This window comes from Amycolatopsis sp. A133, from assembly GCF_031082405.1.
Classification (GTDB): Bacteria; Actinomycetota; Actinomycetes; order Mycobacteriales; family Pseudonocardiaceae; genus Amycolatopsis.
Genome location: NZ_JAVHJU010000004.1, coordinates 1 through 56,559, shown reverse-complemented (window position 1 = coordinate 56,559; position 56,559 = coordinate 1). Strand labels below are relative to the sequence as shown.

General features: G+C 73.3%; 49 protein-coding genes and 1 pseudogene (1 of these 50 only partly in view). 20 read left to right on the top strand and 30 right to left on the bottom strand.

Annotated features, from left to right (window positions below):
- The 6 genes from Q5425_RS04650 to Q5425_RS04625 form a co-directional block, all read right to left on the bottom strand.
- A protein-coding gene (locus Q5425_RS04650; protein ID WP_308670829.1) for a glycoside hydrolase family 2 TIM barrel-domain containing protein crosses the window boundary here: on the bottom strand, positions 1 to 2,420 show its 5' portion. 1,330 nt of this gene lie to the left of the window's left edge; the window shows 2,420 of its 3,750 coding nt (coding positions 1-2,420); it begins with the start codon at positions 2,418 to 2,420; its stop codon lies beyond the left edge, outside the window.
- Positions 2,421 to 2,607: 187 nt separating this feature from the next.
- Positions 2,608 to 4,536 carry a DUF2264 domain-containing protein gene (locus Q5425_RS04645; RefSeq protein ID WP_308670828.1) on the bottom strand — a complete coding sequence of 643 codons (1,929 nt, stop codon included), beginning with the start codon at positions 4,534 to 4,536 and terminating at the stop codon, positions 2,608 to 2,610.
- Positions 4,533 to 5,546 carry a hydroxyacid dehydrogenase gene (locus tag Q5425_RS04640; protein WP_308670827.1) on the bottom strand — a complete coding sequence of 338 codons (1,014 nt, stop codon included), beginning with the start codon at positions 5,544 to 5,546 and terminating at the stop codon, positions 4,533 to 4,535. The genes Q5425_RS04645 and Q5425_RS04640 overlap by 4 nt, the downstream gene beginning before the upstream one ends.
- Positions 5,543 to 6,352 (bottom strand): carbohydrate ABC transporter permease, encoded by an 810-nt coding sequence (locus Q5425_RS04635; protein WP_308670826.1) that lies wholly within the window; start codon positions 6,350 to 6,352, stop codon positions 5,543 to 5,545. The genes Q5425_RS04640 and Q5425_RS04635 overlap by 4 nt, the downstream gene beginning before the upstream one ends.
- Positions 6,353 to 6,456: 104 nt before the next feature.
- On the bottom strand, positions 6,457 to 7,392 hold the full coding sequence (locus tag Q5425_RS04630; RefSeq protein ID WP_308670825.1) for a sugar ABC transporter permease: 936 nt from the start codon (positions 7,390 to 7,392) through the stop codon (positions 6,457 to 6,459).
- Entirely contained in the window at positions 7,392 to 8,705 is a 1,314-nt protein-coding gene (locus Q5425_RS04625; protein ID WP_308670824.1) for a sugar ABC transporter substrate-binding protein, read from the bottom strand. The genes Q5425_RS04630 and Q5425_RS04625 overlap by 1 nt, the downstream gene beginning before the upstream one ends.
- Before the next feature lie 107 nt (positions 8,706 to 8,812).
- Here Q5425_RS04625 and Q5425_RS04620 point away from each other — a divergent pair, with 107 nt between their 5' ends.
- Both Q5425_RS04620 and Q5425_RS04615 read left to right on the top strand, forming a co-directional pair.
- Positions 8,813 to 10,633, top strand: a complete 1,821-nt coding sequence (locus Q5425_RS04620) for a heparinase II/III family protein (RefSeq protein WP_308670823.1) — start codon at positions 8,813 to 8,815, stop codon at positions 10,631 to 10,633.
- Complete coding sequence (locus Q5425_RS04615; RefSeq protein ID WP_308670822.1) at positions 10,633 to 11,739, top strand: substrate-binding domain-containing protein; 1,107 nt, start codon at positions 10,633 to 10,635, stop codon at positions 11,737 to 11,739. Before Q5425_RS04620 ends, Q5425_RS04615 begins: the two co-directional genes overlap by 1 nt.
- Positions 11,740 to 11,808: 69 nt before the next feature.
- Here the strand turns inward: Q5425_RS04615 and Q5425_RS04610 are convergent, their stop codons facing one another.
- From Q5425_RS04610 to Q5425_RS04595, 4 genes are all read right to left on the bottom strand, one after another.
- Positions 11,809 to 12,528: a protein kinase domain-containing protein gene (locus tag Q5425_RS04610; protein ID WP_308670821.1), complete on the bottom strand. Its 720-nt coding sequence runs from the start codon at positions 12,526 to 12,528 to the stop codon at positions 11,809 to 11,811.
- Positions 12,529 to 12,624: 96 nt separating this feature from the next.
- On the bottom strand, positions 12,625 to 13,701 hold the full coding sequence (locus tag Q5425_RS04605; protein ID WP_308670820.1) for a LacI family DNA-binding transcriptional regulator: 1,077 nt from the start codon (positions 13,699 to 13,701) through the stop codon (positions 12,625 to 12,627).
- A 152-nt stretch (positions 13,702 to 13,853) separates the two neighbouring features.
- Entirely contained in the window at positions 13,854 to 15,194 is a 1,341-nt protein-coding gene (locus Q5425_RS04600) for a serine/threonine-protein kinase (protein ID WP_308670819.1), read from the bottom strand.
- A gap of 202 nt (positions 15,195 to 15,396) precedes the next feature.
- A complete protein-coding gene (locus Q5425_RS04595) occupies positions 15,397 to 16,785 on the bottom strand; it encodes a protein kinase domain-containing protein (RefSeq protein ID WP_308670818.1) in 1,389 nt (462 codons plus the stop codon).
- Between the two features lie 299 nt (positions 16,786 to 17,084).
- Here Q5425_RS04595 and Q5425_RS04590 point away from each other — a divergent pair, with 299 nt between their 5' ends.
- Positions 17,085 to 17,501, top strand: coding sequence for an STAS domain-containing protein (locus Q5425_RS04590; RefSeq protein ID WP_308670817.1), 417 nt, complete (start codon positions 17,085 to 17,087; stop codon positions 17,499 to 17,501).
- A 158-nt stretch (positions 17,502 to 17,659) separates the two neighbouring features.
- Here the strand turns inward: Q5425_RS04590 and nrfD are convergent, their stop codons facing one another.
- From nrfD to Q5425_RS04565, 5 genes are all read right to left on the bottom strand, one after another.
- Positions 17,660 to 18,691 (bottom strand): NrfD/PsrC family molybdoenzyme membrane anchor subunit, encoded by a 1,032-nt coding sequence (gene nrfD, locus Q5425_RS04585; RefSeq protein ID WP_308670816.1) that lies wholly within the window; start codon positions 18,689 to 18,691, stop codon positions 17,660 to 17,662.
- Positions 18,688 to 19,719 (bottom strand): 4Fe-4S dicluster domain-containing protein, encoded by a 1,032-nt coding sequence (locus Q5425_RS04580; protein WP_308670815.1) that lies wholly within the window; start codon positions 19,717 to 19,719, stop codon positions 18,688 to 18,690. The genes nrfD and Q5425_RS04580 overlap by 4 nt, the downstream gene beginning before the upstream one ends.
- Entirely contained in the window at positions 19,716 to 22,994 is a 3,279-nt protein-coding gene (fdh, locus tag Q5425_RS04575; protein WP_308670814.1) for a formate dehydrogenase, read from the bottom strand. Before fdh ends, Q5425_RS04580 begins: the two co-directional genes overlap by 4 nt.
- 99 nt (positions 22,995 to 23,093) lie before the next feature.
- A complete protein-coding gene (locus tag Q5425_RS04570) occupies positions 23,094 to 23,387 on the bottom strand; it encodes a hypothetical protein (protein WP_308670813.1) in 294 nt (97 codons plus the stop codon).
- A gap of 76 nt (positions 23,388 to 23,463) precedes the next feature.
- Entirely contained in the window at positions 23,464 to 24,972 is a 1,509-nt protein-coding gene (locus Q5425_RS04565; protein WP_308670812.1) for an MFS transporter, read from the bottom strand.
- 190 nt (positions 24,973 to 25,162) lie between these two features.
- On the opposite strand from Q5425_RS04565, the gene Q5425_RS04560 reads away from it, so the two are divergent.
- Positions 25,163 to 25,576: an STAS domain-containing protein gene (locus tag Q5425_RS04560; RefSeq protein ID WP_308670811.1), complete on the top strand. Its 414-nt coding sequence runs from the start codon at positions 25,163 to 25,165 to the stop codon at positions 25,574 to 25,576.
- Positions 25,577 to 25,597: 21 nt separating this feature from the next.
- On the opposite strand, the gene Q5425_RS04555 is transcribed toward Q5425_RS04560, so the two are convergent.
- From Q5425_RS04555 to Q5425_RS04535, 5 genes are all read right to left on the bottom strand, one after another.
- A complete protein-coding gene (locus tag Q5425_RS04555; RefSeq protein WP_308670810.1) occupies positions 25,598 to 26,149 on the bottom strand; it encodes a class F sortase in 552 nt (183 codons plus the stop codon).
- Between the two features lie 4 nt (positions 26,150 to 26,153).
- Positions 26,154 to 26,906 carry a choice-of-anchor P family protein gene (locus tag Q5425_RS04550; protein ID WP_308670809.1) on the bottom strand — a complete coding sequence of 251 codons (753 nt, stop codon included), beginning with the start codon at positions 26,904 to 26,906 and terminating at the stop codon, positions 26,154 to 26,156.
- A gap of 596 nt (positions 26,907 to 27,502) precedes the next feature.
- Positions 27,503 to 28,000: a hypothetical protein gene (locus Q5425_RS04545; RefSeq protein ID WP_308670808.1), complete on the bottom strand. Its 498-nt coding sequence runs from the start codon at positions 27,998 to 28,000 to the stop codon at positions 27,503 to 27,505.
- A 407-nt stretch (positions 28,001 to 28,407) separates the two neighbouring features.
- Complete coding sequence (locus Q5425_RS04540) at positions 28,408 to 28,890, bottom strand: DinB family protein (RefSeq protein ID WP_308670807.1); 483 nt, start codon at positions 28,888 to 28,890, stop codon at positions 28,408 to 28,410.
- Between the two features lie 11 nt (positions 28,891 to 28,901).
- On the bottom strand, positions 28,902 to 29,522 hold the full coding sequence (locus Q5425_RS04535) for a class I SAM-dependent methyltransferase (protein ID WP_308670806.1): 621 nt from the start codon (positions 29,520 to 29,522) through the stop codon (positions 28,902 to 28,904).
- 66 nt (positions 29,523 to 29,588) lie between these two features.
- Here Q5425_RS04535 and Q5425_RS04530 point away from each other — a divergent pair, with 66 nt between their 5' ends.
- Both Q5425_RS04530 and Q5425_RS04525 read left to right on the top strand, forming a co-directional pair.
- Positions 29,589 to 30,167: an XRE family transcriptional regulator gene (locus tag Q5425_RS04530; RefSeq protein ID WP_308670805.1), complete on the top strand. Its 579-nt coding sequence runs from the start codon at positions 29,589 to 29,591 to the stop codon at positions 30,165 to 30,167.
- Between the two features lie 223 nt (positions 30,168 to 30,390).
- A complete protein-coding gene (locus Q5425_RS04525; RefSeq protein WP_308670804.1) occupies positions 30,391 to 30,867 on the top strand; it encodes a cupin domain-containing protein in 477 nt (158 codons plus the stop codon).
- A 1-nt stretch (position 30,868) separates the two neighbouring features.
- On the opposite strand, the gene Q5425_RS04520 is transcribed toward Q5425_RS04525, so the two are convergent.
- Together Q5425_RS04520 and Q5425_RS04515 are read right to left on the bottom strand one after the other, a co-directional pair.
- Positions 30,869 to 31,984: a serine hydrolase domain-containing protein gene (locus tag Q5425_RS04520; protein ID WP_308670803.1), complete on the bottom strand. Its 1,116-nt coding sequence runs from the start codon at positions 31,982 to 31,984 to the stop codon at positions 30,869 to 30,871.
- A gap of 278 nt (positions 31,985 to 32,262) precedes the next feature.
- Positions 32,263 to 36,516, bottom strand: coding sequence for a cation-translocating P-type ATPase (locus tag Q5425_RS04515; protein ID WP_308670802.1), 4,254 nt, complete (start codon positions 36,514 to 36,516; stop codon positions 32,263 to 32,265).
- 123 nt (positions 36,517 to 36,639) lie between these two features.
- On the opposite strand from Q5425_RS04515, the gene Q5425_RS04510 reads away from it, so the two are divergent.
- Together Q5425_RS04510 and Q5425_RS04505 are read left to right on the top strand one after the other, a co-directional pair.
- Positions 36,640 to 37,059: a YkvA family protein gene (locus Q5425_RS04510; protein ID WP_308670801.1), complete on the top strand. Its 420-nt coding sequence runs from the start codon at positions 36,640 to 36,642 to the stop codon at positions 37,057 to 37,059.
- 29 nt (positions 37,060 to 37,088) lie between these two features.
- Positions 37,089 to 37,727: pseudogene (locus Q5425_RS04505) on the top strand (TIGR03619 family F420-dependent LLM class oxidoreductase); the annotation flags it as partial.
- A gap of 197 nt (positions 37,728 to 37,924) precedes the next feature.
- Here Q5425_RS04505 and Q5425_RS04500 read toward each other — a convergent pair.
- Positions 37,925 to 38,860, bottom strand: a complete 936-nt coding sequence (locus Q5425_RS04500; protein ID WP_308670800.1) for a LysR substrate-binding domain-containing protein — start codon at positions 38,858 to 38,860, stop codon at positions 37,925 to 37,927.
- A gap of 71 nt (positions 38,861 to 38,931) precedes the next feature.
- On the opposite strand from Q5425_RS04500, the gene Q5425_RS04495 reads away from it, so the two are divergent.
- From Q5425_RS04495 to Q5425_RS04485, 3 genes are read left to right on the top strand one after another with little or no spacing between them, the layout of a single operon-like run.
- Positions 38,932 to 39,636 carry a succinate dehydrogenase cytochrome b subunit gene (locus tag Q5425_RS04495; protein WP_308670799.1) on the top strand — a complete coding sequence of 235 codons (705 nt, stop codon included), beginning with the start codon at positions 38,932 to 38,934 and terminating at the stop codon, positions 39,634 to 39,636.
- Between the two features lie 2 nt (positions 39,637 to 39,638).
- Entirely contained in the window at positions 39,639 to 41,561 is a 1,923-nt protein-coding gene (locus tag Q5425_RS04490; protein WP_308670798.1) for a fumarate reductase/succinate dehydrogenase flavoprotein subunit, read from the top strand.
- Complete coding sequence (locus Q5425_RS04485) at positions 41,558 to 42,304, top strand: succinate dehydrogenase/fumarate reductase iron-sulfur subunit (RefSeq protein WP_308670797.1); 747 nt, start codon at positions 41,558 to 41,560, stop codon at positions 42,302 to 42,304. Before Q5425_RS04490 ends, Q5425_RS04485 begins: the two co-directional genes overlap by 4 nt.
- A gap of 27 nt (positions 42,305 to 42,331) precedes the next feature.
- Here the strand turns inward: Q5425_RS04485 and Q5425_RS04480 are convergent, their stop codons facing one another.
- Complete coding sequence (locus Q5425_RS04480; protein WP_308670796.1) at positions 42,332 to 43,699, bottom strand: hypothetical protein; 1,368 nt, start codon at positions 43,697 to 43,699, stop codon at positions 42,332 to 42,334.
- Positions 43,700 to 43,816: 117 nt separating this feature from the next.
- Positions 43,817 to 44,536, bottom strand: coding sequence for a helix-turn-helix transcriptional regulator (locus tag Q5425_RS04475; RefSeq protein ID WP_308670795.1), 720 nt, complete (start codon positions 44,534 to 44,536; stop codon positions 43,817 to 43,819).
- 95 nt (positions 44,537 to 44,631) lie between these two features.
- Between Q5425_RS04475 and Q5425_RS04470 the strand changes: the two genes are divergently transcribed.
- Positions 44,632 to 45,837 carry an MFS transporter gene (locus tag Q5425_RS04470; protein WP_308670794.1) on the top strand — a complete coding sequence of 402 codons (1,206 nt, stop codon included), beginning with the start codon at positions 44,632 to 44,634 and terminating at the stop codon, positions 45,835 to 45,837.
- A gap of 173 nt (positions 45,838 to 46,010) precedes the next feature.
- Here Q5425_RS04470 and Q5425_RS04465 read toward each other — a convergent pair whose 3' ends face one another.
- The 4 genes from Q5425_RS04465 to Q5425_RS04450 form a co-directional block, all read right to left on the bottom strand.
- A complete protein-coding gene (locus Q5425_RS04465; RefSeq protein ID WP_396135126.1) occupies positions 46,011 to 46,319 on the bottom strand; it encodes a lycopene cyclase domain-containing protein in 309 nt (102 codons plus the stop codon).
- Positions 46,319 to 46,645, bottom strand: coding sequence for a lycopene cyclase domain-containing protein (locus Q5425_RS04460; RefSeq protein WP_308670792.1), 327 nt, complete (start codon positions 46,643 to 46,645; stop codon positions 46,319 to 46,321). The genes Q5425_RS04465 and Q5425_RS04460 overlap by 1 nt, the downstream gene beginning before the upstream one ends.
- Positions 46,646 to 46,863: 218 nt before the next feature.
- On the bottom strand, positions 46,864 to 47,232 hold the full coding sequence (locus tag Q5425_RS04455) for a hypothetical protein (RefSeq protein WP_308670791.1): 369 nt from the start codon (positions 47,230 to 47,232) through the stop codon (positions 46,864 to 46,866).
- The gene (locus Q5425_RS04450) at positions 47,229 to 47,765 is read right to left on the bottom strand and encodes a MarR family transcriptional regulator (RefSeq protein WP_308670790.1); all 537 of its coding nucleotides are present in this window, start codon (positions 47,763 to 47,765) and stop codon (positions 47,229 to 47,231) included. The genes Q5425_RS04455 and Q5425_RS04450 overlap by 4 nt, the downstream gene beginning before the upstream one ends.
- A 165-nt stretch (positions 47,766 to 47,930) precedes the next feature.
- Here Q5425_RS04450 and Q5425_RS04445 point away from each other — a divergent pair, with 165 nt between their 5' ends.
- The 8 genes from Q5425_RS04445 to Q5425_RS04410 all read left to right on the top strand — a co-directional run bounded on the left by Q5425_RS04445 (position 47,931) and on the right by Q5425_RS04410 (position 55,989).
- Positions 47,931 to 49,949 (top strand): phosphocholine-specific phospholipase C, encoded by a 2,019-nt coding sequence (locus Q5425_RS04445; protein WP_308670789.1) that lies wholly within the window; start codon positions 47,931 to 47,933, stop codon positions 49,947 to 49,949.
- A gap of 134 nt (positions 49,950 to 50,083) precedes the next feature.
- A complete protein-coding gene (locus Q5425_RS04440; protein ID WP_308670788.1) occupies positions 50,084 to 50,380 on the top strand; it encodes a DUF1540 domain-containing protein in 297 nt (98 codons plus the stop codon).
- Positions 50,381 to 50,663: 283 nt separating this feature from the next.
- Positions 50,664 to 51,317 carry a helix-turn-helix domain-containing protein gene (locus Q5425_RS04435; RefSeq protein ID WP_396135125.1) on the top strand — a complete coding sequence of 218 codons (654 nt, stop codon included), beginning with the start codon at positions 50,664 to 50,666 and terminating at the stop codon, positions 51,315 to 51,317.
- Between the two features lie 52 nt (positions 51,318 to 51,369).
- Positions 51,370 to 52,536 carry an FAD-dependent oxidoreductase gene (locus tag Q5425_RS04430; RefSeq protein WP_308670787.1) on the top strand — a complete coding sequence of 389 codons (1,167 nt, stop codon included), beginning with the start codon at positions 51,370 to 51,372 and terminating at the stop codon, positions 52,534 to 52,536.
- Positions 52,533 to 52,799: a (2Fe-2S)-binding protein gene (locus Q5425_RS04425; RefSeq protein WP_308670786.1), complete on the top strand. Its 267-nt coding sequence runs from the start codon at positions 52,533 to 52,535 to the stop codon at positions 52,797 to 52,799. The genes Q5425_RS04430 and Q5425_RS04425 overlap by 4 nt, the downstream gene beginning before the upstream one ends.
- Positions 52,796 to 54,079 (top strand): NAD(P)/FAD-dependent oxidoreductase, encoded by a 1,284-nt coding sequence (locus tag Q5425_RS04420; protein ID WP_308670785.1) that lies wholly within the window; start codon positions 52,796 to 52,798, stop codon positions 54,077 to 54,079. Before Q5425_RS04425 ends, Q5425_RS04420 begins: the two co-directional genes overlap by 4 nt.
- Positions 54,076 to 54,987: a dihydrodipicolinate synthase family protein gene (locus Q5425_RS04415; RefSeq protein ID WP_308670784.1), complete on the top strand. Its 912-nt coding sequence runs from the start codon at positions 54,076 to 54,078 to the stop codon at positions 54,985 to 54,987. The genes Q5425_RS04420 and Q5425_RS04415 overlap by 4 nt, the downstream gene beginning before the upstream one ends.
- A complete protein-coding gene (locus tag Q5425_RS04410) occupies positions 54,988 to 55,989 on the top strand; it encodes a proline racemase family protein (protein ID WP_308670783.1) in 1,002 nt (333 codons plus the stop codon).
- Here the strand turns inward: Q5425_RS04410 and Q5425_RS04405 are convergent.
- The gene (locus Q5425_RS04405; protein ID WP_308670782.1) at positions 55,986 to 56,339 is read right to left on the bottom strand and encodes a VOC family protein; all 354 of its coding nucleotides are present in this window, start codon (positions 56,337 to 56,339) and stop codon (positions 55,986 to 55,988) included. The genes Q5425_RS04410 and Q5425_RS04405 overlap by 4 nt on opposite strands.
- Between the last annotated feature and the right edge of the window lie 220 nt (positions 56,340 to 56,559).

Here is a 56,559-nt window from a genome sequence, read left to right as displayed (position 1 = left end):
AGGTACGTGCCGCGCTCGGTCACGCTGTCGAAGTCGAGAGCCAGCACCGCCCCCGGCACCGGCGCCGGCCCCGCGAGTTCCGCCGCGGTGAGCGCGCGGTCGTGGATGCGGACGTCGTCCACCAGCCCACGTGCCAGCCAGCCGATGGTCGACGGGTCGTTCCACGACGTCTCGAAGTCGCGCCCGATGTTCACCTCGGCCGACGACGGGTCGATCGGGCCGCTGAACGCCTTCTGCGCGACCTCGCGGCCGTCGATGTACAGCCGGAGCGCGGCGCCGTCGTAGGTGCCGCTGACGCGGTGCCAGTTGCCGTAGAAGTCCGCGGGAACCGGTGCCTGGACCGGGATCCACGTGCCGCTGTGGACGAAGAACTCCAGCGTCGTCTCGTTCTTCATCTTCAGGGAGTACTGGTGGTCGCCCTTGGTGATGATCGGGAATTCGCCGGTCCACTTGCCGGGCTTCACCCACGCGTCCAGGGTCACCGCGGTCCCGGTGAGGTCCAGCCTGCGGTCGCGGTAGACCTCGGCGAAGTCGTCCAGCCCGGACAGTTCGAGGGCTTTCCCGCGGTGGCCGTCGACGAGCTTCGCCGCGCCGGACAGGTGGGTGGAGATGCCGTTCCCGGAGACGTCCGGGACGAGGCGCACCGGCTGCCGGAGGTTCTGCTCGGCCCAGTCCCAGATGAACCCGCCCTGGGTCTGCGGGTTCGCGCGGATGATGTCCCAGAATTCGCGGAAGTTGCCGAGGCTGTTGCCCATCGCGTGCGCGTACTCGCCGAAGATCAGCGGTTTTGTGGTCTTCTTCGCCTGGTCGGCGAACTTCTCCGGCGACGGGTAGCGCGGGCCCCACACGTCGGCGAAGGGCGCGTCCCCGTCGGGGTTGTTGGACTGGTGGTAGATCGGGCGCGTCGGGTCGTTGGCGCGCAGCCAGTCGGCCATCGCGTAGTGGTGGGCGCCGAGGCCGGCTTCGTTGCCGGTGTCCCACAGGAAGACGCTGGGGTGGTTCTTGTCGCGTTCCACCATGCCGATCAACCGGTCCAGGAAGGCGTCCCGCCACTCCGGCTGGTTCGCCTGGCACCACTTGGCGCAGTTCTCGTGGTTGTGCGTCTCGATGTCGACCTCGTCGTCGATCCAGAGGCCGTGCTCGTCGGCGAGCCGGTAGAAGTACGGATCGGACGGGTAGTGGGAGGTGCGGACCGCGTTGACGTTGAGCTGCTCCATCAGCGCCACATCGCGTTCCTGCGCCCGGCGCGGCACGTGCCGGCCGTGCTCGGGGTCGGTCTCGGCGCGGTTGACGCCCTTGAAGAGCACCCGCTTGCCGTTGACCAGCAGCTGCCGGTCGCGGATCTCGATCTCGCGGAAGCCGGTCGTTTCGCGGGTGATGTGGGTGATCCGGCCGTCCGGGCCGGTGAGCGTCAGCACGGTGGTGTAGAGGTTCGGCGTCTCGTCGGTCCACTTGGCCGGGTTCCGGACGGGCAGGGTGAGGGTGACCGCCCCGCCGGTGTCGCCGACCTCGACGTCCCGGGCGGCGGTCCCGACCTCCCGGCCGGCCGCGTCGCGGAGGCTGAGCCCGACGGTGTGCTTCCCGGTGGTGCCGCCCGGTTTGCGGGCGACCTCGACGGCGGCGGAGAGGACGGCGTCGGTGTAGGTGGCGTCCAGGTCGGTCCGCAGCGTCACGTCCCGGAGGTGGGTGGCGGGCGTGGACGTCAGCGTCACCGAGCGGAAGATGCCCGCGTACCGCCACTGGTCGTAGTCCTCCAGGTAGGCGCCCGCGCTCCAGCGGTGCACCTGGACGGCGAGCCGGTTGGGGCCCGGCCGCAGCGCGGCGGAGATGTCGAACTCCGCCGGCGTGTAGCCGCCCTGGTCGTAGCCGATGTACCGGCCGTTGACCCACACGAAGTACGCCGAGGTCACGCCGTCGAAGCGCAGGGACGTGCGCCGCTGCGCCCAGCCGGCGGGCAGGTCGAAGTCCCGGGTGTAGGCGGCGGTCGGGTTGACGTCGCGGGGCACCCGCGGCGGCGCGTCCGGCTGGATCTCGGTGGCGATGTTGCGGAAGACCGGGTGGTCCAGGCCGTCGGTCTGCCAGGTGTGCGGCACGGAGACCTCGCGCCAGCCCGACGTGTCGTACCCGTCGGCGTGGAAGCCCGGCGGGACCTGGGCGGGGTTGCCGGCCATGGCGATGCGCCACTTGCCGTCGAGCGTCTGGGTGAACGGCGTCTGTTCCCGTCCCCGGACGGCGGACGCAACATCGGCGTGCGGAGCGAGGAACGCGTGCGGCGGCTCCTGGCCTTCACCGACCTTCCCCGGATCTTCCAGGTAGGAGTAGACGTCGTCCGGCGGCGCCGGCGCGGCGTAACCCGAACCGGCCGGGACCAGGACGCCCGCGAGAGCCACCAGAACCACACTCAGAGTGCGCAGCCGCACGGGAGGAACCTCCATGTTCCGACATGATTCGGACAGAAGCCAACAAAATGGAACATCACCGCAGCGGCACGGTCAAGGGGACATTCGGTGCATGGAAAGCGAGTTCTGCCGCGGCCCGGACGTCACTTTCGTAGGGAAAGTGATCCGGAGGTGAGCTCTCCGCATCGGGACGTACGGGAACCCCGTTTCACTCGGGTGCGGGCAGGGCGGCTTCGGCGGTGACGCCGTCGGGCCAGGTGAGCGTGACGCGGTGACCGCCGCGGCCGTCCTCGGCGATCGTCGGGACGGGGTCGGGATCAGCCGGGCCGCCGCGGTCCAGGACCACCACCGCGGCGAACACCCTCCCCGGTTCCGGCGGCCCCTCGGTCGCGACGAACGGGATCGCCGTCCACTCGCCCAGCGGCGACGTGCCGGACTCGACCGTCACGTCCGCCGTGGTGAAGCCCTGCAGCGGACGCACTTCCGAGCGCAGGTCCGGTGTCCGCGCGGCGGCCACCCCCGGATCGGTCACCGGCCGCGTCGCGGCCGCCACCGGCCACCCGCTCAGCCGCAGTTCCCGGACCGGGCCCCCGTCGCCGTCCACCCGCGCGAACCGGACCTCCATGCCGCACCGCACCACCGAAGCCACGGTCAGCACCGGCCCCGGCACCACCGGCCCGCTGCGGCCGGAGCCGTGGTCCGGTGAGTCGTCGGCCGCCGTGCCGACCCAGCGGACCCGCCCCTGCGACGCGGCCGCCAGCACCCCGCCCGGCAGTTCGGTGGCGTAGCACGTCGAAAACCCCGCCCGGTGGCTCGCCCGGCCGTCCGCGTCGAGCACGGCCACCGTGTTGTCGGGAACCGAAGCGAGCGGGAACGTCGCGGTCGAGTAGCCGAGCCGGGCGTAGAGCGGCGAGTCGCCGCGCTGGTCGCCGGGGCGCGCGTGGTCCGTGCCGTGGTTGACCACCAGGGCGATGCCGTCGCGGCGCCGTCCCGACACCAGCCAGCCGGGCGCGGCGACGACGCGGGCGACGTCCCCCGTCTCGATCGGCAGCGGCTCCTCGACGTCCGTCCACACGGGATGGTGGGCGGGCAGGGCGAGCCCGAGCAGCCCCTTCGCCGCCCAGTACGGCGAACCGGGCCCGGAGTACGCCTGGCGCATGGCGGGCCAGGCGTGGTGCCAGCCGAGGCTCAGCAGGCCGTCCGGCTCGCCGGCACCGGCGAAGTGCCGGACCATCCCGCCGGCCACCCGCCGGGTCAGGCCCGGGGACAGGTGCGAAGTCCCGGTGAGCGCGCCGGTCCAGAACGGCGCCGCGGCGGCGAAGCGGTAGACCAGGCTGCGGCCCTGCAGCAGGGGCGAGCCGTCGGTGCCCACCAGCCGCACCGCGTCGTCGAGGTAGCCGCGCAGGTCCGCCGCCCACCGGTGGCGCAGCGAGCCGGGGCACAGGGTGCCGGTGACGTCGAAGAAGTGCGTCCACAGCAACGGGTACAGGTGCAGCGCCCAGCCCGTGTAGTGGTCGTAGGCGCGCTCGTCGCCGTCGCTGAGCCAGCCGCCGGGCCGCCGCAGCGACGCGTGCACGGCGAGGTCCTCCTCGACGTCCGCCGCCGACCACGGGCCGCCCGCCTCGCGCAGGAACGACTCCACGACGATCCGGAACCACACCCAGTTGATCGGCGGGTAGGGCTGTCCGATCACCGTGGCGAGCCAGGCGACGACCCGGTCGCGGACGGCGTCGGCCAGGCGGTCCCACAGCCACGGCCGGGTCAGCTGGAGCACCAGCGCGATCGACGCGGCCTCCACTTTGGACTGGCCGAGCTCGTCGGGCCGGGGCCACGCCTCGGGCGAGGCCGGGTCGGTGCCGGCGGCCAGCCCGCGCGCGTAGTGCTCGAGGACACCGCCGGGATCCGCGCCGCCCTCCCCGGCGACGCGGAAACCGGCGATCAGGAACGTCCGGGCGAACCCCTCCAGGCCGTCCGAGACGCGGCCGTTGCGGCTGGCCGGGCCGGGCAGGTCGATCCGGGCGCCCGCGGGGGAGCGGTACCGGCCCGCCGCCGCCAGCAGCCGGTCCGCGTACGCCGCCCAGTGCCCGCGGGTCCAGCCGGTGTACGGCGACAGGCGCCGGTCCTCGGCGGTGGTCATGCCTGCACGGCCAGGGAGTGCCGGGTCACCGGGGCCCGGGGTGGGAGACCGGTGGCGTAGCGCTCGAGCTCGCCGAGCGCCTCGGCGCTCATCCGGCGCGTCTCCGAGCCCAGCGAACCCGCGATGTGCGGCGTGAGCACCACGTTGGGCAGGTCGTAGAGCGGGGAGCCGGCGGGCAGCGGCTCCGGCTCGGTGACGTCGAGGACGGCGTGCAGGCCGCCGTCGGCGCAGGCGTGTTCCAGGGCCGCGGTGTCGACGAGCGCGCCCCGCGCGGTGTTGATCAGCACCGCACCGGGCGGCAGGGCGGCCAGCTCCGCCGCGCCGATCATGTGCCGGGTTTCCGGCAGCGACGGCGCGTGCAGGCTCAGCACGTCCGCCCGGGGCAGGGCGTCGGCCAGGGAAGCGGGCTCGGCACCGGCCGCCCGGATCTCGCGCACGTCGGCCACCGGGTCGACGACGAGCACCCGGGCCACGTCCAGCAGCCGCAGCAGGGCGGCGACCCGGCGCCCGACGCGGGAAAAGCCGACCAGCACGACCGTGCGGTCGCGGCCGGACAGCTCGCCCCGCTGGTCGCGGTAGCTCCAGTCCTCCCGGAACTTCCGGGCGTCGGCGGCCAGGAACGGCACCTTCTTGAAGGCCCACAGGATCGCGCTCAGCGTGTACTGGGCGACCGGCTCGGCGTTGGCGTCGGCGGCGGTGGTGACCAGCAGGCCCCGGTCGAAGACCGCCGCGCCGACGTGGTCGCGGACGCTGCCGGCGGCGTGCAGCACCGCCCGCAGGTGCGGCGCGGCCCGCAGGACCGCGTCGTCGAGCGGCGGACAGCCCCACGACGTGATCAGCACCTCCACCTCCGCCAGCCGCGCGCGCACCGGCGCCGAGCCGAGCTCGTCGGTGCACAGCGGCTCGCCCAGCCGGGCCGTGGCGCGCAGCCGGGCCAGTTCCGCGTCGCCGAACTGCAGCCGCATCGTGTCCCGCGCCATCACCAGCAGGGTCTCCGGGCGGCGCGTCACTTGACGCTGCCCGCCGCCAGCCCGGACCGCCATTGCCGGTGCAGCAGGACGAACGCGACGACCAGCGGCAGCACGGCCAGCAGGGAGCCGGTGACGACGAGCGGGTTGTACTGGGGGAACTGGGTCACGCGCGTGCTCCACTGGTAGAGGCCGAGGCTCATCGGGAACAGCTTCGGGTCGGTGAGCATCACCAGCGGCAGGAAGAAGTTGTTCCAGATCCCGACGAACTGGAACAGGAAGACGGTCACCAGGCCGGGCCGCATCATCGGCAGCGCGATGGTGAAGAACGTCCGCAGCTCGCCGGCCCCGTCGGTCCGGGCGGCTTCGAGCACCTCACCGGGCACCGCGGCCTCGGCGTAGACGCGGGCGAGGTAAACCCCGAAGGGGTTGGTCAGCAACGGGATGAACACCGCCCAGAACGTGCCGACCACCTCCAGCTGCGAGGCGAGCAGGTACAGCGGCAGGGCCAGCGCGGTGGTCGGCACGAGGACCCCGGCCAGCGTCATCGCGAACAGCGCGCGGCGGCCCGGGAAGTCCAGTTTTGCGATCGCGTACCCGCAGGCCGCGCAGATCAGCGAGCCGAGCACCGCGCCGAGGCCGGCGTAGAGCAGCGAGTTGCGGATCCAGGCGAGGAAGACGCCGTTCTCCTGCGTGAACAGGGCACCGAGGTTCGCGCCGAGGTTGAACTGCCCGAACTCGAACGCCCCGGTCGTGGAGAAGTCGCCGACGGACTTGGTGGCCGAGGTGACCAGCCAGATCAGCGGCAGGACCGCGTACAGCGCGGCCAGCACCAGCAGGACGTGCACGACCGTACGCGACGTCCACCGCGAACCTGCTTTCCGGGGGTTCCGGGTGGCGGAGCCCCCGGCCCGGGGCGAAGCCTCGGATGTCGCAGCGGCAGGGGACAGGGTCACCGGGACCTCCGGGCGGACAGGCGCATGACCAGCGCCGAGAGCAGAGCGGAAACGAGCGCCAGCAGCACGGACGCGGCGGCGGCACGGCCGTAGTCGTTGGCGATGAACGCGGCTTCGTACACGTACAGGCTCGGGGACCAGGTGCTCGTCACCGAGCCGGTGAACCCGCGCAGCACCAGGGGCTCGGTGAACAGCTGCAGGGAGCCGATGACGGTGAACACGAGGGCGACGAACATGGTCGGCCGGATCATCGGGACCTTGACCGACCACGCCGTCCGGAAGCCGCCGGCGCCGTCGGCGCGCGCGGCCTCGAGGACGTCACGGGGAACGGCCTGCAGCGCCGTGTAGAAGATGATCATGTTGTAGCCGACCCACTGCCAGGTCGCGATGTTCACGATCGAGGGCAGGATGCCGGTCTTGCCGAGCGGGTCGAACGGCAGGAGCGCGGTCAGGCGTGAGTTCGGGCTGTACAGGTAGGCCCAGATGAGCCCGGTGATCACGGTCGGGACCGCGTAGGGCAGGAAGACGGCGAGGGACCACACGCGCTTGAGCTGCACGACGGCGGAGTCGATCAGCAGGGCCAGCAGGAGCGCGAGGCCGAGCATGATCGGGATGTGGACCAGGACGAACAGGGCCACGTTGCCGAGACTGGCGTGGAACGCGCTGTCGGTGAGCACGTCGACGTAGTTGCCGAGGGCGACGAACGCCTGCGTCGGACCGGAGAAACCCAGTCCCGACAGGCGATCGGTGAACAGGCTCAGGTAGAGCGCGTACCCGATCGGGACGAGCACGGTTGCCGTCAGCAGGAGCGCGAACGGGGCCGCCAGCACGAGGCCGGCGCGGCCGCGGCCCCGCCGTTCGCTCGCCGAAGCGCCGGGACGGCCCGCGGACGCCGGCACGCTCGCGGCGCGCTCGGGGGTGAGGACGGTCATCAGGCTTTCCCTTCCAGCACGGTCAATCCCCGTTCGCGCAGCTCGGCGACGGCGTCGGCCTGCGTCTGCCGGACGGCGGCGGCGAGGGTCGTGCCGCCCGTCTTCACCCCGCCCATCCGGTCGACGACGGTGGAGAAGATCCGCAGCGCGTTGGGGCCCCACGTCCAATCCGGGACGCGCCGGGCGGCTTCGTCGAGCACGTCGTACACCGGGGCGCCGAGGAAGTACCCGCCCTGGTAGGCCTTCCGGGCGATGTCCCGGCTCGGCAGGTAGCCGGGGAAGGGGGTGGTGAACGTGGTGCCGATCCTGGCGACGGCGGGGTCGGTGCTCAGCCAGCGCAGGAACTCGACGGCGGCATCGGGCACCTCGCTTTCGGCGGAGACGGCGAACGCGCTGCCGCCCTGCACGCCGTTGGCCGGGGCGCCGTGCCACGTCGGCATCGTGGTGACCGCCCACCGGTCCTTGTCCTGCGGAACGGACTTCACCAGGGAGCCGACGCTCCAGGAAGCGCCGAGCAGGCCCCACAGCCGTCCGGTGTGCATCGCCCCGATCCAGTTCTGGTCGCCGGTCGGGGCCGTCGCGACCAGGCCGTCGCGGATCATGCCCTGCCAGTAGTCGGCGGTGCGCAGCGTCCCTTCGCCGTCGATGTCCACCCGCCACGAGCCGCCGTCGACCCGCCACCACGGATCGCCCGCCTGCCAGCACATCCCGGCGAAGAACGAGCCGTCGTTGAGCGGGAACGTCGTCACCCGCGCCGCCGGGTCGGCCTTCTTGACCGCCTGCGCTGCGACGCGGAACTCGTCCCACGTGCGCGGCACCGCGATCCCGTGCCGGTCGAAGAGGTCCTTGCGGTAGTAGAGCACCATCGGGGCGAGGTCCATCGGCACGGCCCAGGTGCGCCCGCCGGGCCGGACGCCCTGCCAGGCCGCGGGGGAGTAGCCGCGTTCCAGGTCCGCCAGGTCGCCGGTGAGGTCGCGCAGCCCGCCCGTGGTGAGCAGCTGCGGCAGGCCCTGGTACTCGGCGTGCAGGATGTCCGGTGCGTTGTGCGCGCGCAGGGCGTTGGTCTGCTGGGCGTAGCCGCCCTTGAGCCCGGACGCGATCACGTTGAGCTCCACCGAAATGTCCGGGTGCGCGGCGTTGAACGCGGCCACGTACTTGTCCATGCCGGTGAGCCAGGACCAGAGGCGCACGCGGGTGGCGCCGGACGCCGTGGTCGTCGATGCGCAGCCGCCGAGCAGGCCGCCGGCCGTGAGCCCGGCCGTGGCGGACAGGAACGTCCGGCGGTTCAAACCCGCCGATCCCCGAAGCGTCATTGCTCCTCCGTCGAAGTGATGGCTGCCACTGTCGGCGTGTGCCATAGTGCGAGTCAACAATTTGCGTCAAAAGCGATCACAACCGATCAGAAGGGAAAGGAGCCGCGGTGTTGCGGCAGCGGCTGAGCGCGCTCTTCGACGGCCACCCGGCGGTGCGAGCCGCCGTCCCCGACGTGCGCGACCGGCCGGTCTGGGCCGCGGCCGACGGAACCGCGCTGCTCGCCGACGCTCGCGCCCTGCTCGCGCGGCCGGCGCCCGTCCTGACGGCCACGGCCTGGGCCCGGACGTTCCGCGACGGCGTCCGCACCGAGTACGAAGACGCCGCTCGCGAGCTCCGCGAACGCGTGACGGTCCTGGTGCTGGCCGCGGTGCTGGCGCCGGACGAGCCGGCGTTCCTGGACGGCGCGATCGACGGGCTGGTCGCGCTGGCCGAAGCGACCACCTGGTGCTGGGCGCCGCACGACCGGCACGCGGCCGCGCGGGGCGAGGTGCTGGCCGACCCCGACGATCCGTTCCTCGACCTGGGCGCGGCCGAAGTCGGGGCCCTGTTCGCCTGGGCCGACCAGGTTCTGGGCCCGCACTTCGAAAGCCGGGCGCCGGGACTGCGCCGTCGCCTGCGGCGCGAGGTCGAAGTGCGGGTCCTGACGCCGTTCGAGCGCATCCGTGATTGGCACTGGCTCGGCCTCGACGGCGACGCGCACAACTGGAACCCCTGGATCCACAGCGCTGTCCTCACCGCCGCGCTGCTGCTCGTCCCCGACGACGACCGGCGCCTGCGGCTGGTGCGGCTGGTCGTCGAAGGGCTCGACCACTACGTCGCCGTGCTGCCCGACGACGGCGGCATCGACGAGGGCGTCGCCTATTGGTGGCACGGCGCCTGCCGCCTGCTGGAGTGCCTCGACCTCCTGGCCGACGCAACCGGCCTCGACGCGCGCGATCTTCCCGTTTTGGCGCCGCTGATCCGCTTCCCGCACCGGATGCACCTGGGCGGCGACGCGTACGTCAACGCCGGCGACGCCCCGGCCCGCCTGCCACTCGCCCAGCCGTGGCACGTCCTGCACCGGTGGGGCGAGCGGTTCGGGGACGACGACGTCCGCGCGCACGCGGTGAGCCAGGCGCGGGCGAGCGGGCGGCCCGTGTGGCCCCAAGCCGGTCTCGGCCGGGCCTTGGCCGGTCTGGCCGATCCGGGCTGGCGGACGGCGCTGGCGGGGAACCCGGACGGTCGCTGGCTGGCCCGCGAACAATGGCTGCCGCGGGTGCAGGTGCTCGTGGCCCGGGAAACGGCGGGCACACCGCGCGGGCTGACCGTGGCGGTCAAGGGCGGGCACAACGGCGAGCGGCACAACCACCTCGACGTCGGGTCCTACTGGGTGGCGGTCGAGGGCGTGCCGGTGGTGGCGGACGCCGGCCAGCCGACCTACACGGCCGGCAGCTTCGGGCCGGACCGGTACCGGGCCTGGCCGTTGCGCAGCGAATGGCACAACGTCCCGGAACCGGGCGTCCCGCAGGAACCGGGGGAGGCCTTCGGGGCCCGGGACGTCCGGGTGGAGCTCACCGCGGCCGAGTCCACGCTGTCCGCGGACCTCGGCGGGGCCTACCCGGGACTTCCGCGCTGGATCCGGACCGTGCGGCTGGTTCGCGGTCCCCGCGCCCACGTTGTCGTGGAGGACGAGGAGACCGTCCGGCCGGTCCGGCTGCGGCACGTCCTCGCCGGTGACGTCGAGCTGGGAGAGGGCGAAGCCTTCGTGTCCCTGGGCGGCCGGCGGGTCCTGCGGCTGAGCTGGGATCCCCGGCACACGACCGCGGAACTCGAGCAGCGGCCACTGGACGACCCCCTGCTGCGGGCCGCCTGGGGCGAGCACCTCAGCCGGCTCACCCTGGTGGTGCACGGCGGCCCGGCGCGGGTCCGGGCGGAGCAGGTCCGGTGATGCTCGCCTCCGAACGGCACCAGCTGATCCTTTCGCTGGTGCGCGAGCACGGCGCGATCCGGCTCGCCGAGCTGGTGGACCGGCTGGGCGTCACCGCGGTCACCGTGCGGCGGGACGTCACCGAACTGGCCGACCGCGGCCTGCTGACGCGGGTGCACGGCGGCGTCACGCTGACCCGGCCCCGCGGCGGTCACCCGGAGCACGGGCGCCCGGCTTCGGCGTTCGGCCCGGTCGCGCACGGCACGCTGGTCGGCATGGTCGCGCCGTCGGTGGAGTACTACTGGCCGCCGGTGATCCAGGGCGCGCAGTCCACCGTGGCCGCGGCGGGCGGCCGGCTGGTCCTGCGCGCGTCCAGCTACGACGCGGCCGAGGACCGCCGTCAGATCACCACGCTCCTCGAACGCGGCGTGCAGACGCTGCTGGTCGCGCCGGCCACGAGCGGCCGCGGCGCGCTGGACCTGCTGCGCTGGCTGGGTTCGCTGAGCGTCCCGGTGGTGCTCGTCGAGCGCCTGCCGCCGCCGGAGCTGCCGACGCTGGCGCTGGACGCGGCGACCACGGCGCACGCGCTCGGCGCGGGACTGGCCGTCCGGCACCTGGTTTCCCTCGGCCACCGCGGGGTCGGGCTGGTCACGTCGCGGTCCAGCCCGCACAGCCCGGCGGTGCGCACCGGCTGGCGGGAGACGATCGGCTCGCTGGGCCTGGACGCGGCCACCGCGCTGGATCTCGACGTCCCGGCCTACGGTTCCCCCGGCTGGGCACGGGAGTACGACGCCCTGCTGGACCGCTGCCGCCGGGCCGGCGTCCGAGCGCTGCTGGTGCACGCCGACCGCGAGGCCATCGGCTTGATCGAACGAGCCCGCGACGGCGGCATCGCGGTGCCGGGCGAGCTGGCGGTGGTCTCCTACGACGACGAAGTCGCGGCGGCGTCCGACCCGCCGCTGACCGCGGTGTGCCCGCAGAAGCACCGGCTCGGCGCGGTGGCCGCCGAGCTCGCACTGGCCCGGCTCGCGGACACGACCGAGCGGCCCGTGCACCGCCTGCAGCTGTGGCCGACACTCGTGGTGCGCGAATCCTGCGGAAGCGCGCCCGAATCACGGGAAAAGTGAAATCTTCGAATTCGAATGGGTCGTCTTCGGCGGCGAAGATGCCCCGCCCCAATGTGGCGTTGGTTGCGTTCAACGCACCCAATGTGGCGTTCGGTGCGTTGAACGCACCGAACGCCACATTGGGGCGCTTGGGGGAGTCAGGAAGCCGAGAGGCGGCGGAGGGCGGCGCGGGTCGTCACCGCCGTGCCGAGGGCGACTACGAGCACCGTGCCCGTCACCAGGACCCGTGGCGCCGAGGGAATAGACGTCCGAGGCGAAACCCGGGCTGCTGCCCCCGGCCACCTCCGGGGCGGGGAAACCGCCGGTGGCGGCTCCGAAGCCGGCGATCTTGGCCGTCCCGTCGCCGGTGAGCAGCACGGTGGCCGGGCCGAGCCGGCGGTGGAGGATGCCCTCGGCGTGCGCGGCCGCCAGCGCCGACGCCAGCTGGGCGCCGAGTGCCGCGACACGCTCCGGCGGGAAGCTCCCGTGCCGCTCGACCAGCTCGGCCAGCGTGCGGGTCGCCAGGTCCTCCGTCACCACGTACGGCGTCAGGTCCTGCTCGAAGACGTCGTGCACCACGACGACGTGGGGGTGGTGCAGCCGGATGGCCACGCGCGCGTCCCGGATCGCCTTGGCCCGGACGCGATCGGAATGGGCCGCGTCGAACGGGCACCCCGGCGGGAGCCGCCGGACGGTGACGAACCGGTCGAGCAATTCGTCCCTGGCCCGCCACACCGTGCCGCCGGGATACCGGTCGGCGGGTTCGAGCAAACGGTACCGGCCGGCCAGTGCTGCCTTTTTTGCTGCCACCCGTTGTTCCCCTGTCGACGTCGACGGCCCTCGAAAAGGAATACGGCCGGGAACGGGACCGGGTTCGGTCGGCGGGACGATTTTTCGCGGAGTTTTTCAGGCCCGGGACAACGACGGCGCTTCCCGGACGGCGGGGGCGGCCGCGGTGCTTTCGCCGTCGACGAGCACGGGGGTCACGACACCGGGCTCGGCGATCGGCCCGCCGTCGAGCTGGTGCACCGCCCGCCGGACGGCCAGCTCCCCGAGTTCGCGGGCCGGGACCACGACCGCGGTCGGCCGGATCCGCTGCCGGCCGGCCACGGTGTCCGAGCACACCGCGACGACCGAGACGTCGCCGGGGACCTGCCGCCCGCGGTGCTCGAGGGCGGCCATGACCAGCGGGAGAGCGGTTTCGTCGTGGACGACCAGCGCGGTCGGGCCGCCTTCGGCGAGCAGCTCGTCCAGGCCGTGGCCGACGTCTTCCGGTGTCGGGGCGCACGGCCGGGAAACCGCTTTCACGCCGCGCTCGCCGGCGGCGGCCCGGAAGCCTTCCCCGAAGCCACGCAGGTACCGGAGCCGGTGGCCCGGCAGCTTGGCCGACGGCCCGAGGTGGGCGACCGAGCGGTGGCCGAGGTCGGCGAGGTGGGTGAGGCAGGCCCGGCCGGCCGGGGTGAAGTCGAGCGTCACCGACGCCAGCCCGCGGTGCTGCCCCGGCGCGCCGATCAGCACCGCGGGACGGCCGGAGGCCAGCAGGACGGGCACGCGCGGGTCGTCGTCGCCGGCGTCCAGCACGATCACCGCGTCGGCCAGCGCGGCCGCGGTCACCCGGTGCAGGCCCGCGGTGCCTTCGTCGTCGGTGATCAGGAGCAGGTCGAACCCGAGTTCGCGGGCCGCGCCCGCGGCCGCGGAGAAGAACTCCATCTCCAGGCCCAGGTGCCGCTCACCGTGCAGCGGCACCGCCACCGCGAGGACGCCGGCGCGGGATGCCGGCGAGCCGCCGCGGCGCCGGTAGCCGAGGGTGCGGATGGTCTCCTCGACCCGGCGGCGGGTCGCGGGGGAGATCGTGCGCTTCCCGGTGATCACGTAGGACACGGTGCTCGCGGAGACACCGGCCGCGTTCGCCACGTCGGTGATCGTCACCGCGCCGCGGCCGCCGCCGGCCGGCTCGTCCGCCACGTCGCGGATTTTCGTCATCTTCGTGAGGACTTTCTCGAGGCCTATTGTCCGGTCCGTTGTCCGGCTGGAAGTTAGCGCTAACAGGAACGGCAGAAGGCCGACCCTAATGCCGGTCAACGCGGCTGGTCAAGCCACCTTCGTCGGATCGGCGGGAAAGGGCCGCACCCGATTCATTCCCCGGGACGGCACTCGGTCACCGGCATCCCGCGGTGGCCGCCGCGGGCCAGGGCGACGAAGCCGAAGGTGGTCGATTCGCCGGGTTCGAGCACCGCGTTCCACTCGGCGTTCGCGATCGCCGAGGTGGCCCCGGTCCGCACCAGCCGCCCGTTCCAGAGGTCGTCGATGGTCGTGCCGGACGGCGTCGCCCAGCTGACCGTCCACCCCGTGACCTCGGCCCGGCCGCTGTTGCGAACGGTCACCAGCCCCTGGAAACCCCCGTTCCACGACTTCACGACCTGGTAGCGCGCGGCGCAGCCGGCCGGACCGGCGGACGGCGGCGTGGACGCGGTCGTGGACGGCGCGGAAGCGAGCTGGGCCGCCGCGCTCGCGGGCTCCCGGCCGGCCGGGATCGCCGTCGCCGCGACGATGGCGGCCGCCGTCAGCGCCAGCGCCGTCCCGGCGAAGGCGACCCGCGAGCGCCGTCGGCCGGCCGGCGCGGGACCGCCGTCCGCCGGGGCCGCCGCGGGGACCGCGTCCGGCGCGGTGGCACGGGTCAGCAGCCGCGCCGCCCCTGCCATCGTGGGCCGGACGGCGGGATCCCGGTGGAGCAGCCGGAGGACGGCATCGGTGACCGGGCCGCGGGTGGCGGGCGGGGTGATGTGGCCGCTGCCGACCCGTTTGAGCAGGGCCAGCTGGTTCTCGTCGGTGCCGGACGGCGGTCTTCCCTCGAGCGCGGTGTAGAGGGTCGCGCCGAGCGAATAGACGTCGGAGGGGAAGCCGGGTTCGGCGCCGTCCGCGACTTCCGGGGCGAGGTAGGCCGGCGTGCCGACGACCAGCCCGCGGCCGGTGGCGGTGCCCTCCCCGCGGGCGTGGGCCACCCCGAAGTCGGTGATCTTCGCCGAGCCGTCGGTGGTGACGAGGACGTTGTTGGGGCTGATGTCGCGGTGCACCACGCCTGCCGCGTGCGCCGCGGCCAGTGCCGAGGCGAGCTGGGCGCCCAGTTCCGCCACGTGCTCCGGCGCCGGCGGGCCGTGCTCCTCCAGCAGTTCGGTGAGCGTGCGGGCCGGCAGGTACTCCATCGTGATGTAGGCCGCGGACCCCTGCTCGACGACGTCGTAGACCACGACCGCGTGCGGGTGGCGCAGGCGGGCGGTGACCCGGGCCTCCCGGATCGTCCGGGCGCGCGTGCGCTCCCCGGCCGCCGGATCGGCGGCGGAATCGGGGAAGAGCTGCTTGATCGCGACCAGGCGGCCGAGCCGTTCGTCCTTCGCCCGCCAGACGGTTCCCATCGCGCCGTGACCCGCCCGGCCGAGCACGTGGTACCGGCCGGCCAGCACTGCCCCTTCGTGCACGGGCACGCTCCCCTCTGTCGTTTCCGTCACCGGGGAACACGGCCGGTTCCGGCACGCAGTTCGGCGCGTCGGCTCAATTCACTCACCTGGGTGGGTGCCCGAAAAGCATTCGACGATTTCGTTCCGGATCCCGGAAATGCCGGCGGCCGCTACGGAAGAATTGCCGATCCGGTTGTGACGGAAAGATAACGGTATCGGGGAGTCAGTTCGACCGGCAGCCGAGGACCGGAACGGCGGGGCGGCCCGCCGGGACGTCCAGGTTCAGCCCGAACGCGGCCGAGCCGCCCGGTTCGACGAGTGCGTTCCAGCCCGCGTCGGTGACGGTCACCGTCGAGCCGGCCCGGGTGACGGTGCCGTTCCAGAGGTCGCGCACGCCGGTCCCGCCGGGCAGCACCCAGGTCACCGTCCAGCCGGTGAGCCGCGCGGGGGAGTCGTTGTGCACGGTCACCTGCGCCTGGGCGCCGCCCGGCCAGGCGCTCGTGATCTCGTAGCGCGCGCTGCACCCGGCCGACGCGGGCGCCGCGGCCGGGCGCCGGGACGGCCCGTCGGGGGCGCGGGCCGGTACCGGCGCGGGAGCCGTGGTGGTGCTGCGGACGGTGCGGTCCGCGGTGACGGTCGTCGGCGGGTGCTCGACGGGGGCCGCGGTGGTCTCGGCGGGCCCGTCGGCGAGGGCGAAGCCGGCCACCACGCTCACCGACGTCAGGCACGCGGCGGCTCCGGTCACGGCGGCACGGCGCAGCCGGAACCGGCCGCGGGACCGGCCCGCCGGAACCGGCCGGCCCACCGCGGCCAGCAGCTCGACCGCCTCCTGCATCGACGGGCGCGCGGCCGGATCGCGTTCGAGCATCCGCATCAGCACGCCGGTCAGCGGGCCGCCGTGGGCCGGCGGGGTCAGCTGGTTCTCGGTGATCCGCCGGAGCAGGGTGATCGGGTCGTCGCTGGTGCCGAACGGCGGAGTGCCTTCGAGTGCGGTGTAGAGCGTGGCGCCGAGCGAATAGACGTCGGAGGGCAGGCCCGCCGCCTCGCCGCGGGCGACTTCCGGGGCCAGGTACGGGAGCGTGCCGACGACGACGCCTTCGCCGGCGGCGGGGTGCTCGCCGAGCGCGTGCGACACCCCGAAGTCGGTGATCCGGGCGGTGCCGTCGGCGGTGACGAGCACGTTGTTGGGCGTGACGTCCCGGTGGAGGATCCAGTCGCCGTGCGCGGCGGCCAGTGCCGCGCCGATCTGCCGCCCGAGCCGCAGCACGTCGCACCGCGGCAGCGGTCCCCGGTCGAGGAGGACCTCGGTCAGCGACCGGGCGGGCACGTACTCCATGACCAGGTACATCGAGCCGGCGTCCTCGAACACGTCGTACACCGCGACGGCGTTCGGGTGCCGCAGCCGGGAGGCCAGGCGCGCCTCCCGGAGGGCCCGTTCGCAGACGTCCGCGCCGGCGCCGGGCTCGCCCGACGGCTCGTGCAGGAACTGCTTGACGGCCACCACGCGGTCCAGCCGCTCGTCCCTGGCCCGCCACACGAGGCTCATCGCGCCGCGGCCGAGGTGCCCCAGGAGCCGGTACCGCCCGTTGACGACCTGTTCCTCGAAAGCCACCCGTACCCCTGCGTCGTCGGCGAAACGCGAAAACGATGCACTTTTTAGCAGAGAACGGACGGCCGGTGGGGCTCCGGCGCCGACTGGATCGGGACCGTTATCCGGATCGCCGGAGGCGCATTCCGGCAATTCGACGAATTCGGTGTCGCCGCGGAAGTTCCGGCCGCGGAGGCGTACGGTGTGGGGGGATCGCGGTTCAACCGGCAGCCGCCGCTCGTCCCCCCTGCGTGTCCGTCCCGTGGGTGGGCCGGGGAGGCGCGGCCGCCTTCCCGGCCGTCCCTCGCTCCGAGGAGGCCTGTGTGCTCGACCAGATCGCCGCTCCGCGGTTCCGAGCCGACGTCCCGTCCGCGATGACCCTCCGGGTGACCGCCACGGCGGAGGCGACGGTGGTCGCGGTCCGCGGCGAGATCGACCTGCCGGTACTGGGCCGGCTCCGGACCCGCTTGGGCGATGAGCTCGACCTCGCGCCGCGAGCGCTGGTGCTCGACCTGACGGAGGTGACGTTCTGCGGCGCGGGCGGAATCACCGAGCTGCTGGTGGCGGCTTCGGAAGCGCACGTGAGCGGAGTGCCGTTCGCGATCGCGGCGGACGGGCGCGCGGTGCTGCGGCCGGTCCGGGTGCTGGGGCTGGAGCAGGTGCTGCCGATCCACCGCGGGGTGGAGGCGGCGCTGGCGTGGCTGACCGTGCTGCCCCGGCTGCGGGAGAGCCGGCGCTGAGGCCTGGGTGGCCGAGGTGACCGGTCGCGGCCGCGGGGCGGGTGGGGTCGGCCGCTGCCGCTGAGCGGTGGGCCGCTGTGCCGCTGTTCGCCCAGCGCGCCGCCGGGGCCGGCCGGGCGTTCACCTGCGCCGGGAGCCCCGCGACCGTGAGCGCGCGGTCACGGCCGTGCCGCGCGCCGGCGCTGGGGCACGACGACGTACTTGGGGTCCTTTGTGGACTCCACCCCCGCCTCGAACACCCCGAAGCGCTGCAACGCGCTTCCGGCGAACAGCGCCGTCCCGGCCGCCACGGACACCGCGCGGCTGCGGTGCCCGGCGAGCGCCCCGAGCAGACCGGCCGCCGTCAGCCGTTCCGACCACTTGCGCAGCCGGTGCGCCTTGCCCGTCGTGTACGCCTCCGCCGTGAGGCCGAGACGCTTCTCCAGCACCTTCGACGCCACCAGCTCCGTCGCCGCGCCGAAGGCGGCCAGCGCCCGCGCCGGGCCGGCCTCCGCCACCGGCACCAGCACCATGGCGAAGCCGCCGGAGCTCGCGGCCGCCGAGCCGGTGAACACGAACGGCAGCTGCGGGTGGGCCTCGTGCCAGGCCGGGACCGCGGTCTGCGACAGCAGCACGGCCGTGTACGACGCAACGGCCGGGGCGAAGACCGCCGACGACAGCCCCGCGGGCCGGGCCGCCGCGCGCAGGAGCCGCCCGGGCCAGGACCGGCGCAGCCCGGCCGGCAGCACCTCGGCGGCCGCGGCGACGGCCACCCCCGGCCCGAACGCACTCAGGATCCACGTGCCCACGCTCATCGGCGAAGTCGGTTTTGCGACGCGCAGCATGTGGTGGAAGCGGGCCGGCCGCCCCAGGTCGGCGACCAGCAGGTACACGCTGGCGAGCAGCGCCGCCAGCGAACCGGTGCGGCCCACCCGGCGCAGCGCGGGCCGCCCGGTCAGGTCGGCCCCGGCGGCCAGCAGCGACGTCCCCGCCGCGAGCCCGCCGGTGAACAGGTACGCCGGCACCTTCCACTCCCACACCGGCGGCTTGAGCACCGGCCGCCCGTAGTACGACCGGAACTCCGCCGGCGGCACCATCAGCTCTTCCCGGGCGCGGGAGCGGGAGCGGCGCTTGCGGCCGAACGTCCGCGCGTGGCGATCGGCGGCCTGTGCGTCGCTGCGCGGTTCGCGCAGCAGGGGGTCTTCGCTCATCGGCGGCGTCCTCCGAACGCGGCGACCGCGGCGGCGAGCAGCGCCGACGCCGCCATCCCGGCGTACTTCCACATCGCGGGCAGCTCGCGGGTCGGCACCACCGGATCCGGCGGCAGCCCGTAGACCTCGGGTTCGTCGAGCAGCAGGAAGAACGCGCCGTTGCCGCCGACGCCGTCGTCCGGGTCGTGGCCGTAGAGCCGGGCCTCGGGCACGCCGCGCTCGTGCAGGTCCTCGACGCGCCGCGCCGCCCGCTCGCGCAATTCGTCGAGTTCCCCGAACTGGATCGAGTCGGTCGGGCACGCCTTCGCGCACGCCGGTTCGAGGCCGTCGTGGAGCCGGTCGTAGCAGAGGGTGCACTTCTGCGCCCGCCCGTCGCCCGGGCGGCGGTCGATGACGCCGTACGGGCAGCCGGAAACGCAGTAGCCGCAACCGTTGCAGATGTCCTGCTGCACCACGACCGAGCCGAACTCGGTGCGGAACAGCGCGCCGGTCGGGCAGACGTCGAGGCAGCCGGCGTGGGTGCAGTGCTTGCAGACGTCCGACGCCATCAGCCACCGGAAGTCCGTGCGGCCGTCGCTGCCGGTCTTCGCGCCCGGCAGGTCGAACGAGGGCATGCCGAGGTCTTCGGTGCGGCGCTCCAGCGGCGAGGTGCCGAGCTCCCCGCCGCCGCGCGGCGAACCGTGCAGGCCCGCGGCGACGGACGCGGTGGTGGCGTCGATCGCCGACGGCCCGGTCGGCAACCCGGCCAGGCCGGGTGACTGCTCGCCCAGCGGCCGGTCCTGCTCGATGAAGGCCACGTGCCGCCACGAGTTCGCCCCGAGCGCGCCGGTGTTGTCGAACGACATCCCGAGCAGGTCGAGCCCGTCCTCGGGGACGTTGTTCCACTCCTTGCAGGCGACTTCGCAGGCCTTGCAGCCGATGCACACCGACGTGTCGGTGAAGAACCCGACGCGCGGCGGGTGCCCGGTGTGCCCGGCCTCGGCGGCCACGTCCGGCAGCGGCCCGGACAGCCGGTTTTCGGTCGTCATGCTCGGTCCTCCGTCGTGTGGCCGGGTTCGACGTGCTCGGTGTCGTGCCCGGTGGCGACCCGGGTACCCGTTTCGGGCGTGATCCCCGCCCGGGTGCGGTACTCCTCGAGCAACGCGAGCAGCCCGGCCCCGCGCGGCCGCCGCCCGGGCCGGACGTCGCAGGTCGCGACCTTGCTCTCCTGGATGAACACGTTGGGGTCCAGCACCACGCCGAACAGGTCGTTGACGACGTCGCGGGACACCAGCCCGGAGCTGCCCCAGTGGTAGGGCATCCACACCTGGTGCACGACGGTGTCCTGCACCCGCAGCGGCGCCATCCGGTCGGTCACGAACACCCGCGCCTCGACGGCGGCCCGCGCGGTGACGACGTGCGCCCAGCCCAGGTGCGAAAGCCCGCGCAGCTTCGCGAGCTCGGGGGAGACCTCGACGAACAGGTCCGGCTGCAGCTCCGACAGGTACGGCAGCGTCCGGCTCATCCCGCCCGCGGTGTGGTGCTCGGTCAGCCGCGCGGCGGTGAACACGAACGGGAACACCTCGCCGCGGGCCTCGGGCGGCGACGGGTGCGACGGGTTGTCCCGGCGGCCGTAGACCTTCCGCGCCGGGTTGCCCTGCTGTGTGTAGAAGGGGTTCCGGAACGGCGATTCGTGCGGTTCGTAGTGCGTCGGGAGCGGTCCGTCGGCCAGTCCCGACGGCGCGAAGAGCCACGCCTTGCCGTCCGACTGCATGATGAACGGGTCGTCGCCGCGCAGGGCGGCCGGTCCGACGGCGTCCGGCGGCGGGACGTGGTCCGGTGGCTTGGTCTTCTCGAAGTCGGGGACGTCGTGGCCGGTCCATTCGCCACGATCGGCGTCCCACCAGATCAGGGCCTTGCGCTCGCTCCACGGCCGTCCCTGGGGGTCGGCGGACGCGCGGTTGTAGAGCACCCGCCGGTTCAGCGGCCACACCCAGCCCCACTCGTGGGCGTAGAAGTCCTGCTCGAACCGCGACTTGCGGCGCGCGGCCTGGTTGACGCCGTCGGCGTAGACGCCGCTGTAGATCCAGCAGCCGCAGGAGGTGGTGCCGTCCGCCTTGAGCTCGAGGTAGCCGGAGAGCTCCCGGCCCGTGGTGAGGTCCTGGCCGTTGATCCGCCGCAGCAAGTCCTCGGCCGACGGCTCGTCACCGTGGACTTCGTGGTCCCACGCGAGGTCGAGCACCGGCCGGTCGCGCTCGTCGGCGGACCCGGCCAGCCGCTCCCGCAGCAGCCGTCCCAGGTGGTGGAAGAACCACAGCTCCGACCGCTGGTCCCCGGCCGGCTCGACGGCCTTTTCGCGCCACTGCAGCATCCGCTGGGTCTGGGTGAACGTCCCCTCCTTCTCGACGTGCGAAGCGGCGGGGAAGAAGAACACCTCGGTGCGGCACTGCTCCGGCACGATCTCGCCGGTCTCGATCTCCGGCGAGTCCTTCCAGAAGGTGGCGCTTTCGATCATCGTCAGGTCCCGGACCACCAGCCAGTCGAGGTTGGCCATGCCGAGGCGCTGCAGCCGGCCGTGCGCGGACCCGACGGCCGGGTTCTGCCCGAGCAGGAAGTACCCGGACACCTTGCCGTCGACCATGTCCATCACGGTGCGGTAGGTGCCGTGGTCGCCGTTGATCCGCGGCAGGTAGTCGAAGCAGAAGCCGTTGTCCGGGGTGGCTTTCTCGCCCCAGTACTCCTTCAGCAGCGACACGGTGTAGGCGTCGGCGTTGCGCCAGAAGCCCTTCTGCTTGTCACCGCGGACGCTGCCGAGGTACTCCTCCAGCGTGGTGTGCTCGGGCGTGGGCATCGGCAGGTAGCCGGGCAGCAGGTTGAACAGCGTCGGGATGTCGGTCGAGCCCTGGATGCTGGCGTGCCCGCGCAGCGCGAACACCCCGCCGCCGGGCCGGCCGATGTTGCCGAGCAGCAGCTGGATGATCGAGCCGGCGCGGATGTACTGGGCACCGACGCTGTGCTGCGTCCAGCCGACGCTGTAGACGAGCGCGGCCGTGCGTTCGCGGCCCGAGTTGCGCGTCCACGCGTCACAGACCCGCTGGAAGAGCTCCTTCGGCGTCCCGCAGGTGGCCTCGACCATCTCCGGGGTGTAGCGGGCGAAGTGGCGCTTGAGGATCTGGAACACGCACCGGGGGTGCTGCAGCGTCGGGTCGGCGGTGATCTCCTCGCTGCCGCCTTCGAGCACCGGGCCGCCCGAGCCGTGCTGGTCGGACGCCGAGGTCTCCTTGCCGTGCGCGGTGTCCCGCGCCCGGATGTCCTCGTACTGCCACGTCGAAGGGTCGTAGGCGGCCTTGGCCTCGTCGTAGCCGCTGAACAGGCCGTCGAGGTCCTCGGTGTCCTGGTAGTCCTCGTGCACCAGGAAGGAGGCGTTGGTGTAGGCGACCACGTATTCGCGGAAGTCCAGGTCGTTGCTCAGGATGTGGTGGATCACCCCGCCCAGGAACGCGATGTCCGTGCCGGCGCGCAGCGGGACGTGGGCGTCGGCGAGCGCGCTCGTGCGGGTGAAGCGCGGGTCGATGTGGAACACCTCGGCCCCGCGGGCCTTCGCCTCCATCACCCACTGGAACCCCACCGGGTGCGCCTCGGCCATGTTCGAGCCCATGATGACGACGCAGTCGGAGTTCTGCAGGTCCTGCTGATAGTCCGTCGCGCCACCGCGACCGAAGGAAGTCCCCAGACCGGGAACCGTGGCGGAGTGTCAAATCCGGGCCTGGTTCTCGATCTGGATCGCGCCGAGGGCGGTGAAGAGCTTCTTGATGAGGTAGTTCTCTTCGTTGTCCAGGGTGGCGCCGCCGAGGCTGGCGATGCCCATCGTGCGGCGCAGCGGCTTCCCGTGGTCGTCGGTGTCCTGCCAGCCTTTGCGGCGGGCGTCGAGCACGCGGTCGGCGACCATGTCCATCGCCGTGGCGAGGTCCAGATCGGTCCACTCGGTGGCGTAGGGCGCGCGGTAGCGGACCTTCTGCTCGCGCTGCGGCCCGGTGACCAGCTGCTTGCTCGCGGACCCCTTGGGGCAGAGGCGGCCGCGGGAGATCGGGCTGTGCGGGTCGCCTTCGATCTGCACGACCCGCTCGTCCTTGACGAAGACCTGCTGCGCGCACCCGACGGCGCAGTAGGGGCAGACCGACTTCGCCACCCGGTCGGCGCTCGCGGTGCGGGGGACCAGGGCCTCGGAGCGGGGGGATTCCGCCGCCTTGCCGCGGCCGAGGGGGTCGGTGCCGGTCAGCTGGCGGTAGACGGGCCAGGACTCGAGCCACTTCCGGGGTCCCATGTCACCTCCCGCTCGCGTCCGGTCCGGCTACCCGGGTCTGCCGAGCCTAAACCGGCCCGGCGGTCCCGGCGACCGCACCGACGCCGGGGGTCCGTTTTGTCAGGGTCGTGGGTGGTCCCGGGTCCACCGGGGACGGCCGGGCCGGTCGCCGGCCGCGGCGGCGCACCGGTGGCAGAGCACGATCCGCTCGTCGGTGGTGTCGGCGAGCCACCGCGCGTCGATCCACAGCACGTGGGGGAAGCGTTCCAGTCCGGCCTTGTGCAGCGGGACCCCGCAGAGGGTCTGGTTGGTCCCCGGCCGCCAGGCGTGCACGGACCCGCCGGGCGCCCGCACGCCCTCGTCGTCCACCCACCGGCTGGAGGCGGCCACCGCCGGTTCACCCCGCCTGTTCACGCCCCACCCCGGCTCCAAGCGCCACTTTCGTCATGAAAGTGATCCGGAGGCTGGTTCTCCGAACGTGGGAATGTGGTCATGTCGAGAAGGGGGAGGAGGCGCCTTCGGCGCGGGTTCGGCCCCGGCGGCCGGCGACCGCCAAGGGCTCGGCGATGTCCTCCAGGGACTTGCCTTCCGCGTCGACCGCCAGGAACCGGGCGACCAGGCCGCCCGCGATCATCACCGCCGCGCCGAGCAGGTAGCCGACGAACAGCCGGACCGGGTGCTCGCCCGTGCCGATCAGCGCGCCGTAGATCACCGGGCCCAGTGCGCCGAAGCACTGCGCGATCGCGAAGAACACCGCGATCGCCTTCGCCCGGACCTCCAGCGGGAAGATCTCGCTCACCGTCAGGTAGCCCGCGCTCGCCCCGGCGGAGGCGAAGAAGAAGATGACGCACCACGCGATCGTCTGGGTGACCGCGTTGAGCGCGCCCGCGTAGAACAGCACCGCCGTGACGGCGAGCAGGACACCGGACACCACGTACGTGCCCGAGATCATCTTGCGCCGTCCGATGGTGTCGAACAGGCGGCCGAGCGTGAACGGGCCGACCAGGTTGCCCACCGCGAACGCGATCAGGTAGATCGGCGTCGCCTCCGACGAGACGCCGTAGAACTTGCCGAGCACCAGCGTGTAGGTGAAGAAGATCGCGTTGTACAGGAACGACTGGCTGATCATCAGCGACGCACCCAGGACGGCCCTCGACGGGTACTCGCGGAACAGCACCCTGGCCAGGGCCACGTACCCGATCCGCTCGGCCGGCGTCACCTGGATGGCCTTCTTTTCGTCGACCGGCGGCAGGCTGCGGCCGCCGTGCTCGACCTCCCGCTCGATCTGGCTGATCGACTCTTCGGCGGCGTCCGCCTTGCCGTGCATGATCTGCCACCGCGGGCTCTCCGGCAGGTGCCGCCGCACGAGCAGGATCACCAGCCCGAGCACCGGCCCGATGAGGAAGCCCAGCCGCCAGCCGAGGGACAGGTCCATCCGGTTGAGCAGGATGTACGTCCCGATCGTCCCCAGCACGGCCCCGGCCCAGTAGGTGCCGTTGACGGCGATGTCCACCCGGCCCCGGTAGCGGGCCGGGATCAGCTCGTCGATCGCGGAGTTGATCGCGGCGTATTCGCCGCCGATCCCCATGCCGGCGACGAACCTGGTGGCGTAGAGGAAGACGACCCAGCCGGCGCCGTTGCCGAGGGTCAGCGCGGTCAGTCCGCTGCCGACGAGGTAGACGGCCAGGGTGAGCATGAACAGGTTCCGGCGGCCCAGCTTGTCCGAAAGGCTGCCGAAGAACAGCGCCCCGACGACCTCGCCGGCGAGGTAGATGGTCGCCAGCAGCCCGACGGCCGCCGACGACATGTTCAGCGTCTCGGGCTTGGTGAGCGTGTCGGCGACCGCGCTGGCCACCGTGATCTCCAGCCCGTCGAGGATCCAGGCCACCCCGAGGGCGACCACCATCCGGGTGTGGAACGGGGACCAGGGCAACCGGTCGATGCGCGCCGGGATGAGCGTCCGCACCCCGGTCGCCGCCGAGTCGGGTGTTGCCGCCATGACAACCTCCTTGAGAGCCGAACCGCCCCGCGTGACTTCCCCCGTCTTCTCTCAGCGAAACACGATCGGGTCGACTCGCGCGGTCACCGCTTGTGATCGGCGAAGGAGCGTCATTAGCCTGACGCGACGGCGGGTCGTGCAGGAGCCGCGTTCCCTTTCGTACCGGCGTTTTCGAGGAGGGGTGTTTTCCGTGGCCTCCTCCGGTTGCCCGCCGAAACGGTTGCGGGTCTCCTGCTCGCACGGTGAGCCGGTGCTCGTGGTGCTGGCCGGCGAGCTCGACACCGGAACGGCCCCCGTCCTCGTGGAGGCCGTGGCCACCGCGCTGGCCGCCGGCCCGGAACCGAGGGTGATCGTGCTGGACCTGGCCGGGCTGCACTTCCTCGCCGCGGCGACGGTCCGCGTGCTGAGCGCGATGACCGACCACGCCGCCGCCCAGCACACCCGGCTGAGAACGGTCACCGGCGGCAACGTCGTGGTGAGCCGCGCGCTGCGGCTGAGCGGCGCGGACCGGGTGCTGGACGTCTACCCCGACCGCGCCGCCGCGCTCCGCGCCGGCGACGACCGTGAGTTCCTCCGGCTGACCGCGCGGATGTGGAACAGCTGACCGGCGTCTACAGTGGACTGCTCACCGCTCGAGCTTCGCGTACGCGATGACGTTGTCGAGGTAGTTCCGGTTCGCCGCGTCGTACCGGCCGCCGCAGGTGATCAGGCGGAGCTGCGGGTCGGCCGTGTCGCCGTACACCGCCTCCGTCGGGAATGCGTTCTTCGCGATCTGCTCCACCTTTGTCACTTCGAACGTCAGCCGCCGGCCGTCGGCTCGGTCGATGTGGACCTCGTTGCCCGGCTCCAGCTCGTGCAGGCGCCAGAAGATGCCCTTGCGGTGGCCGCCGTCGATGTGGCCGAGGATCACCGCCGGGCCCGGCTCGCCCGGTGTCGGGCCGTATTCGTACCAGCCGGCCTGCAGCGGGCGGTCGACCGGCGGGACCTCGACCGTGCGGTCGGCATTGAGGCCGAGCGGCACCAGCGACGACTTCGCCTCGATGGCCGGGACCTCGAGTCCGGCTGGCAGGGACCGCGCCGGAGCGGCGGGGACGGGCGCTTGCGGAGCCGGGGGTGGCGCGCCGCAGGCGGTGAGCAGCAGGGCGAGCAGGGGGATCAGGATCGCGCGGCGGGGCATCGGCTCAGGCCTCCGCGGCGAGACTGCCGTCGCCGGTCTGCGGTGCGCCGGCGGGGACGATGGTCACCTGGCGCGGCGCCTCCGGTGCGCGTTCCCGCGACGGGCCGCAGGTCGCCGAGGCCAGCTTCACGTCGCCGCGGCCGAGCGCGCCGGTGGTGCCGCCGCCGAGGAGCTTGATGTGCAGTGCCGTCACTTCGAGGCTGCCGTCGTAGCGCTGGAGCTGCTCGTTGACGATCACCTCCACCACGCCGGGGATGCCCAGCCGCTGGTTCGGCGCGGTGGCGGCGGGGAGGGTGCCGAGCCGGCCGAGGGCGACGCCGGCGAGGTCGCTGCTGCCGGTCACGTGGCCGTCCGCCGCCGCGCAGCGGGCGCTGATCAGGCGGAGCGACGGCACGCGGCCGGCGGCGGGGGCGAGCAGGGGCAGCGTCGCTTCGGTGACCGACGCCTTGGCCGCCTCGGAACCGGCGCCGGTCACCACGGAACTGCTGATCGCCTTCGCGGTGACGAGCCCTTCGAGCGGCACGTCGGCGGCGCTCGCCGAGGCCGGGCCCCCGCTGCGGGACGCGGCGAGCCGCCCGGTGTCGACGGTCGTTCCCGTGCCGCCGGCCAGCGCGCCGGGGAGCAGGGAAACAGTGGCGGAAGCGCCGTAGGCCGACGTCGTGACAGCGTCGTCCGCCACCGCGACGCCGCCGGAAGCGGCGAGAACGGCGGCGGTCGCCCCGGCCAGGCTCCCGGCTCGGAGCAGAGTGGTGCGCATGAAGAATTCCTTTCAGCGGCAACGGATGCGGGAACGCGAGCGGGGACGCGGACCGGTGACGTCGACCGGTCCGCGGGGAGGAAGCCCGGCCAAGCTACCAAAATCGCCGCGCCCGGCAAGGATCCCGGGAACCGGCACCGGCCACGGCGGTGCGCAAAAAGTGATCTCGAACTGCGGCGGTTACCTGGAAGTGGCGCCCCGGAAGGGAGTTTCCCGGGAACTGTCAACGGGCAGTAGCGCCCGCTGCGGCATTCGAGGGGGGACACGGCCTGATCCGACACGGAAGGGTGATTACCTGGACGAGTGCCGAAGAACACGGACCGTGATGTGACCACCACGGCCGTTTTTCGCCGCGGGGAGGCGGTTTTCAGCCGTCGATCGCGGCAGGCTTTCGAGGGGGACGGCGACCCGGTCGAGCGGGAGGGCGCGGCACAGGGCCACCGCGCCCTCGACGGCCGCGACGACCGGAGTGGCGGGCTGTTCGGCTTCGGTGGGCTCCGCACCGTGCCCCGGCGAGCTGCGTCGCCCAGCCGGCGAACGCATCGGCCGCGGCGATCCGCGCGGCGGCCCGTACCGGACCGCCGCGCGGATGAGCGTCACGGCCGGGCTTTGACCGCCGCGAAGTAGGCGTTCGACGGAGCCGTGAACGACAGCACCACGCCGACGACCGCCGCGAGCACGGCCACGTAGCCGCCGATCGTGCTCTGGCCCGTCAGCACCGAGATCAGCTGCAGGGCGGCGAGCACCGTCAGCACGATGCGCGCCCAGTTCCGGCCGGCGCGCAGCTTGAAGGCGAACAGCAGGTACAGCCCGGCGATGACCACCGCGATCACCACGGCGGTGATCATCGTGACGTTCACGGTCTGGTCGATCTGCGCGTCGGTGAGGTTGCCGCCGCGTTGTCTGTTCGTGTCGCGCAGGGTGGTGGCGATCTGGTCCCGGTTGCCGAAGATCAGCAGCGCGCCGATCAGCCCGATGACCGGCGCGGCGATGAACGCCCAAAAGGCGCCTTCGATCGTGCCGGGACGGGGCGGAGCGGGCGCCTGGCCCGTCGAGGCGGAAGTCGACTGCGGGTAGTTCGGTGATTCGCTCATAGCGATCAAATAGCACTCTTCCGGGTGACCTGCAGAGCGAACGGACGTGACGGTTCCGGCCGAACTCTTCCCCGCTCCGGGCCGGGCGCTGGAATTCCCCTTCCGGCCGCCGTTCCACAGTGGATTTGTAAGCGATTGCCCGGCAGGGGGGCGAGAATGCGCAAGATCGGAAGGGTGCGGCCGCGGTGGCGGCGGCCGGGGGTGGCACCGGTACCGCCGCCACCCCGCCGGGGCCGCGGCCGGTCGAGCGGCGGATCGGGCAGCTGTGCCCGCAGGGGAACACCGCGCCGGCGATCCGCGACCCGAAGAGGATGGCCGCCCTCCACATGCCAGCCGAGGTGCGGCTACCGAGCTCGCGGCCGCCACCGGCACCGTCCACATCGGGCAGCCCCGGCACTACGCCGCGGTCAGCGGCCGGTGCTGCCGTCGATCAGCTCGCGGAGGATGTCGGCGTGACCGGCGTGGCGGCCGGTCTCCTCGATCATGTGGACCAGCGCCCAGCGCATCGACGGCGCGGCGCGGCCGGGCCGCGCCACCGGCTGCGTGAGGTCGGTGCAGGCGTCGATGACCGCGTCGGCCCGCTCGCACGCGTCGCGGTAGTCGGCCAGGACCGAGTCGACGGTCTCGCCGGGGCGCGGGCGGAACGTGCCGGGCCAGTCCGCGGTCTCCTCGCCGAGGAAGGTGAACCGCTCGACGTGCGCCAGGTGCCGGACCAGGCCCAGCAGCGACGTGCCCGACGGAACGCCGGGCGTGCGGACCTGGGGTTCCGGCACGTCCCGGGCCTTGGCGGCGACGGCGGAGCGCAGGTGGTCGAGGAAGCCGCGCAGCACGTCCTTTTCGGCCGGGCCGGTGCGCGGGGGCGGGGTGTCCCGCCGCCGGGGTCGGGGCATGGTCGATCCTTTCAGGGGGTGCGGTGGATCAGCAGCAGGTGGTCGACGACGTCGGCGGTCTGCCCGCCGGGGCCGGTGGCCCGGCGGGAAAGGGCGTCGGCGCGCTCGACCGTCCACATCGCCGGGTCGAGCGACGGCACCTGCGGCTCGGCGGGGTGGGCGTCCGGGTCCTGGTTCCACGACCACGGCGCGACGGACCCGTGCTCGACGACCAGCAGCCGGCCACCGGGGGCGAGCGCCTCCGCGGCCCGCCGCAGCACGTGGTCGCGGGGCAGCGGGAAGTTCGTGTGCAGGTAGTGCGCCGAAACAAGGTCGAACGGGCCCGCCGGAAACGTCGCGGCCAGGTCGTGCCGCTCGCCGGTGATCCGGTCCGCGAGCCCGAGGTCGCGGGCGCGGCCGGCCAGGCGGGCGAGCGCGACGGCGGAGATGTCGGCCGCGGTGACGCGCCAGCCGCGCCGGGCCAGCCACAGCGCGTCCCCGCCGTCGCCGCAGCCGAGGTCGAGCGCCCGGCCGGGCTCGAGGGCGGACACGACCTCGACGAGCCGGACGTTGGCGGGCGGTTCGGCGGCCGGCCGGCGGGACGTGTGGTGGTCGTCCCAGAACCGGGACGCTTCGGTGGGGGAGGTCGTCATGGGCCCACCCTGACCCGGCCCCGGCGGTTCCGGCACGCTTTCTTGCGGTTCCGGCAAGATGGCCGGGTGAGCGACGACTTCGACGCCGTGCTGCACGCGGTCGGCCCCCGGCTGCGGGCGCTGCGCCGGCACCGCGGGATGACCCTGGCCGACCTCGCCGCCGCCACCGGCGTGTCGGAGAGCACCCTGTCGCGGCTGGAAAGCGGGCTGCGGCGGGCCAGCCTGGAACTGCTGCTGCCGCTGGCCCGCGCCTACGGCGTCCCGCTCGACGACCTCGTCGGTGCGCCCCGCACCGGCGACCCCCGCATCCACCTCACGCCGATCCACCGCCACGGCATGACGTTCGTGCCCCTGTCCCGGCGGCCCGGCGGCATGCAGGCCTACAAGATGATCATCCCCAGCAGCGACCGCCCGCCGGTCCCGGACCACCAGACCCACGAAGGCCACGAATGGCTTTACGTGCTGCACGGAAACCTGCGGCTGGTCCTCGGCGAGCACGACCTGGTGCTGCCGCCGGGCGAGGCGGCGGAGTTCGACACCACGATCCCGCACTGGCTCGGCAGTGCCGACGGGAACGCCGTCGAGCTCCTCATCCTGTTCGGCCGCCACGGGGAACGCGCGCACCTGCGCGCCCGCGCGCACTGAAGATCGCCGGGAAGCTGCTCGGCGACGGCCGCAAGGCCACGCCCGCGCTGCGGCGACCAAGACCGGCAAGACCGGCGGATGACGAAGTATGGCCGGGACCGGGAACCCCGGCGGCGCACGAGCGAGAAGGCCACGATCGGCTGCGCTCGTCGCCGGGGTGTTCGGTCGCCGGCCGTGACAGGCTGTCCCTCGCGGCCCTGACCGCCCGAAACCAGGAGGTGCCATGACCGGCGAAGAAATCGTGCTCGGTCCCCTGCCCAAGGGGATCACGCCGGCGCGGGAGGGACTGCCGAAGAAGGTGTGGAACGTCCTCGGGCACACCTACTCCCCGAAAGCCGTCAGCGAATCGAGCTTCGCCTTCGAAACCCTCGACCCGCCCGGGACCGGGGTGCCGCCGCACGTGCACCCCACCCAGGACGAGCACATCTACGTCCTGCACGGCGTGTTCACCCTCTACCTCGACGGCGAGTGGACGAGCGCGGGCCCCGGCGACACCGTGCGGATGCCGCGGGGCCTCCCGCACGCCTACTACAACCGCAGCGAGGACGTCACCCGCGCCCTGTTCTGGGTGAGCCCGGCCGGGCGGCTCGCGCAGCTGTTCGACCGGCTGCACGACCTCGAAGACCCGGCCGAAGTGGTCCGGTTGTCGGCGCTGCACGACGTCGAGTTCCTGCCGCCGGGCTCGGTGCCGGGCGCCTGACTCACCGGCAGAACGCCGCGTCCACTGTGGACAGCACCGCCCGCTCGGCCCGGTCGGTGTCGCCGAACGTTCCCGGCAGCGCCGTCACCGCCAGGCCGACCGCGCGGCCGTCGTCCGTGGCGCCGCCGCGGGTTTCGAAGCCGTGGATGTCGCCGCCGTGGCCCCAGTACTCGCCGCCGCAGCTCAACGGGACGCTGAACACGCCGAGGCCGTAGCGCCAGCCCGGGAACAACGGCGCTTCGACGGTCTTGCGCATCTCCGCCAGCTGCGGGGCCGGCAGCAGCCTGCCGTCCAGCAGCGCGCGGGAGAACTGCGCGAGGTCGCCCGGCGTCGAGATCAGCTGGCCGGCCGCCCAGCCCCACGACGGATCCAGCTCGGTCACGTCGATCACGGAGCCGTCGGCCGACAGCGCGTACCCCTGCGGGTGCGGACCTTGGATGGTCTGGTCGCCGACCTGGGGCCAGTACGTGTTGCGCAGGCCGGCCTTCCTGATCACGCGCTCGGTGACCTGCTCCGCCACCGGGCGCCCGGTCACCCGCTCGGCCAGCAGGCCCGCCAGCAGGTAGTTGGTGTTGCTGTACTGCCACTTCGTGCCCGGCGCGAACTCGGCCGGGTGGGCCAGCGCCAGTGCGAGCAGCTCGTGGGGCTGGAAGTACCGGTGCTGCAGCTTCGCGAAGTCCTCGAGCCCGAGGTGCTCGGTGTAGTTCGGGAGCCCGCTGGTGTGCTGCAGCAGCTGCCGGACGGTGATCGCGGACCCGCCGGGCACCAGGCCGGGCAGGTACCGCTCGATCGGCGCGTCGAGCTCCACCCGGCCTTCGGCCACGAGCTGCAGCACGACGACCGCGGTGAAGGTCTTGGTGTTGCTGCCCGCCCGGACCCGCCCGTCCGGCGGCACCGGGACCCGGCTGCCGAGCCGCGACGAACCGGCGACCAGCGGCACCGGGTGGCCCCCGCGGCTCACCGAGGCGAGGGCGGCGGGGAACTTCTCCTGGCTCACCAGCGCGTCGAGCTTCCGCTGGACGACGGCGGGCCCCGCCTCCGCCGCCGTGGCCGTCGCGCCCAGCAGCCCCGCCACGGCCAAGACCACCACACCCTTGCGCACCACCGAAGTGCTCATCTTCCTGCTCCCTATTCCGACCGGATCGACACGTTCACGATGCCGGGATCCGGCGCGAAGATCAGCAGTGCAGGCCACCGGACCGGAGGTAGCGCCAGCGCTACCGCGGGAACGGCCCCGGCTCGACCCGAACTCGCGTGATCAAAGCCGGAACTGGCGTGATTGAAGCCGTAACTCGCGTGATCAAGCCCGGAACTCGCGAGTTACGGCTCCGATCACGCGTGTTCCGTCCCTGATCACGCGAGTTCCGTTCCTGATCACGCGAGTTCCGGGTCGGATCACGCCGGGCCGGGGCGGTGACTGTCCTGATCGGACTCCGGGGCCGGCTGGAGGATCGGCAGGGACGAAGCCAGTGCCGCCGTCGCGACTCCCGCGCCGACGCCGGTCCAGGCCAACGGGCCCAGCGGGGTGCAGCCGAAGAACTGGCTCACCCCCGGCGTCTGCACGATCGCCGCCAGCGCGAGCGCGGACCCGACCGCCGTGCCGACGACCAGGGGGCTGCGCCGACGGCCGCGCAGGGTCTGGGCCAGCTGGGTGCCGACCAGGCCGCACAGCGCCATCGTGCTCGTGCGGCGGACCGTTCCCGGGGTGAACCGGCCGAACAGCCACGCCGTCGTCGCGCCGACGCCCGTTGTCACGCCGCGGCTCGTGATGGCGCGCGTCAGGTCCTTGCCGAGGCCGCCCGCACCGCCGCTGCCGTCGGCACCGCCGCTGCCGTCGTCGTCCGGGCGGGTGACCGCCACCGCCATCGCCGGGAACAGGTCGGTCAGCAGGTTGACCAGCAGCAGCTGGCGGGTGCCCAGGGGCGAGTCGCCCGAGAGCAGCGTGCCCAGCACCGAAAAGCCGATCTCGCCCGCGTTGCCGCCGACCAGGATCACCACCGCGTCCGACACGCTGCGCCACAGCGCGCGGCCCTCCGCCACCGCCTCCAGCAGGACGGTCAGGTCCTCGCCGGTCAGCGCGACGTCGGCCGCGGTGCGGGCGGCGGTCGAGGCCCGGGCGCGCACGCCGATGCCGACGTCCGCGGCGCGGATGGCGGCCGCGTCGTTGGCGCCGTCGCCGACCATCGCCGTCACCCGGCCTGCTTCGCGCAGCGCCTCGACGACCTGCAGCTTCTGCTCCGGCGCGACGCGGGCGATCACGCCGGCGCCCGAGAGCAGCTCGGCCCGGCCGGCGCGGTCCAGCGCGGCCAGCTCGTCCCCGGTGACGACCGGGGCGTCGGACGGCCAGCCGAGCGAAGCCGCGATGGCCCGCGCGGTGTTCGGGTGGTCCCCGGTGAGCATCACCGGCGCCACCCCGGCCGCCCGCAGCCCGCTGATCAGCGGCTCGGCCGTCGGCCGCAGGGTGTCGGCCAGCCCGAGGAAGCCGAGGAACTCCAGGTCCGCCAGCACCTCCTGGTCGTCGCCGTCGAGCGACGGCCCGGCCTTCCTCGACGCCACGGCCAGCACTCGCAGCCCCCGGTCCGCCAGCGCTTCCGCGGCGCGGGCCAGCTCGTCCGCGCCGGTGCAGGCGGGCAGGACGACCTCCGGGGCGCCCTTGACGACCAGCGTCGGCTCGCCGTCCTCCTCCCGGCCGACGGTGGCCGAGTAGCCCCGGTTCGCCTCGAACGGCTGCCCGGCGAGCTCGGTCCAGCCCTCGTCCGGGCCGGCCGCGTCCAGCACCGCGTGGTCGGTGGCGTGCGCCCGCACGTGCGGGTCGTCGAGCGTGCCCGGGCACGCACGGGCGGCGGCCCGCACCACGACGTCGCCGGGGCCCGGCTCGCGCGCCTCGCCGTCGGGCCCGGTCGTCGTCACCACGCGCAGCCGGTTTTCGGTCAGCGTGCCGGTCTTGTCGAAGCACACGACGTCCAGGCGGCCCAGCGCTTCCAGCGCCCGCGGGGCACGGACGAGGATGCCCCGCGCGGACAGCCGCCGGGCCGCCGCCCGCTGCGCCACCGTGGCGACGAGCGGCAGCCCCTCGGGCACCGCGGCGACGGCGATCGCCACACCGCCGGCCAGTGCCCGGCGCAGCGGACGGCCGCGGATCGCCGAGAGGCCGGTGACGAGCGCGCCGCCGAGCATGGTCAGCGGCAGCGCCCGGCGGGTGAGGTCCTGCAGCCGGGCCTGGATGCCCACCGCGGCCGCGGTCCGGGTGGCCAGCTCGACCGCCCGGCCGGCCACGGTGTCCGGGCCGGTCGCGACGACCACCGCCGTCCCCTCGCCGCTGACCACCGTCGTGCCGGCGAAGACCAGGCAGCTGCGTTCGGCCATCGGCGCGCCCGGCACCGGGTCGAGCTGCTTGGCGACCGGGAGCGACTCGCCGGTCAGCGCGGATTCGTCCACTTCGAGGTCGTTGGCGGTCAGCAGGCGGGCGTCGGCCGGGACGACGTCGCCGACGCGCAGCTCGATCCGGTCGCCGGTCGCCAGCGCCCGCGCGTCGACGACCCGGCCGCCTTCCCGGCGGGCCCGCTGCCGCTCGCCGTCCCGCAGCTTCGCCAGCGCGCGCCGGCCGCGGAACTGCTGGGCCCCGCCGACGACGGCGTTGAGGCCCATCGCCGCGGCCACCAGCAGCGCGTCCACCGGCGAGCCGACCACCGCGGACGCGACCGCGCCGAGGGCCAGCACCGGGGTCAGCGGGTCGTTCAGCTCGGCGACGACGTCGGCGGCGAGGCCCGTGCCGAACCTGACCGGCACCGCGGCCGGGTGCCGGGCCGCCGCGCCGGCCGCCGCCCGCACCCGCCGCGTCGCCAGGTCCCAGTGCGTCGGCTCGGTTTCCGCGGCCGCCAGCCGTTCGGCGACCTCCTCGCCGGTCAGCTCGTGCCAGGCGACCCGGGTCCGGCCGGCCGGGGGACGGGCGGCGGCCACGCGCACCGCGGCGAACGTGCCCATCGTCAGCCCGGTCAGCCCGCCCAGCAGGACGGGGTCCAGCCGGGGCACGAACGGGACCAGTGTCCGCCGGCGGCGCGACATCAGCAGCAGCCCGCCGAGCAGACTGCCCGCCGTGGCCACCCGGGTGGCCCGCTTGCTGTTGACCCGCGCGGCGCCGGCCGCCCGCAGCACCCGCCACACACCGGCGAGCCCCGGCCGGACGACGAGGTCGGCGCCCCACAGCACCGGCGCGTCGCGGTCGGCGAGGGCGACGCAGAGGTCGCCGGCGAGCAGGCCCGCCACCTCGTCGCAGTTCGGTGCGCACCGCGCGGGCGGCCGTCCGACGGTGAGCACGACCCGGCCTTCGTCCTGCAGCCGCGTCACCAGCCCGAAGAACGGCTCCTCCGCGACGTCGTCGGCGAGCGCGGCGAACTCGCCGAGCCGCTCGCGGGCGCCGTCGCCGGCGATGACCACCCGCGCCTGCGCCCGGCGGGCCGCGTCCAGCACGGCTTCGGCGTGCGGGTCCAGCCCGTCTTCGCCGTGCAGCGCGTCGGCGTGCAGCACCACGGTGTCCACAGTGTCCAGTGCCTTCACCCGGTCCGGGTCGCGGACGAGCACGCCTTCGCGGGCGAACGCGGTGCCCATCGCGGTGTGGAAGGCGGTGTCGGCGTACCGGGCGGGCAGCGGGGACGCCGCGAGGAACGCTTCGGCGGCTTGGCGGGGGTTGCGGCGCACCAGCAGATCGGCGAGCGCGGCGAGCAGGCCGCCGCCGACGGCGTTGCGGGCGTAGTCCTCCATGGGGATCGGGACCCGGCGCTGCTGCGGCGTCACCCCGAGGCTGGGCCGCTCCGGCGAGCAGAGCTCGTCGTGCCCGGCGTCGAACGCGGTGAGGCGGGCGATCGCCTCGGTGAGCTGCCCGGTGCGCAGGAGGGCGTCCAGCACCAGTTCCAGAGGATCCTGGCTCAGCCCCCGCACCGCGGCCGACACGCCCGAGCGCGCCAGCTCGGCCGTGTACCAGCCGAACCGCTCGTCCAGCGCCGCGCGGACGGCGGGGTGCTCCCGTGCCGCGGACACCGCCGCCCGCACGGTCTCGTGCAGCCGTCCGGAGCGCACGGCACGGGTGCCGGCCGAGACGGCCAGACCGGCGACGTCCATCACCAAGGCGAGTGCCGCCGTCCGCACGCCGTAGGTGTCGCCGGGGTGCGCCGGGGCGCAGTCACCCGGCTCGGCCGGGGTCAGCCCGTGCCGCTCGCAACGGTCGGAAATCCAGTCGAGGACGCGGTCGGCGGCGGCTTCTTCGGCCAGGTAGAGGACGACGCTGCCGAGCCCGCCGTCCCAGTAGGCGCCGGCCACGCCGTCGTGCGCGGCCAGCTCGGCGGCGAACGCGGAGCCGTCCGGGCGGCCGGCGTCGTCCCCGGGCCGCAGCGGCACGTGCAGGCGCCGTCCCGCGCGCCAGACGGCGGTGCGCGCACCCGCGGCGTTGCGCACCACCCGCGCGGCGCGCACGGCCGTGCGGCCGGTCGTCCGGGTCGCCTCACCCGCGGTCCCGGCCGCCCCCGCGGCCAGCTCCCCGGCGAGCGGGCCGATCGCCGAGACCGCCTTTTTCGCTTGCCGCGTCACGAGGACCGGGCCGGCCAAGGCCAGCACCATCCCCGTCTTCGTCACCGCGAACAACCCTGCGAGCACACCGACCTCCGCCTGCCGACCGTTTCCGCTCGGCGTTCCCCCGGTGGCCGGAGGTCAAAACTCCGCCGCCCGATCGCGCGACGTGGCTGGACCGCGGCCGCGGACGGACGTACCCTCGCGCGGGTGACGGGGTCGTCCGGGTGGGACCTGCTGATCGGTGTGGCGGCCGCTCTGGTGCTCGCCTGGGCCGCCCTCGTCGTCGCGCTCGTGGTCGTCCGGCCCCGCGGCGGACTGCTCCGGGAAGCGCTGCGGCTGCTGCCGGACGTGCTGCGCCTGGTCCGGCGGCTGGCCGCGGACCGGACCCTGCCCCGCGGCGTCCGGATCCGGCTCGGCCTGCTGCTGGCCTACCTCGCGCTGCCGATCGACCTGGTGCCGGACTTCATCCCGGTGCTCGGGTACGCCGACGACGCGATCATCGTCAGCGCCGTCCTGCGCTCGGTGGTGCGCCGCGCCGGGCTCGACGCCGTGCGCGCCCACTGGCCCGGCACCGACGACGGGTTCGCCGCCCTCGTCCGCCTGACGAGGATCCGCCCGTTGCCTTGACGTCGGCGTCAACGTCCAGCTTCTCGGGAGTGAAGTTCGGAATCAGTTACAGCACGCCCTTTTTCGGCTCCGACCCGGAAGTGCTCGCCGGGTTCGCCCGGGACGCGGAGGAGTGCGGGTTCGAGTCGTTGTACCTGCCGGAGCACGTCGCGCTGTATCCGGGGGCGAAGATCGGGCCGGTGGAGCTGCCGCCGTCGCTGCCCTACGCGGGTCCCCTGGAGTGCCTGAGCTTCGTCGCCGCCGTCACGAACCGCATCCTGCTCGGCACCGGTGTCCTGCTGCTGCCCTACCACCACCCGGTGGTGCTGGCCAATCGGCCGGCGACGGTCGACGTGCTCTCCGGCGGCCGCATGCGGCTGCTCACGGTGGGGGTCGGCGCGCTGCCCGGCGAGGCACAGGCGGCCGGCGTCGACTTCGCCACCCGCGGCCGCCGGGCGGACGAGGCGATCGACGTAGTGCGGCTGCTGTGGGCGGGCGGGGCAGAGGGGGTTTCCTTCGCCGGCGAATTCTTCTCCTTCGAGGGAGTCTGCAGCTTTCCGAAGCCGGTCGGTGTCCGCGCTCTGCCGATCCACGTCGGCGGTTCGAGCGCGGCCGCGGCCCGCCGGGCCGGCCGGCGCGGCGACGGGTACTTCCCCGGCGGAGCGCTGACGGCGGACGAGCGCCGCCGCCGGTTCGAGCTCGCCCGCGCCACCGCGAGCGACCCGGAAAACCTCCAGTACACGCGCTGGGGATCGCCGGAAATGTCCACAGAGGACGTCGAGGAGCCCGGCCCGGCAGGGGGTGACCCGCATCGTCGTCACGCCGGGCACCGCCGAACCCGCGGAAAGGCGGGCGGAGATGGCCGGGTTCGCCGCGCGGTTCGGTCTCAGCTGACGTCGTCCACCAGGGACTCGATGCCCGGCGGCAGGCTCGCCCGCCGGGCCCGGTCGGCCACGAAGCCCGCGATCGCCGCCCGCAGCGCGCGCACCGCCCGGGTCGGTTCGAGGTCGGCTCGGTGGGCCAGCTGCACCACGCGCGTCATCCCCGCGTCGGGCGTGAAGCGGGTCATCCGGAACCGGTCGCCCGCCACCGTGCTCGGAACCACCGCCGCGCCGACGCCCGCCCGGACCAGCTCCAGCACCGCGTCCATCTCGCCGCCCTCGATCGCGAACGACGGCTCGAACCCGGCCGCGCGGCAGGCGTTGACCGTCGCCTCCCGGACGTCGTAGCCGCGGCGGAACATCACCAGCGGGACGTCGGCGAGGTCGGCGATGCCGAGGCGGTCGCCGTCGACCGGCGCGTCCGGGGCGGCGATCACCACCAGCTCCTCCAGAAGCAGCGGGGTCGCCGTCAGGCCGGCGTCGGCCGTGATCCGGGCGCCCGCCAGCAGCGCCAGGTCCAGCGCACCCTCGGCCAGCCGCTGCCGCAGGTCGCCCGACCCGCTTTCGTGCAGCTCCAGCTGGATGCCCGGGTACCGGCGGCGGAACGCCGCGAGCATCGAGGGCAGCAGGCCCGTGCACAGGCTCGGCGGCGCACCCAGCCGGACGCGGCCGCGGTCGAGCTCGGACAGTTCCCGGATGGCCAGCCGCGCGGTTTCGGTGTCGGCGAGGATCCGCCGCGCGATCGGCAGCAGCGTCTCGCCGGCCTCGGTGAGCGTGACGTTGCCGCGGATCCGGTGGAACAGCGGCGCGCCGAGGTCGTGTTCGAGCGCGCGGATCTGCTGGGACAGCGACGGCTGGGCCACCCGCACCTGTTCGGCCGCGCGGGTGAAGTGCCGGTGCTCGGCGACGGCGACGAAGTAGGCCAGCTGCTGAAACTGCATAGGAACAGCCTATCGACAAGAGAGCTATCATGTCTTTGACCTCTGGTCGACGCGCTCCTAACGTCGGTCGGGTGGTGACCACCCTCGCCCCGCCCCGGCGCTCCGCCGTCCGGCGCTTCTGGGCCTCGACGATCGGCAAGAAGGCCGTCATGGCGGTGACCGGCGCGCTCCTGCTCGCCTTCGTGGTCGCGCACATGGCCGGCAACCTCAAGACGTTCCTGGGCGCCGGCGACCTCAACCACTACGCCCACTGGCTGCGCACGATCGGCGAACCGGTGCTGCGCCGCGAGTGGTTCCTCTGGCTCCAGCGCGCGGTCCTGCTCGCCGCGCTGGTCCTGCACGTCATCGCGGCGGTGCAGCTGGCCCGGCGCGACCTGCGCGCCCGGCCGGTCCGGTACGTCCACCGGCAGCCGCCGCGCGGGACCTTCGCGGTGCGGACGATGCGCTGGGGCGGCGCGACGCTGGCGCTGTTCGTCGTCTGGCACATCCTCGACTTCACCGTCGGCGCGGTGAACCGGGACTTCGTCCCCGGCGACCCGTACCACAACCTCGTGGCGGACTTCCAGGTCTGGTGGGTGAACGTGATCTACCTCGTCGCCCTGGCCATGCTGGGCCTGCACATCCACCACGGCTTCGCCAGCGCCGCCCGCACGCTGGGCGTCACCCGCCCGCGGCGGGAACGGGCGATCAGGATCATCGGCAGCACAACGGCGGTCGTGGTCGCGGGCGGCTACGCGCTCGTCCCGGTCGCGATCATGACGGGACTGGTGCACTGACCATGGACGGCTACCGCATCGGCGACCCGATCGCCGACACCCGCGCTCCCCGCGTTCCGCTGGAGCAGCGGTGGGACGAACGGAAGTTCGCCGCGAAACTGGTGAACCCGGCGAACCGGCGACGGCACCGCGTGATCGTCGTGGGCACCGGGCTGGCCGGCGGCTCGGCCGGCGCGACGCTGGCCGAGCAGGGCTACCACGTCGTGCAGTTCTGCTTCCAGGACTCGCCGCGGCGTGCGCACTCCGTCGCGGCCCAAGGCGGCATCAACGCCGCGAAGAACTACCGCAACGACGGCGATTCGGTGTACCGGCTCTTCCACGACACGGTCAAGGGCGGCGACTTCCGGGCCCGGGAGTCCAATGTGTACCGGCTCGCCCAGGTGTCGGCGCAGATCATCGACCAGGCCGTGGCGCAGGGGGTGCCGTTCGCCCGCGAGTACGGCGGCCTGCTGGACACCCGGTCCTTCGGCGGCGTGCAGGTGCAGCGGACCTTCTACGCGCGCGGCCAGACGGGCCAGCAGCTGCTGATCGGCGCGTACCAGGCGCTGTCCCGGCAGATCGACGCCGGGAACGTGGAGCTGCACGCGCGCACGGAAATGCTCGACCTGGTCGTCGTCGACGGCCGGGCCCGCGGCATCGTCGCGCGCGACCTGGTCACCGGGGAGATCACCACGCACCTCGCCGACGCCGTCGCGCTCGCGACCGGCGGGTACGGCAACGTCTTCTACCTCTCGACGAACGCGAAGGGCTCCAACGCCACCGCGATCTGGCGGGCGCACAAACGCGGCGCGTACTTCGCGAACCCGTGCTTCACCCAGATCCACCCGACGTGCATCCCGCGGTCGGGTGAGCACCAGTCGAAGCTGACGCTGATGAGCGAGTCGCTGCGCAACGACGGCCGGATCTGGGTGCCGAAGCGCCAGGGTGACACCCGGCCGCCGGGGGAGATCCCCGAGGACGAGCGCGACTACTACCTCGAACGCCAGTACCCGAGCTTCGGCAACCTCGTGCCGCGGGACATCGCCTCGCGGGCGGCGAAAAACGTGTGCGACGCCGGGTTCGGCGTCGGTCCCGGCGGCCTCGGCGTCTACCTCGACTTCGCCGACGCGATCGCACGCCTCGGCCGGCCGGCGATCGAAGCCCGTTACGGCAACCTCTTCGACATGTACCAGCGCATCACCGCGGAAGACCCGTACGCGGTGCCGATGCGGATCTACCCGGCCATCCACTACACGATGGGCGGCCTCTGGGTGGACTACGACCTGCAGAGCACGATCCCGGGGCTGTTCGTGATCGGCGAGGCGAACTTCTCCGACCACGGCGCCAACCGGCTCGGCGCGTCGGCGCTCATGCAGGGGCTGGCCGACGGCTACTTCGTGCTGCCCGCGACGGTCAACGACTACCTCGGCGGCACGCGGCTCGACGAGGTCCCCGCTTCGGCGGTCCTCGAAGCGGAAGCCGAGGTGCGCGACCGGATTTCCCGGTTGCTGGCGATCCGGGGGACGCGCTCGGTGGACTCGTTCCACCGGGAGCTGGGCCTGCTGATGTGGGACCACTGCGGGATGTCCCGCACCCGCGAAGGCCTGCGCAAGGCCCTGGACCGGGTGCCCGCGCTGCGGGCGGAGTTCTGGCGCGACGTCCGGATTCCCGGCCGCGGCGCGGAGTTCAACCAGGAGCTGGAGAAGGCGAACCGCGTCGCGGACTTCCTGGAGCTGGCCGAACTCATGCTTGTCGACGCGCTCGCGCGCGAAGAGTCGTGCGGCGGGCACTTCCGCGAGGAACACCGGACCCCGGAGGGCGAAGCGTTGCGGGACGACGAGAACTTCGCCCACGTCGCCGCGTGGGAGTACGGCGCCGAGCCGGTGCTGCACCGCGAAGAACTGGTTTTTGAGCACGTCCACCCGACTCAGCGGAGCTACACATGAAACTCACCGTCCGCGTCTGGCGGCAGGCCGGCCCGGCCGCCGAAGGACGGCTGGTCGCTTATCCGGTCGACGGCATCAGCCCGGACATGTCGTTCCTGGAGCTGCTGGACGTGCTGAACCAGCGGCTGATCGAGGCCGGCGACGAGCCGGTGGCGTTCGACCACGACTGCCGCGAAGGCATCTGCGGCGCGTGCGGCGTGGTGATCAACGGACAGGCGCACGGCCCGGAACGCACGACGGCGTGCCAGCTGCACCTGCGGTCCTTCGCCGACGGGGCGGTGATCGACGTGGAACCGTGGCGCGCCAAGGGTTTCCCGGTGATCAAGGACCTGGTCGTCGACCGTTCGGCGCTCGACCGGATCGTCCAGGCCGGCGGCTACGTCAGCGCCCCGACGGGCAGCGCCCCGGACGCCCACGCGACCCCGGTCCCCAAACCGGACGCGGACCTGGCGTTCGACAACGCCACGTGCATCGGCTGCGGCGCCTGCGTAGCGGCCTGCCCGAACGGCTCGGCCACGCTCTTCACGGCGGCGAAGGTGACCCACCTGAGCCTCCTGCCCCAAGGCGGCCCGGAACGCGCGAGCCGGGTGCTCGACATGGTGGAGGCGATGGACGCCGAGGGCTTCGGGGGGTGCACGAACACCGGCGAGTGCGTGGCGTCGTGCCCGAAGGGGATCCCGTTCGCGAGCATCGCGGCGCTGAACCGGGAATTCCTCGCGGCCAGCCGGTCCGGGCGCCGCTGACTTCACGGCGCGCTCGCGTCGCGCGCCCTAGCTGCCGAACGCCGCCATGCCGCGGTCGACGAGACCGGCCACCTGTGGTGAGTTGGCGCTGTCGAGCTGCGACTGCATGTCACCCCACCACGGCGGCTCGGGCACGTAGGTGAGCCACTCGCCCGGTGGCGCGTGCGGATCGGGTTCGCCCGGGAGCCCCGGGTTGAGGTGGGCGATCGGTACGAGATTCGGGTTCAGGTGGAGTTCGTCGCTGTGCGGCAGGTACTTCCGGGCGAGTTTTTCCAGATCCGGAGTGATCTGCCAAAAGCTGAACATCCCGAGCCGCCGGTACAGCTCCCAGAACATCGCCTCGGCGTACGAGTCGTGACTTCGCACGTAGTCGGCGTAGGTGCGCGGAGCACCCAGAGCGGCGAACACGTGGGAAGCGAGCGGATCCACGGTCGGTTCGGTGGTCGCCGTGGGGTCGAACGGGTTCCACCACCGGATGATGCTCGCCCCGGTGAAGACGTCGGCCACGCCGGTTTCGAGCGGGCGCAACTGAATGAGACCCCACAGGTTCGCCGGCTGAGCGACCGCCTTGACGATGCCGGCGCGGATCTTGCCTTCGATGACCCGGGTGAAATTGGCGTAGCCCATGATTTCGCCGTGGTACTGCAGGTTCTGAAAATTCGGGTCGATGGCGTGGATGACGGCAACCCGCGCGAAAACCGCCTGGAGGTAGAGCGGCAGCGTGTATCGGTAGTCCCAGACCAGGTTGTGGCTGTCGACCGCGGCGCGCTGCTGGATGACCGTCTGCCACCGGCCCTCCGCGATTCCGTGCTCGTCGTAGATGCGCAGCCAGTACGGATCGCGGGCCAGTGTGTCCACCGCTCTGCGCGAGTTGAAGTCGGCCTGGCTGAGCCGCCCCACGGAAAGATCGTCGGCGGGAAATCCCGCGCGCACGTGCTCGTCGGCGATCTTCGCCGACGTCTGCGCGTAACCCACCAGTTCCTGGATCTTCTGCATCGTGTCGAGGGTGCTGCCCGCCAAGGTGGCGCCGAGGATGACCTTCAGTCGCGCATCGATCCGCTCGAACAGCAGGTTGTACGGGTCCTCGGGTCTTCCGAACACGCCCAGGAAGTTGAGCGCGTTCATCACGAAGCCGACGCCGCCGATGACGCCGGAGACGATCTCGGAGACCTTGACGACCAGGGAGAGGGCGTCCTTCACGTCCTTTTCGAGGTGGAAGGCGTCCGCAATTCCGCCGACCAGGCCACCGCTCCTGTCCGAGAACTGTTTCAGGGGAATTTGACCGATCTTGAGCCCGAAGTCAGCCGGAAGAGTGGTCGCGACCGCCTCGGGTTTGATCACTTGCTGACCGGGTTCGACCCCATTCTGCACACGCCCGGATTCGGTGATGAACACACCCGCCACCGGGCTGCCGAATACCCTCTCCATGACGCCGGATGCTAAGCTTGCACGTCGGCATCACCGCATTTTCCGGAGCGATCGTGATGCCATTGTCATCACAGGATCGGCCGCTCAGGCCGGAGCGAAGCCCGGCAGCAGGGCACCGAACCGGCGCCGGCCGCGCGGGGTGATCCGCAGTTCGCGGTCCTCCGGGCCGCGGCGGACCAGGCCGTCGGCCAGGAACGCCGTCAGGACCTGGCTGCCGAGCACGCCGCCCAGGTGGGGGACGCGGTGGGTCCGGTCGAGACACGCCGTCGCGGGCCGGCGACGGCCGGGGGCGGCCTCCGCCGGGGTGACGCCGAGGTCGTGGAACGCCGAGAGGTCGTCGCCGAGGGACACCTCCGCCGCGGAACCGTCCGGGGGCCGCAGTGCGCCGCGCTCGACCAGCAGGGCGAACACCGCCACGCCGAGGCGTCCCGCCGCGTGGTCGTAGCACGTGTGCGCGATGTCCGCGCCCGACTCGGCGCGGCCCGGCGGGGTGATGGCGTCGTTGCCCGCGTAGTGCGCGAGGGCGGTGAGCACGGCCAAGAGGTCTTCGCGGCCGACGCGGTACACGGCGTGCCGTCCGGCGTGCTCGACCGTCACGAGCCCGGCGGCCCGCAGCCGCGCCAGGTGGTTGCCCAGCCGGGGTGCGGTGACGCCGAGGGCGTCGGCCAGCTGCACCATCGTGTGCGGGCCCTCGGCGGCCAGCACCTGCAGGGCCGTGAGCCGCACCGGATCGGCCAGTTCGCGCGTCAGCTCGACGATCGCGCCCTGGACGGCGTTGCCCGCATCGACCAGTCCACCCGTCACCCGCGTGAGCTTAGCACGATTCACGAATTGCTGAATGGTGGTTGCGGCCCGGCGATCGCCGTGCCACCATTCACGTCTTCGTGAAGGGTGGTGGGATGACCGGACTGCGGAGCCTCCTGTGGGGCCGCGGGGTTTCCGCGCTCGGCGACGGCCTCTGGTTCACGATCTGGGCGCTGTACTTCACCCGGATCGCCGGGCTCCCGCCGGTCACGGTGGGCGCGGGACTGGCCGTGGCGAGCGCGGTGGGCATGGTCGCGGCGGTGCCGCTGGGCGCGCTCGCGGACCGGGCCGGCGCGCGGCCGGTGCTCGTCGCGCTCACGCTGGTGCGGGCCGTCGCGATGGCCGGGTACCTCGCGGTGGACGGCACCTGGTCGTTCCTGGCCGTGACGATCCCGTTCACCGCCTTGGCGACCGGCGGCACCGCGGTGCGGACGGCCCTGATCACCGGGCTGGTCACCGAGCCCGCGGAGCGGGTGCGCGTGCTGGCGCGGCAGCGGGTGGCCCAGCACGTCGGGTACGCCGCCGGCGCCGGGCTCGGGGCCTTGGTGCTGACCGCCGACACGCGGTGGGCGTACACGGTGGCCATCGCCGGCAACGCCGTCAGCTTCCTCGTCCTCGCCGGCGCGACGCTGCTGGTGCCCGCGCCGGCCCGCACCGCGAGGCCGCCGGGACGGCCGGGAACCAGGGTGGTGCTCGGCGACCGGCCGTACCTGGCCGTCGCCGGGGCCACGGCCGTGCTTTCGCTGTGCTGGGCCATGTTGTCGGCCGGGCTGCCGCTGTGGCTGTCCGGCTGGACGCGGCTGCCGCTGGGGCTGGGCGGGATCGTGGTCGTGCTCAGCTCGGTGGGTATCGCGGTGTTCCAGGTGCCGTTCGCGCGGTTCGCGCGCACGGTGGGCCAGGCTGCGAGAACGGCGGTGGTGTCCGGGGTGGTGCTCGCGGCGAGCTGCGTGCTGTTCGCCACGACGGCCGGCGGCTCGGGGGCGGGCGCCGTCGCGGTGGTGGTGCTGGCCGCGGTGCTGCACGTCGTGGGGGAGCTGGGGTACGTGGCCGCCGCCTGGGGCCTGTCGGTGCGGCTCATGCGCGAAGACGCCAAGGGCGCCTACCAAGGCGTGACCGAAGCGGCCACGGCGACCGTGCAGATGGTGGCGCCCGGCGTGTTCACGCTGGCGGTCGGCGGTCTGGGCGGACCGGGGTGGCTGCTGGTCGCGGCGGTGTTCCTCGCGGCCGTCGCGCCCGTGCCGGCGCTGACCCGCTGGGCGGTCCGGACGCGGCAGCCGGCCGAGCCCGCGAGCTCCCGGTGAGCGATGCACGTCACCCCGCCGCCCGGAACTCCGGCGGGGGCGCGACGTTGTACAGGGTGTCGGTACGGCGGTGTTCCCGGATCCCGCCCCTCGCCTTCACGGTGCCGGCCCTCAGCTCCCGCTTCCGCTCGCAGGTCGACCCCCCTCTGACCTCCGCTGGGCGGAAGCGGGACTCACGCTCTCTTCTTCCCGCGCTCCCACAGGAGCAGCACCGCGGTCACGAGGGCGTAGCCGAACAGGAAGTCCTCGACCGGGATGTCCCACGGGAACCGCCAGCCGGTGATGCCGTCCGGTGCGTACCGGACGACCGGGGCCGACAGCTTCGTCAGCCAGCCGTCCACCGGCACCTGGAAGGCGACGACGATCGCCATGGTGACCCAGTACGCCGGCCGCCGGAACAGCCCGGTGCGCAGCACCACCAGCTCCGCCGCGACCACGACGAGCACGGCGGCGACGGCCGGAACCGTGTAGCCCCACGGCATCACCGCCGCAACCGCCGCAGCAGCCGCCCGGTCAGGCCGACCCCTTCGTAGGTCAGGACGCCGCACACCGGGATCACGGCGAAGAAGAGGACTTCCTCGAGCGGGATCCCGAACGGCGCCTGCAGGCCGGTGACGAACGCCGGGTCGAAGTGCCAGACCCCGGCGGCGATGGCCAGTGCGTCCCAGACGAGGAACACCACCGCCACCGGCAGCACCGCCCGCGCCAGCCGGGCGGGCCTGCGGTACACCCGCGCGCCGGCCAGCTCGATCGGCAGCGTCGCCAGCACGCACGCACCCAGGACGAGCAGGTATTCCGCGCGGCCCACGTCAGCGTGCTCCGCGCCGGGCCCACGGCGCCCGTTCGGTGACGAAGGCGCCGCGCCGGCGGCGCAGCGCGTCGAACCCCGCCATCGGACTCCTCTCGCCGTTTCGCGAGGCGCAACCGCCGCCCCGCCCCGGATTCTGCCCGGGATTCCGGATTCCCGCAGGCGACCTCCGCGCGTTTCCCGCTGCCCGCCCCGGGACAACCCGGGCAGGCGGGTGATCACCGCTGCACGGCCGCCATGAGCGGGTGCCAGCGCGTGGCGTCGAAGATCAGGGTGATGGCTTCGATCTTCCCGTCGCGCAGCCGGAAGTGCTCGGCCGTGTGCTGGGTGCCGACCGGGGTCGCGGTGTGCACGTCGTAGACGAGCGTGGCCTCGGTTTCGCCGTAGAGCTCGCTGATCAGGTCGACCCCGGTGACGATCCCGACGAACGCGGCCAGCCCGTCGAGGTGGCCGCGCGCGTCGGCGGAGGCCAGCAGCGGGCTGGAGAAGCGGAACGTGCCGGCCAGCTGCGCGGCCGCGGCGGTCACGTCGCCGCCGAACCGGGCACGGTGGTAGGCCTGGACGGTCTGTCTGGTCTGTGCGGTCATCGGTCCTCCAGGTAGCGGGCGAGGTGGTGCTGGTTTTCGGCCAGCCGCAGGCACAGGTGCCGCAGCTGGGTCGTTTCGGCGGCGGTGAACCCCCGGAACAGCGCGGCCATCGCCAGCTGCGACGGCCGCCGGAACTCGTCGAGCCACGTGCGGCCGTCCGGGGTGATCCGGACCAGCACCGACCGCCGGTCGCGCGGGTCGGGCACCCGCTCCGCGAGCCCGGCTCGTTCCAGGGTGTCGACCAGGCCGGTCACGTTCCGGGAGCTCACGCCGGCGGAGGCGGCGAGGTCCTTGATGTTCGACCCGCCGGTGCCGAGGCGGATCAGGATGTCGAGGGCGCCGGGGCTGAGGCCGCGGCTGTCGGTGCCCCGGGACCGCAGCTGCTCGAGGCTGCGCGCGGCCGTGCGGACGGCCGCGGCCGCCTCCAGCACGCCGGTGTCCTCGCCGAGGGTGAAGCCGGCCAGCGCACTCCGGACGTCGGGGGAGTAGAGCAGGCCGTCCGCGTCGCGGGCGAAGTTGGATACGTCGTTCATAATGAAGTACTACATTAGTACGTACTTCCGTATCTCTGTCAACGGCTTGTCCGCTCGCGGGCGTTAACCAGGCTTTCGCCCGGCGTTAGCCTCGCTCTGCGCACAGGTTCGCCATCGGCGACCCATACTGACCCGGCTCCCCACCACGACACCCCCGGAGTCCCCATGACGGACGTCAACCGACGGCGTTTTCTGCAGCTCACCGGCGGCACGGCCGCCCTTTCCGCACTGTCCACGAGCATCGCGCGCGCGGCGGAGATCCCCGCGCACCACCGCACCGGGACGCTGCGGGACGTCGAGCACATCGTGGTGCTGATGCAGGAGAACCGGTCGTTCGACCACTACTTCGGGACGCTGCGCGGGGTCCGCGGCTTCGGCGACCCGCGGCCGGTGACCCTGGCCTCGGGCAAGTCCGTCTGGGAGCAGTCGGACGGCAAACGCGACATCCTGCCGTTCCGGCCCGAAGCGGACAACCTGGGCCTGCAGTTCCTCCAGGACCTCCCGCACGGCTGGAAGGACACGCACGCGGCGTGGAACCAGGGCCGGTACGACAAGTGGGTGCCCGCGAAGGGCTCGACCACCATGGCGTACCTGACGCGCGAGGACATCCCGTTCCACTACGCCCTCGCCGACTCGTTCACGGTCTGCGACGCCTACCACTGCTCGTTCATGGGCTCGACCGACCCGAACCGCTACTACATGTGGACCGGGTACACGGGCAACGACGGCACCGGCGGCGGGCCGGTCCTCGGCAACGACGAAAAGGGCTACTCCTGGACGACCTACCCGGAGCGCCTCGAGAAGGCCGGCGTTTCGTGGAAGATCTACCAGGACATCGGTGACGGCCTGGACGCCGCCGGCAGCTGGGGCTGGATCGACGACGCCTACCGCGGCAACTACGGCGACAACTCGTTGCTGTACTTCAACTCCTACCGCAACGCCAAGCCCGGTGACGCCTTGTACGAGAAGGCCCGCACCGGAACGAACGCGAAGGCGGGCGAAGGCTATTTCGACCGGCTCCGCGCCGACGTCAAGGCGAACCGGCTCCCGCAGGTTTCGTGGATCACCGCGCCGGAAGCGTTCTGCGAGCACCCGAACTGGCCGGTGAACTACGGCGCCTGGTACATCGCGCAGGTCCTGGACGCGCTCACCGCGAACCCGGAGGTGTGGAGCAAGACCGCGCTGTTCATCACCTACGACGAGAACGACGGCTTCTTCGACCACGTCGTCCCGCCGTACGCGACGGCCGGGCAATCCACTGTGGACACGACCGGCGAGATCTACCCCGGCTCGGCGTCGAACCCGGCCGGTCCGTACGGGCTCGGCCAGCGCGTGCCGATGCTGGTCGTCTCGCCGTGGAGCAAGGGCGGCTGGGTCTGCTCGGAGACGTTCGACCACACGTCGATCATCCGGTTCGTCGAGCGCCGCTTCGGCGTGCACGAGCCGAACATCTCGGCCTGGCGCCGGTCGGTGTGCGGCGACCTGACGTCGGCGTTCGACTTCGCGCGGACCGACACCGCGGTGCCGGCGCTGCCGGACACCGCCGGTTACCTCCCGCCGGACCGTGAGCGGCACCCGGACTACGTGCCCGCGGTGCCGGCCCGCACGGTGCTGCCGAAGCAGGAGCCGGGGCTGCGCCCGGCGCGGGCGCTGCCGTACGACCTGGCCGTCGAGGCCCGGGTGGCGGCCGTCCTCGACCTGACCTTCGTCAACCGCGGCCGCGCCGGTGCGACGTTCTCCGTCACTTCGCCGGGCGGCGACCCGCGGACGTACACGGCGGGCGCCGGCTGCTCGCTGGCCGCCGCGCTGCCGGTCGCCGGCGGGTACGACTGCACGGTCCACGGGCCGAACGGGTTCGTCCGGCAGTTCCGCGGCGGCGCGGCCGCCGGGCCGGAGGTGAGCGCGCGTCCGGAGGGCCGCAGCGGGAACCTCGCGCTGGTCCTCACCAACAGCGGCAAGGCCCCGGTCCGGCTGACGCTGACCGACGCGTACGGCCGCCGCACGACGACCCGCCTCCTGCGGCCGGGCGCGCGGGTGACCGAGGTGGTGGACACGCGGCGCAGCGGCGGCTGGTACGACGTCTCGATCGTTTCGGACCACGATCCGCGCTTCCTGCGCCGGCTGGCCGGGCACGTCGAGACGGGGCGTCCGAGCACAAGCGACCCGAAGATCTTGACCCACTGAGCTCGTTCGGGGCCGTTTGTCACCCGGCCGGGCGCGGAGTTCACCCGGGCGCGGCCGCGTGCGTTGCGGGGTCCGGTCCGTGGTGGGAGCGTCGGGGAACCGGCTGTTTTCCCACCACGGAACCAGGAGTGCGGATGACCACCACCGAAATGCCGGCCGTGCACGAGTGCACGGTCAGCGGATGTTCCTACAACCACGACGGCTGCCACGCGTTCGCGATCACCGTGGGCGGCCACAACGGTTCGGCGGACTGCGGCACGTTCGTCCCGCTGAACACCAAGGGCGGCTTGGACCGGGTCGTGGCCCAGGTCGGCGCCTGTTCCCGGACGGACTGCCGCCACAACTCCTCGCTGGAGTGCACGGCATCGAGCATCCGCGTGGGCCCCGGCGACGGCGGGCACGACGCCAACTGCCTGACGTACACCAAGTAGCACGCTGTCCGGCTTGCCCCGCGGAATCGAGTCGCGGGGCAAGCCGGGGCGGCGGTTGTGCGCTGCCGGAGCGGCCCAAACGCCCGAATCGCCCTAAGCGGCGGGAGCGCCCCGAGCCAGCGGCTCGAGCGGCCCGTCCACCACCACACCAGCGCTGCCCAGCACTCCAGCCGCAGCCTCGACCCGGCTCCGGGCCGAAGAAGCTGCACCGCACCGCACCCGCCGGTCGGTCGGCGCGAGGATCGCCTGTTCCCCCAATCAAGGCCGGCAACGACGTGACATCATGACATCCGATCGGCAAACCGAACGGAGGTCGTGGCTGGTGGACACTTTACCGAACGGCGACGGTGCTCCCTCGATCCGCGACATGCTGGCCGTGAACCTGCGTGCGGCGCGGTCGGCCCGCGGGCTGTCGCTGTCCGAGCTGTCCCGTCGGTCCGGAATCGGCAAGGCGACGCTGTCGCAGCTGGAGGGCGGCACCGGCAACCCGACCATCGAAACCGTGTTCAGCCTGTCCCGGGTCCTCGAAGTGGCGATCTCCGACCTGCTCGACCACCGGCCGCGCGGGGGACTGACCGTCGTGCGGGCCGCCGACGTCGAGGTGCTCCGCGGCGAAGGCGTCGACCTGCGGCCCCTGCGCCGGATCGAAGCCGAGAACAGCGTCTTCGAGGTCTACGACCAGGTCGTCCGCGGGGACGCGCCGCAGCGCTCGCAGGGCCACGTCGGCGTGGAGCACACCGTCGTGCAGGCCGGGCAGCTGCGGGTCGAAGTCGCCGGCCGGACGGTGGACCTCGGGCCAGGGGACTACGTCGCCTTCGACGCCCGCGAGCCGCACAGCTACACCGCGCTGGCCGCTCCCGTGCAGTCGGTGCTGCTGCTGCAGTACCGCGCCGACGAGCGGCTCGACGGTGAGCCGCACCCCGTTCTGCAGGATTGACACCCCTCCCGATCGAGACCTATCGTTCGCTATACCGAACGCTGGAGGGTTGATGAACCGAACGCGGGTGGTGGTGATCGGCGCCGGGATCGTCGGCGCGGCGTGCGCCAGGGAGCTCGTCCTGGCCGGGTTCGACGTCCTGGTCCTCGACCGCGGACGGCCGGCGGGCGGCACCACTTCGCACGGTGAAGGCAATCTCCTCGTCTCCGACAAGGGACCCGGCGCCGAGCTCGCGCTCGCGCAGCTGTCGGCCCGGTTGTGGCCGCAGCTGCTGGCCGAGATCGCCGACGGCGACCCGCGCGCGGCGGCCGCGTCCGAGTTCGACCCGAAAGGCGGCATCGTCGTCGCCACCACCGAAGCCGGCGCCGGCGCGCTCCTCGCGTTCGCCGGGGCGCAGGCCGCGGCCGGGGTGCGCACCGAGCAGCTCGACGAGACGGCCGTCGCGGCGGCCGAACCCGCGCTGACCCGGGAGGTGACCGCCGCCGTGCGCTACCCGGAGGACGCCCAGGTGCAGCCGGCCGGCGCGGCGCTGGCCCTGCTGGGTTCGGCGCTCGCCCACGGCGCCCGGCTGCGCACCGGGGCCGAGGTGACGGGCGCGGTGGCCCGGGGCGGCCGGATCACCGGAGTCCGCGTGGACGGCGAAGCGGTCGAGGCGGACCTGGTGGTGAACGCGGCGGGCCCGTGGTCGGGGCTCGTGTCGGCCCGGCTGGGCGCGCCGATCGCGGTCCGCCCCCGCCGCGGCGAGGTCCTGGTGACCACGCCGATGCCGGGCGTGGTGCGGCACAAGGTCTACGACGCAGACTACGTCGGAGCGGTCGGCACGGGCAGCGGCGACCTGCAGACGTCGGCGGTGGTGGAGTCGACGTGGGGTGGCACGGTGCTGATCGGCTCGTCCCGCCGCCGCGTGGGCTTCGACGACACGATCCGGCCGGAGGTGCTGGGGGCGATCGCGGCCAAGGCGGCCCGGCTCTTCCCGGCCCTGGCCGATGCCGCGGTGATGCGCGCGTACGGCGGCTTCCGGCCGTACGTCGACGACCACCTGCCGGTGCTCGGCGAAGATCCGCGGCTGGAGAACCTGTGGCACGCCACCGGACACGAAGGCGCGGGGATCGGCCTGAGCGTCGGGACGGCCCGGCTGCTGCGCGAACTGCTGACCGGCGCGACCCCGTCGATGCCGGTGGCCGAGTTCACTGTGGACCGTCCGGCGGTGCTGGCGTGAGCGAGCGGCCGATCGTGCTCACCGTCGACGGCGAGACCGTGACCGGGGTCGCCGGGCAGACCGTCGCCGGCGTGCTGCTCGCCGCCGGCCGGTTGTCCTGGCGCACCACGCGGTCCGGCGCGCCGCGCGGTGTCTTCTGCGGGATCGGCGCCTGCTTCGACTGCCTGCTCACCGTCAACGGCGTCGCCGACGTCCGCGCGTGCCGCCGCCGCGCCGCCGACGGCGACGAGATCCGCACCCAGTCGCGGGAGGAGGGCGCGTGACGCACGTCGTCATCGTCGGCGCCGGACCGGCCGGGCTCGCGGCGGCCGAGCACGCGCTCGCCGCCGGCGCCGAAGTCACCGTCCTGGACCAGGCCGAGGCACCCGGCGGGCAGTACCACCGGGGAGCCTCGCACCGCTTCGAAGCACTCCTGAACCGGTGCACCTGGTGGCCGGAAAGCACCGTCTGGGCCCTGGAGGGCACGCGGGTCCACGTCCTGCGCGGCCCGGCCGACGGGACGAACCGGCGGCGCCACACCCTGGAACCCGACGCGCTGGTCCTGGCCACCGGCGCGCACGACCGCGTCCTGCCGTTCCCCGGCTGGCAGCTGCCCGGCGTGTTCACCGCGGGCGCCGCGCAGGCGCTGGCCAAGGGGGAGCGGGTCGCAGTCGGACAGCGGGTGCTCGTCGCCGGCGCCGGCCCGTTCCTGCTGCCCGTCGCCGAGTCCCTCGTGGACGTCGGGGCCGAAGTACTCGCTGTCCTGGAGGCGAACCCGGCACGTACGGTCCTGAAAGGATGGTCGTGGCGCGCGGCCGCCCACCTCGGCAAGGTGAACGAACTGGTCCGGTACGCCGGCACGCTGGCCCGGCACCGCGTCCCGTACCGCATGGGCCGGGCGGTGGTCGAAGCCCGCGGCGACGACCGGGTCCGCGAAGCCGTCACCGCGCGCGTCCGCGCGGACTGGTCGGTCGTGCCCGGCACCGAACGCACCTACGAGGTCGACGCCCTCTGCGTCGGGCACGGTTTTGTACCGCAACCCGAACTGGCCGTCGCGGCCGGCTGCGTCCTCGACGGCGGGTTCGTCCGGGTCGGCGACGACCAGCGCACCAGCGTCACCGCGGTGTTCGCCGCGGGGGAGCTCACCGGCATCGGCGGTGCGGTCGCCGCCGCGGCGGAAGGCGCGGTCGCCGGGTGGGCCGCCGCCGGGAAAACACCTGGCCGCGCCCTGCTCAAGCGGCGTGACCACGCCCGCGCCTTCGCCCGCCGCCTGGCTGCCGCCCACCCGATCGGCGCGGCGTGGCCCGGCTGGCTGCGCGCGGACACGATCGTCTGCCGCTGCGAGGAAACCCGTTACGGCGACTTGAAACGCGCCGCCGAACACCCCGTCACGCCGGGCCCGCACGCCCTCAAGCTCGGCACCCGCGCCGGGCTCGGCCCGTGCCAGGGCCGGATGTGCGGTCCCGCCGTCGCCGATCTCTGCGGGGGCGCCGAGCGGCACCACCGTCCGATCGCCCAGCCGATCCGCCTGGGCGAGCTCGCCGATCCGAAGGAGTCTCCATGAACACCCGCGACCTCGGCGGTGTGGTCGTCGCCGCCGCGTTGCCCTACCGGGCCGACGACACCGCGCCCGCCGGCCTGGCCGTCGACTACGACACCTACGCCGAGCACTGCCGGTGGCTCGTCGACAACGGCTGCCGCGGTGTCGGCCCGAACGGCTCCCTCGGCGAGTACTCCTCCCTCACCGACGAAGAACGCCGCCGCGTCGCCCGCACCGCGATCGAGGCCGTCGGGACGGACGGGATCGTCGTCGTCGGCGTGCACGGCCCCGGCGCGCACCAGGCGCGGTACTGGGCCGAGGCGGCGGCCGAGGACGGCGCGCACGGGGTGCTGTGCCTGCCGCCGACGCTCTACCGCGCCAACCGCGGCGAGGTGCTCGCCCACTTCGAAGCGGTGGCTTCGGCCGGCCTGCCGGTGATGGTCTACAACAACCCCTTCGACACCAAGGTCGACCTCACGCCCGAGCTGCTGGCCGAGATCGCGCAGATCGACAACGTCGTGGCCGTCAAGGAGTTCTCCGGCGACGTCCGCCGCGTGCTGGAGATCCGCGAGCGGGCGCCGGGGCTGGCGGTGATCGGCGGCGCCGACGACGTCGTGCTGGAGAGCCTGCTGATGGGCGCCACCGGCTGGTTCGCCGGGTTCCCCAACGTGTTCCCGGCCGAGTCGGCGCGGCTGTTCGAGCTCGCCACGGCGGGCAAGCTGGCAGAGGCCAGGGCGCTGTACGAGCCGCTGGTGGCCGCGTTCCGCTGGGACTCGCGCACCGAGTTCGTCCAGGCCATCAAGCTCGGAATGGACCTGGTGGGCCGCCGCGGCGGGCCGTGCCGCCCGCCGCGGGGGCCGCTCTCGGACGTCCACCGCGAGCAGGTCCGCGCCGACATGGGCCGCGCGCTCGCGGCGCTGGGGGTGGCGTAGATGCGGTCTTCGCGCGCGATCACGGCGGTCGACTCGCACACCGAGGGTATGCCGACCCGGGTGGTGACCGGCGGCGTGGCCCCGATCCCCGGCGCCACGATGGCCGAGCGCCGCCGCTACTTCATGGCGCACCTGGACCACCTCCGGCAGTTCCTGGTCAACGAGCCGCGCGGCCACTCGGCGATGAGCGGCGCGATCCTGCAGCCGCCGTGCCGCGAGGACGCGGACTGGGGCGTGGTGTACATCGAGGTGTCCGGCTGCCTGCCGATGTGCGGCCACGGCACGATCGGCGTGGCGACGGTGCTGGTGGAGACCGGCATGGTCGAGGTGACCGAGCCGACGACGGTGGTGCGCCTGGACACCCCGGCCGGGCTGGTGCACGCGGAGGTGACCGTCCGCGACGGGCGTGCGTCCCGGGTGAAGCTGCGGAACGTGGCGTCGTTCCTCGCCGAGCGCGACGCCGAGGTTTCGGTGCCGGGCCTGGGCCCGGTCCGCTACGACCTCGCCTACGGCGGCAACTTCTACGCGATTCTCGACCTGTCGTCTTTGGACATCCCGTTCGACCGGGCGGAGAAGGACCGGATCCTCGCCGCGGGGCTGTCGATCATGGCCGCGATCAACGAGCAGCGGCCGCCGAAGCACCCGGCCGACCCGCTGATCGGCGGCTGCAAGCACGTCCAGTTCCTCGCACCGGGCTCCGACGCACGGACGTCGCAGAACGCGATGGCGATCCACCCGGGCTGGTTCGACCGCTCACCGTGCGGCACGGGCACGTCCGCCCGGATGGCCCAGCTCCACGCCCGCGGCGAACTGCCGCTGCACACGCCGTTCGAGAACAGCTCGTTCATCGGCACGACGTTCACGGGCGAGCTGGTCGCGGAGACCACGGTCGGCGGGGTGCCGGCGGTGATCCCGGAGTTTTCCGGCCGGGCCTGGATCACCGGCACCGCGACCTACCTGCTCGACCCGGCGGACCCGTTCCCGACGGGATTCGTGCTCTAGGCGGGCTGCCAAAGCTCGATGCGGTGGCCTTCGGGATCGGTGACCCAGCCGAACCGGCCGACGCCGGCCATGTCCTGGACGTCCTCGGCCACGTCGGCACCGCGCTCGCGCAGCTGGGCGAGCATGGCGTCGAGGTCGCGGACCCGGAAGTTGAGCATCGTCTGCTGGCCGGGCGAGCCGAAGTAGCCGGTCCCGGCTTCGAACGGCGCGAAGACGGTCGGCCCGGTTTCCGGGTGCCAGAGGCCGTGTTCGTCGGTGTCCAGGCCGAGGCAGTCCCGGTACCAGGCACCGAGGGCCGCCGGGTCCGCCGCGCGGATGAAGTACCCGCCGATTCCGAGCACGCGTTCCATGCCGCGATCCTGCCAGCCCGCCCGCCGGGCCGGGGCGGTCGACACGCGGGCCGCACCCGCCCGCCTCATACGCCCCAATGTGGCGTTCGGTGCGTCCAACGCACCCAATGTGGCGTTCGGTGCGTTGAGCGCACCGAATGTGGGGCGGATTCATGCGGTCGTCGCAACATGCTCTATTTAGGACAGTAACATTGTGAGCTTCTTTGCAGGGCTGATCCAG

Excerpts from the sequence above, each read along its gene's own strand:
- Q5425_RS04540 (WP_308670807.1), bottom strand. The coding sequence starts at position 28,890 with ATGCCCCGACCCCGGCGGCGGGACACCCCGCCCCCGCGCACCGGCCCG.
- Q5425_RS04450 (WP_308670790.1), bottom strand. The coding sequence starts at position 47,765 with ATGAACGACGTATCCAACTTCGCCCGCGACGCGGACGGCCTGCTCTAC.
- Q5425_RS04520 (WP_308670803.1), bottom strand. The coding sequence starts at position 31,984 with ATGAGCACTTCGGTGGTGCGCAAGGGTGTGGTGGTCTTGGCCGTGGCG.
- Q5425_RS04555 (WP_308670810.1), bottom strand. The coding sequence starts at position 26,149 with ATGCCCCGCCGCGCGATCCTGATCCCCCTGCTCGCCCTGCTGCTCACC.
- Q5425_RS04485 (WP_308670797.1), top strand. The coding sequence starts at position 41,558 with ATGAAACTCACCGTCCGCGTCTGGCGGCAGGCCGGCCCGGCCGCCGAA.
- Q5425_RS04415 (WP_308670784.1), top strand. The coding sequence starts at position 54,076 with ATGAACACCCGCGACCTCGGCGGTGTGGTCGTCGCCGCCGCGTTGCCC.
- Q5425_RS04435 (WP_396135125.1), top strand. The coding sequence starts at position 50,664 with ATGACATCCGATCGGCAAACCGAACGGAGGTCGTGGCTGGTGGACACT.
- Q5425_RS04525 (WP_308670804.1), top strand. The coding sequence starts at position 30,391 with ATGACCGGCGAAGAAATCGTGCTCGGTCCCCTGCCCAAGGGGATCACG.
- Q5425_RS04605 (WP_308670820.1), bottom strand. The coding sequence starts at position 13,701 with ATGACGAAAATCCGCGACGTGGCGGACGAGCCGGCCGGCGGCGGCCGC.
- Q5425_RS04625 (WP_308670824.1), bottom strand. The coding sequence starts at position 8,705 with ATGACGCTTCGGGGATCGGCGGGTTTGAACCGCCGGACGTTCCTGTCC.
- Q5425_RS04440 (WP_308670788.1), top strand. The coding sequence starts at position 50,084 with ATGACCACCACCGAAATGCCGGCCGTGCACGAGTGCACGGTCAGCGGA.
- Q5425_RS04565 (WP_308670812.1), bottom strand. The coding sequence starts at position 24,972 with ATGGCGGCAACACCCGACTCGGCGGCGACCGGGGTGCGGACGCTCATC.
- Q5425_RS04445 (WP_308670789.1), top strand. The coding sequence starts at position 47,931 with ATGACGGACGTCAACCGACGGCGTTTTCTGCAGCTCACCGGCGGCACG.
- Q5425_RS04580 (WP_308670815.1), bottom strand. The coding sequence starts at position 19,719 with ATGACGACCGAAAACCGGCTGTCCGGGCCGCTGCCGGACGTGGCCGCC.
- Q5425_RS04545 (WP_308670808.1), bottom strand. The coding sequence starts at position 28,000 with ATGAGCGAATCACCGAACTACCCGCAGTCGACTTCCGCCTCGACGGGC.
- Q5425_RS04645 (WP_308670828.1), bottom strand. The coding sequence starts at position 4,536 with ATGACCACCGCCGAGGACCGGCGCCTGTCGCCGTACACCGGCTGGACC.
- Q5425_RS04465 (WP_396135126.1), bottom strand. The coding sequence starts at position 46,319 with ATGCCGTGGGGCTACACGGTTCCGGCCGTCGCCGCCGTGCTCGTCGTG.
- Q5425_RS04500 (WP_308670800.1), bottom strand. The coding sequence starts at position 38,860 with ATGCAGTTTCAGCAGCTGGCCTACTTCGTCGCCGTCGCCGAGCACCGG.
- Q5425_RS04490 (WP_308670798.1), top strand. The coding sequence starts at position 39,639 with ATGGACGGCTACCGCATCGGCGACCCGATCGCCGACACCCGCGCTCCC.
- nrfD (WP_308670816.1), bottom strand. The coding sequence starts at position 18,691 with ATGAGCGAAGACCCCCTGCTGCGCGAACCGCGCAGCGACGCACAGGCC.
- Q5425_RS04410 (WP_308670783.1), top strand. The coding sequence starts at position 54,988 with ATGCGGTCTTCGCGCGCGATCACGGCGGTCGACTCGCACACCGAGGGT.
- Q5425_RS04550 (WP_308670809.1), bottom strand. The coding sequence starts at position 26,906 with ATGCGCACCACTCTGCTCCGAGCCGGGAGCCTGGCCGGGGCGACCGCC.
- Q5425_RS04630 (WP_308670825.1), bottom strand. The coding sequence starts at position 7,392 with ATGACCGTCCTCACCCCCGAGCGCGCCGCGAGCGTGCCGGCGTCCGCG.
- Q5425_RS04615 (WP_308670822.1), top strand. The coding sequence starts at position 10,633 with ATGCTCGCCTCCGAACGGCACCAGCTGATCCTTTCGCTGGTGCGCGAG.
- Q5425_RS04430 (WP_308670787.1), top strand. The coding sequence starts at position 51,370 with ATGAACCGAACGCGGGTGGTGGTGATCGGCGCCGGGATCGTCGGCGCG.
- Q5425_RS04405 (WP_308670782.1), bottom strand. The coding sequence starts at position 56,339 with ATGGAACGCGTGCTCGGAATCGGCGGGTACTTCATCCGCGCGGCGGAC.
- Q5425_RS04535 (WP_308670806.1), bottom strand. The coding sequence starts at position 29,522 with ATGACGACCTCCCCCACCGAAGCGTCCCGGTTCTGGGACGACCACCAC.
- Q5425_RS04470 (WP_308670794.1), top strand. The coding sequence starts at position 44,632 with ATGACCGGACTGCGGAGCCTCCTGTGGGGCCGCGGGGTTTCCGCGCTC.
- Q5425_RS04455 (WP_308670791.1), bottom strand. The coding sequence starts at position 47,232 with ATGACCGCACAGACCAGACAGACCGTCCAGGCCTACCACCGTGCCCGG.